The organism is Bradyrhizobium sp. Ash2021 (assembly GCF_031202265.1).
Lineage (GTDB): Bacteria > Pseudomonadota > Alphaproteobacteria > Rhizobiales > Xanthobacteraceae > Bradyrhizobium.
In genome coordinates this window covers 5,408,363-5,463,028 of the sequence record NZ_CP100604.1, presented here as the reverse complement: position 1 = coordinate 5,463,028, position 54,666 = coordinate 5,408,363, and the positions used below count along the sequence as shown (strand labels likewise).

General features: G+C 62.5%; 61 protein-coding genes, 1 tRNA gene and 2 pseudogenes (2 of these 64 only partly in view). 42 read left to right on the top strand and 22 right to left on the bottom strand.

From position 1 onward, the window contains the following. The 8 genes from ribD to NL528_RS26290 all read left to right on the top strand — a co-directional run. On the top strand, positions 1-44 hold the end of the coding sequence (gene ribD / locus NL528_RS26325; RefSeq protein WP_309177373.1) for a bifunctional diaminohydroxyphosphoribosylaminopyrimidine deaminase/5-amino-6-(5-phosphoribosylamino)uracil reductase RibD. The gene continues 1,108 nt to the left of window position 1, outside the view; only the last 44 of its 1,152 coding nucleotides appear in the window; the start codon falls outside the window, past its left edge; it ends in the stop codon at positions 42-44. Beyond that, positions 45-653 (top strand): riboflavin synthase, encoded by a 609-nt coding sequence (locus NL528_RS26320; RefSeq protein ID WP_309177372.1) that lies wholly within the window; start codon positions 45-47, stop codon positions 651-653. Positions 654-729: 76 nt separating this feature from the next. Beyond that, positions 730-1,221, top strand: a complete 492-nt coding sequence (gene ribH, locus NL528_RS26315; RefSeq protein ID WP_309177371.1) for a 6,7-dimethyl-8-ribityllumazine synthase — start codon at positions 730-732, stop codon at positions 1,219-1,221. Between the two features lie 2 nt (positions 1,222-1,223). Beyond that, positions 1,224-1,733 (top strand): transcription antitermination factor NusB, encoded by a 510-nt coding sequence (nusB, locus tag NL528_RS26310; RefSeq protein WP_309185032.1) that lies wholly within the window; start codon positions 1,224-1,226, stop codon positions 1,731-1,733. A gap of 135 nt (positions 1,734-1,868) precedes the next feature. Next, the gene (gene thiL / locus NL528_RS26305) at positions 1,869-2,870 is read left to right on the top strand and encodes a thiamine-phosphate kinase (RefSeq protein WP_309177370.1); all 1,002 of its coding nucleotides are present in this window, start codon (positions 1,869-1,871) and stop codon (positions 2,868-2,870) included. A 201-nt stretch (positions 2,871-3,071) separates the two neighbouring features. Continuing rightward, complete coding sequence (locus tag NL528_RS26300; RefSeq protein ID WP_074276268.1) at positions 3,072-3,281, top strand: cold-shock protein; 210 nt, start codon at positions 3,072-3,074, stop codon at positions 3,279-3,281. Positions 3,282-3,640: 359 nt separating this feature from the next. Continuing rightward, complete coding sequence (locus NL528_RS26295; RefSeq protein WP_309177369.1) at positions 3,641-5,761, top strand: sodium-translocating pyrophosphatase; 2,121 nt, start codon at positions 3,641-3,643, stop codon at positions 5,759-5,761. A gap of 90 nt (positions 5,762-5,851) precedes the next feature. After that, on the top strand, positions 5,852-6,091 hold the full coding sequence (locus NL528_RS26290) for a zinc-ribbon domain-containing protein (RefSeq protein ID WP_309177367.1): 240 nt from the start codon (positions 5,852-5,854) through the stop codon (positions 6,089-6,091). Positions 6,092-6,230: 139 nt separating this feature from the next. On the opposite strand, the pseudogene NL528_RS26285 reads toward NL528_RS26290, so the two are convergent. Continuing rightward, positions 6,231-7,231 (bottom strand): annotated as a pseudogene (locus tag NL528_RS26285) (Bug family tripartite tricarboxylate transporter substrate binding protein). A gap of 232 nt (positions 7,232-7,463) precedes the next feature. Continuing rightward, the gene (locus NL528_RS26280) at positions 7,464-7,949 is read right to left on the bottom strand and encodes an outer membrane protein assembly factor BamE (RefSeq protein WP_309177365.1); all 486 of its coding nucleotides are present in this window, start codon (positions 7,947-7,949) and stop codon (positions 7,464-7,466) included. A gap of 122 nt (positions 7,950-8,071) precedes the next feature. On the opposite strand from NL528_RS26280, the gene NL528_RS26275 reads away from it, so the two are divergent. From NL528_RS26275 to NL528_RS26225, 11 genes are all read left to right on the top strand, one after another. Continuing rightward, complete coding sequence (locus NL528_RS26275) at positions 8,072-8,620, top strand: ubiquinol-cytochrome C chaperone family protein (protein WP_309177363.1); 549 nt, start codon at positions 8,072-8,074, stop codon at positions 8,618-8,620. Positions 8,621-8,640: 20 nt separating this feature from the next. Beyond that, positions 8,641-9,213, top strand: coding sequence for a DUF177 domain-containing protein (locus NL528_RS26270; protein WP_309177361.1), 573 nt, complete (start codon positions 8,641-8,643; stop codon positions 9,211-9,213). 314 nt (positions 9,214-9,527) lie between these two features. After that, a complete protein-coding gene (gene plsX / locus NL528_RS26265; RefSeq protein WP_309177359.1) occupies positions 9,528-10,589 on the top strand; it encodes a phosphate acyltransferase PlsX in 1,062 nt (353 codons plus the stop codon). Beyond that, positions 10,586-11,563 carry a beta-ketoacyl-ACP synthase III gene (locus NL528_RS26260; protein WP_309177358.1) on the top strand — a complete coding sequence of 326 codons (978 nt, stop codon included), beginning with the start codon at positions 10,586-10,588 and terminating at the stop codon, positions 11,561-11,563. The genes plsX and NL528_RS26260 overlap by 4 nt, the downstream gene beginning before the upstream one ends. 131 nt (positions 11,564-11,694) lie before the next feature. Continuing rightward, positions 11,695-12,024 carry an integration host factor subunit alpha gene (locus tag NL528_RS26255; RefSeq protein WP_074276276.1) on the top strand — a complete coding sequence of 110 codons (330 nt, stop codon included), beginning with the start codon at positions 11,695-11,697 and terminating at the stop codon, positions 12,022-12,024. Positions 12,025-12,056: 32 nt separating this feature from the next. Continuing rightward, positions 12,057-12,641, top strand: a complete 585-nt coding sequence (locus NL528_RS26250; protein WP_309177357.1) for a MerR family transcriptional regulator — start codon at positions 12,057-12,059, stop codon at positions 12,639-12,641. Between the two features lie 102 nt (positions 12,642-12,743). Beyond that, positions 12,744-12,821, top strand: a tRNA-Pro gene (locus NL528_RS26245). 116 nt (positions 12,822-12,937) lie between these two features. Continuing rightward, entirely contained in the window at positions 12,938-13,453 is a 516-nt protein-coding gene (locus NL528_RS26240) for a hypothetical protein (RefSeq protein ID WP_309177356.1), read from the top strand. Positions 13,454-13,627: 174 nt separating this feature from the next. After that, on the top strand, positions 13,628-14,104 hold the full coding sequence (locus NL528_RS26235) for a hypothetical protein (protein WP_309177355.1): 477 nt from the start codon (positions 13,628-13,630) through the stop codon (positions 14,102-14,104). A 26-nt stretch (positions 14,105-14,130) separates the two neighbouring features. Beyond that, positions 14,131-15,284 (top strand): IS3 family transposase gene (locus NL528_RS26230; RefSeq protein WP_309177055.1). Its coding sequence is split into 2 segments (ribosomal slippage): positions 14,131-14,389 and positions 14,389-15,284, totalling 1,155 coding nucleotides; the frame shifts between segments, so codons are not numbered across the junction. 4 nt (positions 15,285-15,288) lie between these two features. After that, positions 15,289-15,543: a hypothetical protein gene (locus NL528_RS26225; RefSeq protein WP_309177354.1), complete on the top strand. Its 255-nt coding sequence runs from the start codon at positions 15,289-15,291 to the stop codon at positions 15,541-15,543. A gap of 123 nt (positions 15,544-15,666) precedes the next feature. Here the strand turns inward: NL528_RS26225 and NL528_RS26220 are convergent, their stop codons facing one another. The 3 genes from NL528_RS26220 to NL528_RS26210 all read right to left on the bottom strand — a co-directional run bounded on the left by NL528_RS26220 (position 15,667) and on the right by NL528_RS26210 (position 16,630). Next, positions 15,667-15,909, bottom strand: a complete 243-nt coding sequence (locus tag NL528_RS26220; RefSeq protein WP_309177353.1) for a hypothetical protein — start codon at positions 15,907-15,909, stop codon at positions 15,667-15,669. 15 nt (positions 15,910-15,924) lie between these two features. Next, positions 15,925-16,167: a hypothetical protein gene (locus tag NL528_RS26215; protein ID WP_309177352.1), complete on the bottom strand. Its 243-nt coding sequence runs from the start codon at positions 16,165-16,167 to the stop codon at positions 15,925-15,927. 214 nt (positions 16,168-16,381) lie between these two features. Next, the gene (locus NL528_RS26210) at positions 16,382-16,630 is read right to left on the bottom strand and encodes a GlsB/YeaQ/YmgE family stress response membrane protein (RefSeq protein WP_375143893.1); all 249 of its coding nucleotides are present in this window, start codon (positions 16,628-16,630) and stop codon (positions 16,382-16,384) included. 468 nt (positions 16,631-17,098) lie between these two features. On the opposite strand from NL528_RS26210, the gene NL528_RS26205 reads away from it, so the two are divergent. From NL528_RS26205 to NL528_RS26195, 3 genes are all read left to right on the top strand, one after another. Continuing rightward, positions 17,099-17,281 (top strand): hypothetical protein, encoded by a 183-nt coding sequence (locus NL528_RS26205; RefSeq protein ID WP_309177351.1) that lies wholly within the window; start codon positions 17,099-17,101, stop codon positions 17,279-17,281. A 95-nt stretch (positions 17,282-17,376) separates the two neighbouring features. Continuing rightward, a complete protein-coding gene (locus tag NL528_RS26200) occupies positions 17,377-17,535 on the top strand; it encodes a hypothetical protein (protein WP_309177350.1) in 159 nt (52 codons plus the stop codon). 80 nt (positions 17,536-17,615) lie between these two features. Further along, positions 17,616-17,810: a hypothetical protein gene (locus tag NL528_RS26195; RefSeq protein WP_309177349.1), complete on the top strand. Its 195-nt coding sequence runs from the start codon at positions 17,616-17,618 to the stop codon at positions 17,808-17,810. Positions 17,811-18,090: 280 nt separating this feature from the next. Here NL528_RS26195 and NL528_RS26190 read toward each other — a convergent pair whose 3' ends face one another. Further along, on the bottom strand, positions 18,091-18,285 hold the full coding sequence (locus NL528_RS26190) for a type VI secretion system tube protein Hcp (RefSeq protein WP_309177348.1): 195 nt from the start codon (positions 18,283-18,285) through the stop codon (positions 18,091-18,093). A 475-nt stretch (positions 18,286-18,760) separates the two neighbouring features. On the opposite strand from NL528_RS26190, the gene NL528_RS26185 reads away from it, so the two are divergent. Next, positions 18,761-19,723 (top strand): SDR family NAD(P)-dependent oxidoreductase, encoded by a 963-nt coding sequence (locus tag NL528_RS26185; RefSeq protein WP_309177347.1) that lies wholly within the window; start codon positions 18,761-18,763, stop codon positions 19,721-19,723. A 103-nt stretch (positions 19,724-19,826) separates the two neighbouring features. Here NL528_RS26185 and NL528_RS26180 read toward each other — a convergent pair whose 3' ends face one another. Continuing rightward, positions 19,827-20,768, bottom strand: a complete 942-nt coding sequence (locus NL528_RS26180) for an acetamidase/formamidase family protein (RefSeq protein WP_309177346.1) — start codon at positions 20,766-20,768, stop codon at positions 19,827-19,829. Positions 20,769-20,972: 204 nt separating this feature from the next. Here NL528_RS26180 and NL528_RS26175 point away from each other — a divergent pair, with 204 nt between their 5' ends. The 4 genes from NL528_RS26175 to NL528_RS26160 all read left to right on the top strand — a co-directional run bounded on the left by NL528_RS26175 (position 20,973) and on the right by NL528_RS26160 (position 25,172). Further along, positions 20,973-21,776, top strand: a complete 804-nt coding sequence (locus NL528_RS26175; RefSeq protein ID WP_309177345.1) for a YdcF family protein — start codon at positions 20,973-20,975, stop codon at positions 21,774-21,776. 77 nt (positions 21,777-21,853) lie between these two features. Beyond that, positions 21,854-22,639: a DUF169 domain-containing protein gene (locus NL528_RS26170; protein ID WP_309177344.1), complete on the top strand. Its 786-nt coding sequence runs from the start codon at positions 21,854-21,856 to the stop codon at positions 22,637-22,639. Positions 22,640-22,762: 123 nt separating this feature from the next. Continuing rightward, positions 22,763-23,950 carry a saccharopine dehydrogenase NADP-binding domain-containing protein gene (locus NL528_RS26165; RefSeq protein ID WP_309177343.1) on the top strand — a complete coding sequence of 396 codons (1,188 nt, stop codon included), beginning with the start codon at positions 22,763-22,765 and terminating at the stop codon, positions 23,948-23,950. Positions 23,951-23,987: 37 nt separating this feature from the next. After that, positions 23,988-25,172: a saccharopine dehydrogenase NADP-binding domain-containing protein gene (locus NL528_RS26160; protein ID WP_309177342.1), complete on the top strand. Its 1,185-nt coding sequence runs from the start codon at positions 23,988-23,990 to the stop codon at positions 25,170-25,172. 39 nt (positions 25,173-25,211) lie between these two features. On the opposite strand, the gene NL528_RS26155 is transcribed toward NL528_RS26160, so the two are convergent. From NL528_RS26155 to NL528_RS26140, 4 genes are all read right to left on the bottom strand, one after another. Continuing rightward, positions 25,212-26,480, bottom strand: coding sequence for an O-antigen ligase family protein (locus NL528_RS26155; protein ID WP_309177341.1), 1,269 nt, complete (start codon positions 26,478-26,480; stop codon positions 25,212-25,214). A 169-nt stretch (positions 26,481-26,649) separates the two neighbouring features. Beyond that, on the bottom strand, positions 26,650-28,164 hold the full coding sequence (locus NL528_RS26150) for an undecaprenyl-phosphate glucose phosphotransferase (RefSeq protein WP_309177340.1): 1,515 nt from the start codon (positions 28,162-28,164) through the stop codon (positions 26,650-26,652). Positions 28,165-28,304: 140 nt separating this feature from the next. Next, on the bottom strand, positions 28,305-29,438 hold the full coding sequence (locus NL528_RS26145) for a glycosyltransferase family 4 protein (RefSeq protein WP_309177338.1): 1,134 nt from the start codon (positions 29,436-29,438) through the stop codon (positions 28,305-28,307). 2 nt (positions 29,439-29,440) lie between these two features. Next, the gene (locus tag NL528_RS26140) at positions 29,441-30,091 is read right to left on the bottom strand and encodes a polysaccharide biosynthesis/export family protein (RefSeq protein WP_309177336.1); all 651 of its coding nucleotides are present in this window, start codon (positions 30,089-30,091) and stop codon (positions 29,441-29,443) included. Positions 30,092-30,270: 179 nt separating this feature from the next. Here NL528_RS26140 and NL528_RS26135 point away from each other — a divergent pair, with 179 nt between their 5' ends. Continuing rightward, complete coding sequence (locus NL528_RS26135; RefSeq protein WP_309177335.1) at positions 30,271-32,574, top strand: exopolysaccharide transport family protein; 2,304 nt, start codon at positions 30,271-30,273, stop codon at positions 32,572-32,574. A 148-nt stretch (positions 32,575-32,722) separates the two neighbouring features. Then, entirely contained in the window at positions 32,723-32,941 is a 219-nt protein-coding gene (locus tag NL528_RS26130; RefSeq protein WP_309177334.1) for a hypothetical protein, read from the top strand. A 331-nt stretch (positions 32,942-33,272) separates the two neighbouring features. On the opposite strand, the gene NL528_RS26125 is transcribed toward NL528_RS26130, so the two are convergent. After that, the gene (locus NL528_RS26125; RefSeq protein ID WP_309177333.1) at positions 33,273-33,683 is read right to left on the bottom strand and encodes a VOC family protein; all 411 of its coding nucleotides are present in this window, start codon (positions 33,681-33,683) and stop codon (positions 33,273-33,275) included. Between the two features lie 940 nt (positions 33,684-34,623). Next, positions 34,624-35,814, bottom strand: a complete 1,191-nt coding sequence (locus tag NL528_RS26120; RefSeq protein WP_309177332.1) for a GNAT family N-acetyltransferase — start codon at positions 35,812-35,814, stop codon at positions 34,624-34,626. A gap of 128 nt (positions 35,815-35,942) precedes the next feature. Here NL528_RS26120 and NL528_RS26115 point away from each other — a divergent pair, with 128 nt between their 5' ends. Continuing rightward, positions 35,943-36,995: a polysaccharide deacetylase family protein gene (locus NL528_RS26115; RefSeq protein ID WP_309177331.1), complete on the top strand. Its 1,053-nt coding sequence runs from the start codon at positions 35,943-35,945 to the stop codon at positions 36,993-36,995. On the opposite strand, the gene NL528_RS26110 is transcribed toward NL528_RS26115, so the two are convergent. Continuing rightward, the gene (locus tag NL528_RS26110; RefSeq protein WP_309177330.1) at positions 36,992-37,198 is read right to left on the bottom strand and encodes a DUF2842 domain-containing protein; all 207 of its coding nucleotides are present in this window, start codon (positions 37,196-37,198) and stop codon (positions 36,992-36,994) included. The genes NL528_RS26115 and NL528_RS26110 overlap by 4 nt on opposite strands. 98 nt (positions 37,199-37,296) lie before the next feature. On the opposite strand from NL528_RS26110, the gene NL528_RS26105 reads away from it, so the two are divergent. Together NL528_RS26105 and NL528_RS47215 are read left to right on the top strand one after the other, a co-directional pair. Further along, entirely contained in the window at positions 37,297-38,388 is a 1,092-nt protein-coding gene (locus NL528_RS26105) for a COX15/CtaA family protein (protein ID WP_309177329.1), read from the top strand. A gap of 106 nt (positions 38,389-38,494) precedes the next feature. Then, positions 38,495-38,752: pseudogene (locus tag NL528_RS47215) on the top strand (iron permease FTR1); the annotation flags it as partial. A gap of 54 nt (positions 38,753-38,806) precedes the next feature. On the opposite strand, the gene NL528_RS26100 reads toward NL528_RS47215, so the two are convergent. Beyond that, positions 38,807-39,220 carry a hypothetical protein gene (locus tag NL528_RS26100; protein ID WP_309177328.1) on the bottom strand — a complete coding sequence of 138 codons (414 nt, stop codon included), beginning with the start codon at positions 39,218-39,220 and terminating at the stop codon, positions 38,807-38,809. 31 nt (positions 39,221-39,251) lie between these two features. Between NL528_RS26100 and NL528_RS26095 the strand changes: the two genes are divergently transcribed. Next, on the top strand, positions 39,252-39,557 hold the full coding sequence (locus tag NL528_RS26095) for a hypothetical protein (RefSeq protein ID WP_309177327.1): 306 nt from the start codon (positions 39,252-39,254) through the stop codon (positions 39,555-39,557). Here the strand turns inward: NL528_RS26095 and NL528_RS26090 are convergent. The 3 genes from NL528_RS26090 to NL528_RS26080 all read right to left on the bottom strand — a co-directional run bounded on the left by NL528_RS26090 (position 39,554) and on the right by NL528_RS26080 (position 42,397). Further along, on the bottom strand, positions 39,554-40,834 hold the full coding sequence (locus NL528_RS26090; protein WP_309177326.1) for an O-acetylhomoserine aminocarboxypropyltransferase: 1,281 nt from the start codon (positions 40,832-40,834) through the stop codon (positions 39,554-39,556). The genes NL528_RS26095 and NL528_RS26090 overlap by 4 nt on opposite strands. A gap of 149 nt (positions 40,835-40,983) precedes the next feature. Continuing rightward, entirely contained in the window at positions 40,984-41,568 is a 585-nt protein-coding gene (locus NL528_RS26085; protein ID WP_309177325.1) for a CoA-binding protein, read from the bottom strand. Between the two features lie 7 nt (positions 41,569-41,575). Continuing rightward, complete coding sequence (locus NL528_RS26080) at positions 41,576-42,397, bottom strand: enoyl-CoA hydratase (RefSeq protein ID WP_309177324.1); 822 nt, start codon at positions 42,395-42,397, stop codon at positions 41,576-41,578. Positions 42,398-42,469: 72 nt separating this feature from the next. On the opposite strand from NL528_RS26080, the gene NL528_RS26075 reads away from it, so the two are divergent. The 6 genes from NL528_RS26075 (at position 42,470) to NL528_RS26050 (ending at position 46,201) form a co-directional block, all read left to right on the top strand. Next, on the top strand, positions 42,470-42,898 hold the full coding sequence (locus NL528_RS26075) for a PaaI family thioesterase (RefSeq protein ID WP_074276444.1): 429 nt from the start codon (positions 42,470-42,472) through the stop codon (positions 42,896-42,898). Between the two features lie 154 nt (positions 42,899-43,052). Beyond that, positions 43,053-43,517 (top strand): 50S ribosomal protein L13, encoded by a 465-nt coding sequence (gene rplM, locus NL528_RS26070; protein WP_309177322.1) that lies wholly within the window; start codon positions 43,053-43,055, stop codon positions 43,515-43,517. Beyond that, positions 43,518-43,994 carry a 30S ribosomal protein S9 gene (gene rpsI / locus NL528_RS26065; protein WP_309177320.1) on the top strand — a complete coding sequence of 159 codons (477 nt, stop codon included), beginning with the start codon at positions 43,518-43,520 and terminating at the stop codon, positions 43,992-43,994. Between the two features lie 307 nt (positions 43,995-44,301). Next, the gene (locus tag NL528_RS26060) at positions 44,302-45,519 is read left to right on the top strand and encodes a GGDEF domain-containing protein (RefSeq protein WP_309177319.1); all 1,218 of its coding nucleotides are present in this window, start codon (positions 44,302-44,304) and stop codon (positions 45,517-45,519) included. 48 nt (positions 45,520-45,567) lie between these two features. Then, entirely contained in the window at positions 45,568-45,804 is a 237-nt protein-coding gene (locus tag NL528_RS26055; RefSeq protein WP_309177318.1) for a hypothetical protein, read from the top strand. Positions 45,805-45,904: 100 nt separating this feature from the next. Further along, complete coding sequence (locus NL528_RS26050; RefSeq protein ID WP_309177316.1) at positions 45,905-46,201, top strand: antibiotic biosynthesis monooxygenase family protein; 297 nt, start codon at positions 45,905-45,907, stop codon at positions 46,199-46,201. Between the two features lie 107 nt (positions 46,202-46,308). Here NL528_RS26050 and NL528_RS26045 read toward each other — a convergent pair whose 3' ends face one another. Next, on the bottom strand, positions 46,309-47,451 hold the full coding sequence (locus NL528_RS26045; protein ID WP_309177315.1) for an AI-2E family transporter: 1,143 nt from the start codon (positions 47,449-47,451) through the stop codon (positions 46,309-46,311). Between the two features lie 151 nt (positions 47,452-47,602). Here NL528_RS26045 and NL528_RS26040 point away from each other — a divergent pair, with 151 nt between their 5' ends. After that, positions 47,603-48,298, top strand: coding sequence for a hypothetical protein (locus NL528_RS26040; protein WP_309177314.1), 696 nt, complete (start codon positions 47,603-47,605; stop codon positions 48,296-48,298). 126 nt (positions 48,299-48,424) lie between these two features. Further along, positions 48,425-49,195 carry a gamma-glutamyl-gamma-aminobutyrate hydrolase family protein gene (locus tag NL528_RS26035; RefSeq protein WP_309177313.1) on the top strand — a complete coding sequence of 257 codons (771 nt, stop codon included), beginning with the start codon at positions 48,425-48,427 and terminating at the stop codon, positions 49,193-49,195. 1,012 nt (positions 49,196-50,207) lie between these two features. Here NL528_RS26035 and NL528_RS26030 read toward each other — a convergent pair. The 3 genes from NL528_RS26030 to NL528_RS26020 all read right to left on the bottom strand — a co-directional run bounded on the left by NL528_RS26030 (position 50,208) and on the right by NL528_RS26020 (position 52,828). Further along, positions 50,208-50,594 carry a hypothetical protein gene (locus NL528_RS26030; protein WP_309177312.1) on the bottom strand — a complete coding sequence of 129 codons (387 nt, stop codon included), beginning with the start codon at positions 50,592-50,594 and terminating at the stop codon, positions 50,208-50,210. Positions 50,595-51,188: 594 nt separating this feature from the next. After that, positions 51,189-52,097: a tetratricopeptide repeat protein gene (locus NL528_RS26025; protein ID WP_309177311.1), complete on the bottom strand. Its 909-nt coding sequence runs from the start codon at positions 52,095-52,097 to the stop codon at positions 51,189-51,191. Between the two features lie 74 nt (positions 52,098-52,171). Further along, on the bottom strand, positions 52,172-52,828 hold the full coding sequence (locus tag NL528_RS26020) for a FecR family protein (protein ID WP_309177310.1): 657 nt from the start codon (positions 52,826-52,828) through the stop codon (positions 52,172-52,174). A gap of 456 nt (positions 52,829-53,284) precedes the next feature. On the opposite strand from NL528_RS26020, the gene NL528_RS26015 reads away from it, so the two are divergent. Then, positions 53,285-54,666 carry the 5' portion of a VCBS domain-containing protein gene (locus tag NL528_RS26015; protein WP_309177309.1) on the top strand. The gene runs 5,272 nt beyond the window's last position, so 1,382 of the gene's 6,654 nt are visible here — the first part of the coding sequence; it begins with the start codon at positions 53,285-53,287; the stop codon falls past the right edge of the window.

The following is a 54,666-nucleotide window of genomic DNA, read 5'->3' as shown; positions in this document are numbered from 1 at the left end:
AAAGCCTGAGCAAGGATACTCTGACCGTGTACGAGCGCGCATAAATGTTCACCGGAATAGTCACCGATGTCGGCGAGATCGCCAGCCTGACCCCGACCGCGCAGGGCCAGTTGCACCGCATGCGCATCGCCTGCCGCTACGATCGCGCGACGATTGCCGACGGCGCCTCGATCGCCTGCAACGGCGTGTGCCTGACCGTGGTCGCCTCCGGCGTGGAGCAGGGCAAGACCTGGTTCGATGTCGATGCCGCCGCCGAAACGCTCGGCATGACCACGGCGAAACACTGGGTCGCCGGCACAAAGCTCAATCTCGAGCGCGCACTCAAGATCGGCGACGAACTCGGCGGTCACATCGTGGCGGGCCACGCCGACGGCATCGCCACCATCGTCAAGCGCGACGATCTGCCCGATATGGCCAGATTCGAACTGCGCACCACGCGGGAGCTGGCGCGCTTTATCGCTACAAAAGGCTCGGTGACGCTGGATGGTGTGTCGCTGACGGTCAATACCGTCAGCGATGTCGTGTTTTCGGTGCTGATCATTCCCCACACGCTCAGCGTCACCACGCTCGGCGCCTGGCGCGCGGGCAGCGAGGTCAATCTTGAGGTCGACCTGATGGCCCGCTACGCGGCGCGGCTATCGGAAATGAAGTAGTCACAGGCCTTGGCATAGGGCGCTGCTGCGCCTAAAAGCTGCACAACTGACAAATAGTTCCGATTGGCAAGATACAATGGCAGACGCGCGGCGCGCACCCCTGAAAGACCAGACCGATATCGCAGGCGCGCGCGCGCTGATCGTCGAGGCGCGGTTCTATGACGACATCCAGGATGCGCTGATGGAAGGCGCGGTCGCCGAGTTGAAGACGGCGGGCGTGACGCACGACGTGATCACCGTGCCGGGGGCACTGGAAATTCCGGCGGCGATCGCGATTGCGATCGATGCCGCCGAGAAAAATGGAAAGCCCTATGACGCCGCGATCGCGCTTGGCTGCGTGGTGCGGGGCGACACCATCCATTTCGAGATCGTCTCGATCGAATCCTCGCGCGCGCTGATGGACCTCGCGGTCGCGAGAAAATTCCCGCTCGGCAATGGCATCATCACCGTCAATACCGAGGCGCAGGCCTGGGCGCGGGCGCGCGCCGGCGAACTCAACAAGGGCGGCGATGCTGCACGCGCGGCGCTGGCGATGCTGCGGATCAAACGCCGGCTGACAAAGGCCTGATGATGGCAGACAGCAAGAAGCCGGCGAAAACTCCGGACAAAAAGAATCCCGACAAGAAGGCCAACCGGCGCGGCGCAGCAAGGCTCGCCGCGGTGCAGGCGCTGTATCAAATGGACATCGGCGGCGCCGGGATCAACGACATTTTTGCCGAGTTCGAGAGCCATTGGCTCGGCAACGAGGTCGAGGGCGATAAATATCTGCCGGCGGAGGCCGCGTTCTTCCGCGACGTGGTGGCCGGCGTGGTGCGCGACCAGGCCAAGCTCGACCCCTTGATCGACGATGCGCTGTCGAAGGGCTGGCCGCTGAAGCGGATCGACGCCATTTTGCGCGCGGTGCTGCGGGCGGGCTCCTACGAACTGGAGCATCGCAAGGACGTGCCCGGCCGCGTGGTGGTTTCGGAATACGTCGATGTCGCGCACGCCTTTGTCGAAAAGGACGAGACCGGCATGGTGAACGCGGTGCTCGACCAGATCGCGCGCCAGTTCCGCGCCGATGAGTTCGCGCGTGGCTAGCCACGTACCGTGCTGTCATCACCCGCGAAAGCGGGTGATCCAGTACGCCGCGGCGGTCGTGGCTGGTCATCCGCGCCGTCGAATACTGGATCGCCCGATCAAGCTGGGCGATGACAGCTGTGGGTGTGACGCCTCATGGTAGATCGCCGAAGCAATCAATCCGGCGAGGACTCGCTGATCGCCCGCTATTTCAGGCCGATCGCGACCGATCCGGGCGCCTTCGATCTCGGCGACGACGCCGCGGTCTTGAAGGCGGAAGGCTGCGAGATCGTGGTGACAACCGACGCCATCGTCGAGGGCGTGCATTTTCTTAGCAGTGATCCGCCCGATACGGTCGCGCGCAAGGCGCTGCGGGTCAATCTCTCGGATCTCGCGGCGAAGGGGGCTGCGCCTGCCGGTTTTGTGCTGACGCTGGCGCTGCGCAAGGTGGACGACGCTTGGCTAAAATCGTTCGCACAGGCGCTTGGCGAGGACGCGGCGCTGTTCAGCTGTCCGCTGCTCGGCGGCGATACCGTTTCCACGCCGGGGCCGCTGATGATCTCGATCACCGCGTTCGGCCGTGTGCCCGCGGGCAAGATGGTTCATCGCAGCGGCGCAAAGCCGGGCGACCGCGTCGTGGTGACGGGGACGATCGGTGACGCCGCTCTGGGGCTCGCCATTCTCAGGGGTGGCAACGTCGCCGATGCCGCCGCCAACGATGGTTCCGCGCGAAATCTGCTGATCGGGCGCTACCGCGTTCCGCAGCCGCGCAATGCGCTGGCGAGCGCGGTTCGCGACCACGCCAGCGCGGCGATGGACGTCTCCGACGGCCTCGCCGGCGATCTCGCCAAGCTGTGTGCGGCGTCCGGTGCTTCCGCGGTCATCGATCTGGAATCGATCCCGCTCTCCGCTGCCGCAAGCGATCTGGTGTCGCGGCGGATTGTCGGCATCGAAACATTGATCGCCGGTGGCGACGATTATGAGGTGCTGTGCGCGATCCCGGAAGATCGCGTCGAGGCGTTCGCGGAGGCCGCGCGGCTTGCCGGCGTGCCGGTGACCTCGATCGGCATGGTGGTTGCGGGCGCCTCAGCGCCAAAATTCATCGACGGGCAGGGTGCGGAACTCGCGCTGGAACGGCTGTCCTACAGTCACTTTTGAAGCCAGCTTTGGTTGGCTGGAGCTTTATTTTCCCGCATGCATTGCAATTTCCGGGAAAACCTTTAGTTATGACGGCCCGATTACCGCCGTGCCTTGTCGAACGCGCCCTTGGGGCCTCTTCCAGAGACATCGTCGATATTGGATTGAATCCGCGCGATCGCCGTGCGGAATGCGAGCCTTACGTGCTTTGGAGAAGAGAAAATGGCTACTGGAACAGTGAAGTGGTTCAACGGTCAAAAGGGTTTTGGCTTCATTCAGCCGAGCGACGGCAGCAAGGATGTGTTCGTTCACATCAGCGCCGTCGAGCGCGCCGGTCTTGGCGGACTGGCTGAAGGCCAGAAGGTTCAGTTCGAACTCAAGGAAGACAAGATGCGGGGCAAGGTCAGCGCGGAAAATCTGTCGCTCGCCTAAGCTTCGAAAACGTTCGTTTCACGGATGTACAGGAATGACTAGCGTGCCCGCTCGACCCCTTGGGGTTGGGCGGGTTTTTTGCATTTTGAGGCAATCAGCGACCGGGTGCCATCGGCCGGCTCCCGGCCGTTGCCGAAGAAGACGCGTATTCCCCGCCACGGAAAGCCGGTTTTCCCGGTATTTCCTTTCCAGAATCGACGGTTTTCGCCCTTCGCGGCGTTGCGCCGGGGAGACGATTTTGGCATGGTCCCGCCGATTTAAGGCCGCCCTTTTGGGCAGGGAAAGGCCTTCTTTTTTTGCGCGCGCCGCGTCCGCGGTGATGCGTTGGGGTGAGACAATCAAGATCTGAGGCAAATTCAATGACAGCATTATGGGTGATTGTGCTCTGCGGAGCGCTTTCGATCGTTTACGCCATCTGGGCGACCGCATCGGTGATGAAGGCAGACGCCGGCAATCCGCGGATGCAGGAAATCGCCGCCGCCGTGCGCGAAGGTGCGCAGGCCTATCTGAAGCGCCAGTACATGACGATCGGTATGGTCGGCATCGTGATCTTCGCGCTGCTGGCTTACTTCCTCGGCATGCTGGTCGCCGCGGGCTTCCTGATCGGCGCGGTGCTGTCGGGCGCCGCCGGCTTCATCGGCATGAACGTCTCGGTTCGGGCCAATGTGCGCACCGCGCAGGCGGCGACGACGTCGCTGGCGGGCGGACTTGAACTCGCCTTCAAGGCTGGTGCGATCACCGGCATGCTGGTCGCGGGTCTCGCGCTGCTCGGCGTCACCCTCTATTTCGCCTATCTCACCCACTTCCTGGGGCTTGCCGCCAACAGCCGCACCGTGGTCGATGCGCTGGTCGCGCTCGGCTTCGGCGCTTCGCTGATCTCGATCTTCGCGCGTCTCGGCGGCGGCATCTTCACCAAGGGCGCTGACGTCGGCGGCGATCTCGTCGGCAAGGTCGAGGCCGGCATTCCCGAAGACGATCCGCGCAACCCCGCCACCATCGCCGACAACGTCGGCGACAATGTCGGCGATTGCGCCGGCATGGCGGCTGACCTGTTCGAAACCTATGCGGTGACCGCGGTCGCCACCATGGTGCTGGCCGCGATCTTCTTTGCGACCTCGCCGCTGCTGGTCAACATGATGACGCTGCCGCTCGCGATCGGCGGCATCTGCATCATCACCTCGATCATCGGCACCTTCTTCGTCAAGCTCGGCGCCAGCCAGTCGATCATGGGTGCGCTCTATAAGGGCCTGATCGCGACCGGCATCCTGTCGCTCGGCGGCGTCGCCGGCGTCATCTACTGGCTGATCGGCTTCGGTCCGCTGGCGGGCGTGAAGTTCACCGGCATGGCGCTGTTCGAATGCGGTGTCGTCGGTCTCGTCGTCACTGGCCTGATCATCTGGATCACCGAATACTACACCGGTACCGACTTTCGCCCGGTGAAGTCGATCGCAGCCTCGTCGGTCACCGGTCACGGCACCAACGTGATCCAGGGTCTGGCGATCGCAATGGAATCGACCGCGATGCCCGCGATGGTCATCATCGCCGGCATCCTCGTCACCTACAGCCTTGCCGGCCTGTTCGGCATCGCGGTTGCGACCACGACAATGCTGGCGCTGGCCGGCATGATCGTGGCTCTCGACGCCTTCGGCCCGGTCACCGACAATGCCGGCGGTATCGCCGAAATGGCCGGTCTGCCGAAGGAAGTGCGCAAGTCGACCGACGCGCTCGACGCCGTCGGCAACACCACCAAGGCGGTCACCAAGGGCTACGCCATCGGTTCGGCCGGCCTTGGCGCGCTGGTGCTGTTCGCGGCCTACAATGAAGATCTCAAATTCTTCATCGCCAACACTGCCAAGTTCCCGTACTTCCAGGGCGTGCTGCCCGACTTCTCGCTCAACAACCCTTACGTCGTCGTGGGTCTGTTGTTCGGCGGCCTGCTGCCGTATCTGTTCGGCGCGATGGGCATGACGGCCGTGGGCCGGGCGGCCGGCGCGATCGTCGAGGAAGTGCGGCGCCAGTTCCGCGAAAAACCCGGCATCATGCAGGGCACCGACAAGCCGGATTACGGCAAGGCGGTCGACCTTTTGACCAAGGCCGCGATCAAGGAAATGATCATTCCGTCGCTGCTGCCGGTGCTGTCGCCGATCTTCGTCTACTTCGTGATCTTCGCGATCGCAGGCGGCGGCGCGGCCGGCAAGTCGGCGGCGTTCTCGTCCGTCGGCGCGATGCTGCTCGGCGTCATCGTCAACGGACTCTTTGTCGCGATTTCGATGACCTCGGGCGGCGGCGCCTGGGATAACGCCAAGAAGTACATCGAGGACGGCCATTACGGCGGCAAGGGTTCCGACGCGCACAAGGCGGCGGTGACCGGCGACACCGTCGGCGATCCCTACAAGGATACGGCGGGTCCCGCCGTGAACCCTATGATCAAGATCACCAACATCGTGGCGCTGCTGCTGCTGGCGATCCTCGCGCACTGAACCAAACCGACGTGACCTGCGACAAACCCGCGGTGCAAGCCGCGGGTTTTTTGCTGCCGGTCGGGCGGCTCGCTTGAAAGGTTGACCGTCATGAAGTTCGAGATGACCCGGTGCAGTCAGTGCGGCAGCGAAATGCTGATGGGCGCGACCGTCTGTCCAAGCTGCGGCAGGGCGCAAGGGGGCTCCGGCAGGCCAGGTCCATATCAGTCGGGGACGTTGCTGGCGGTCGTGCTGTCCGCGGCGGTGCTGTTCTTCTTCAGCTGGATGAAGCCGGCGCCGCAGGTGAGCCAGATCGCGTCACCTCCGGCGGTGACGATTCCTGCGCGATAATCCCGAGCTGTTCGTCATCCTGAGGTGCGAGCCTGTTCGGCGAGCCTCGAAGGATGCTGGGCGGTGCTAGCTGCCATCCTTCGAGGCGCGCAAGAGCGCGCACCTCAGGATGACGGCGGTGTGTGCGGCACGACCATGCTCAATTCACATCCATCTGCAGGCCTTCCTGCTTGATGATGCCGGCGAATTTTGTCGTCTCCGCCGCCACGAAATCGGAAAATTGCGCCGGCGTTCCCCAGTCGGTGCGCGCGCCCATGCTGGCGATGGTCTTCTTGATGTCGTCGCGCTCCAGCATCGTCTTGATCTCCTTGTTGAGGGCATCGACGACCGGGGCAGGCGAGGCCTTCGGCAGAAACACGCCGAACCATGACGAGACGTCGAATTTTGCAAGCTCGGGCGCGCTTTCGCGCATGGTCGGGATATCAGGCGCCACCGCGCTGCGTTCGGGCGTGGTGACAGCCAGCGCCGTGAGCTTGCCTTCCTGGGTTTGCGGCAGCGATGGGTAGAGGTTGTCGAACAGGATCTGGATATCGCCGGCAAGGGCTGCCTGCAGCGCCGGCCCCGCGCCGCGGAACGGCACATGCACCATCTTCAGCCCGGTGAGCTGCAGGAACCAGGCACCGGTGAGGTGAGGGCTCTGTCCCACTCCGGAGGACGCGTAGTTCAGCTTGTCCGGGTTGGCCTTGATGTAGGCGATCAGCTCGGCGATCGACTTGATGCCGGTGGACGGGTGCGCCGACACGATGTTCGGCGTCCGGATCAGGTTGGAGACCGCCTGCAACTGGTCGGCCTTGTAGGTCAGGTTGCGGAAGATGCTGTAGGCGATGGCGTTGGGGCCGGGATTGCCGATCAGGATGGTATGGCCGTCGCCCTTCTGCCGAATCACCTCGATAGTGCCGATGGTGCCGCCGCCGCCGGAGCGGTTTTCGACCACCGCGGACTGACCCCACGCTACTTGCAGATGCGCCGCCAGCAACCGCCCCATCACGTCGGAGTGCCGCCGGCCGCGGCCGGCACGATGATGCGGACGGTCTCGGTCGGGCGCCAGTCGGCGAAGGCTGCGCGCGGCAAGATGGCGGCTGTCGCGAACGCTGCGGCGCCGGACAATACGCGGCGGCGGGAAAAAGCTCTGTTGCGCACCAATTCGCTCCCTGCTGAAACGTTGTTTTGCAGGCGAGCGTAGGGAGCGTGCGGCCGTCCGGCAAGCGGACGACTTGGCGCAGGCTCCTCAATCGTCGCGTCGTTCCCCGGATGCTGCGCAGCGCGTAGCGGTGCGCTGCTGATCCGGGGTCCATCGATAAGATTGGGATTTTGGGTCCCGGCTCTGCGGAGCGGTACTGCGTACCGCACCGCGTCCGGGACACGTGCTGAGCTAGTTGAAGCTGAGCAGCTTGAACAGCGGCGTCAGGTAGCTCATCTCCTGGCCGGAGGTCGGCGTGGTGCGGCTGATGAAGTCGAAGATCTTGCCGTCCTGCAGCCCGTAATTGGCGAGCCGCTGCACTTGGCGGTTCTTGTCGAAATAGACTGCGATCACCCGCTGGTCGACCACCTTCTGGTTCATGAACGCGACCTTGCGTTCGGAGCGCTGCGAAATGTAGTAGAACACCTCGCCGTTCAGGGTGGCGACGGTGGAGGGCGTGCCCATCACGATCAGAACCTGATCCTGGCTCGCGCCGATCGGAATCTGCTCGAGCGCGCCTTGCGGCAGGATATAGCCCTTCTGGAATTGCTCGCCGGTGCAGGCGCCCAGCGCCGCGCACAATAGCGCAACCGCCGCAACCGCGCGAAAACCGCGCCAGCGCGCGGTCAGGCCGCGCGAAGCGGCCGCGCGTGAGCTAAAATGGCTCGTCTTGGTCATTTACGGAACTGTCCCGTCCCCTTGCATCGCGCGATGCGTTGACGTACCGGGCAGCACGCTGGATTGCAACATGCGCGCGCTCCCAGGAAATAAACCCTTGGGGCTCGCTTGCGGAACCCACAATGCTTTGGCCGTTCAATCACTTCAGGAAGCCCCAAACACCCCATCGCGGCACCATTGAAGCCATCTATGGCATGATCGTGACGCGAGCGCGAGAACCGTTGTTTTATCGGGCTTTAGGGGTGCCGGACACGGTTAACGGCCGTTTTGACCTGCTTCTGCTGCATTTGTGGCTGGTGTTGCGGCGCCTGCGGTCGGCTGCGGCCGGTACTACCCTGTCGCAGGCGCTGTTCGACCATTTCTGCATTGATATGGACGATAATCTGCGCGAAATGGGGGTCGGCGACCTCACTGTGCCGAAACGGATGCAGGCATTTGGCGAGGCGTTTTACGGCCGCACCGCAGCCTATGATCTGGCGCTGACCGGGGGCCCCGAGGCGTTGGCGCAGGCGCTGTGCAAGAATATCCTGAACGGGGCGGACATCGAAAAGGCACGCCTGCTTGCGGCTTACGCCGAGGCGGTTGTCGCGGCCCTGGCCGGGCTCGACGAGACGGCATTGGTGAGCGGTGCCTGGAAGTTTCCTTGGCCAGAGGCGAACATGCAGCCATGAGCAAGAGTGCCAAGAGTGCAATGACAGAAAAACCGGACCCGTGGCGCGTACCTATCGCCGTGCTGAAAATCCCGGACACGGGGCTGCATCGCGATATCGAGGCCGATGCAGCCACGCGCCACGCGGTTGCCGAAATCGGCGGCTTGCGCGAAGTTCTCTCGGCGGATGCCTCGTTCGACGTGACGCCGCAGAGCAGCGGCCGCTATCATGTGACCGGCCAGGTGCGGGCGCGGATCGGACAGACCTGCGTGGTGACGCTGGAGCCGATGGAGAGCGACATCGACGAACTGATTGACATGATTTTCGCGCCGCCTGAGCAAATTCCAGAACTCTCCGATCTCGTCGACGACGCCGCTGAGAGCGACGAAGACATTCCGGATCCGCCGGAGCCGATCGAGAACGGCATCATCGATCTCGGCAGGGTGGCGACCGACGCGCTGTATCTCGCGGTCGATCCCTATCCGCGCAAACCGGACGCCGTGTTCGAACCGTTGGTGGAAGCCGCTGATCCCGAGGATCATCCATTCGCCGCCCTGAAAGCGCTGAAGGCCGAGGCCAAGCCGGCCGGCGCGAACAAGCCCAAGGGCAAGTGATAAGGGCAAGTGAGGCGCGGTTAATGTGGACCGCGCGGGCGCATTCCGGTTGAAGTGGATGCGCCATCTCACGAGGAATTTCATCTAATTCATTGAAAAAGCTGGATTTATCTATTTTGGCTACTTCCGGATGGCGGCGGCGCCCGATCCTGAAAGAGCGCGGTCAAGAGGTTGTTTCGGGGCGGGGACACGCTATTGTCGCGGCCCGGCGGAGGCGCAGCGTTGCGCTTTGCCGAGCGCCGCCTTCCGCGGCAGCTTCCAGCGCGCGGCCGGGCTCTAACAGGGCCGCCAGAGATCAGGTTTCCGGGACGTTCATGCCTCAAAAGGTTCGAATCGCGCTTGACGCCATGGGTGGCGATGTCGGCGCATCGGTCGTTATTCCCGGCGCCGCGACGGCGCTAACCCGGCGTCCAGACTCCGAATTTCTGCTCTTCGGCGACAGCGCATTGATCGAAGCGCAACTCGCCAAATACCCCGCGTTGAAGGCAGCCTCGCGCGTTGTCCATACCGACGTCACCGTCAGCATGCACGACAAGCCAAGCCAGGCGCTGCGCCGCGGCCGCAAGACCTCGTCGATGTGGCTGGCGATCGACGCGGTGAAGAAGGGCGAGGCCGACGTTGCGGTATCGGCCGGCAATACCGGCGCGCTGATGGCGATGGCGCGGTTTTGTCTGCGTACGCTGCCCGGCGTCGACAGCCCGGCGATTGCCGCGGTATGGCCGACGGTGCGCGGCGATTCGGTCGTGCTCGATCTCGGCGCCACCATCGGCGGCGATGCGCGCCATCTGGTGACGCTGGCGGTGATGGGCGGCGCGATGGCGAGCGTGCTGTTCAATCTCGAACGGCCGACGGTCGGGCTGCTCAATATCGGGGTCGAGGAGATCAAGGGCCACGAGGAAATTCGCGAGGCCGCCGAATTGTTGCGCGCGATGAATCTGCCCCAGCTCAACTATATCGGCTTTGTCGAAGCCGACGGCATCGGCAAGGGCCTTGCGGACGTGATCGTCTCGGAAGGCTTTAGCGGCAACATCGCGCTGAAGGCCACCGAGGGCACCGCGCGCCAGATCATGGACCTTCTGCGCGCGGAGATCTCGAGCCGATGGCTTGCCAGGATCGGCTATCTGTTCGCGCGGGGCGCCTTCCGGGCGCTGCGCGACAAGCTGGATCCGAAAAAGTCCAATGGCGGCGTGCTGCTCGGGCTCAAGGGCGTCGTCGTCAAAAGCCATGGCGGAACCGACGCCGAGGGCTTTGCCTATGCGATCGATGTTGGCTATGAGATGGTCCGCTACGATCTCCTCACCAAGATCAATCAGATGCTTAATCGCGACGGCAGCGCGCTGGTATCAGCGCAGACCGCGCAGGAGGCTGTCTCGTGACTGCGATACGTTCGGTCGTGCTCGGCTGCGGCTCCTATCTGCCGCAGCGGGTCCTGACCAATGCCGAACTGGCGGCCAAGGTCGACACCTCGGACGAGTGGATCGTCCAGCGCACCGGCATCCGGCAGCGCCACATCGCCGCCGAAGGCGAGTTCACCTCGCATCTGGCGATCAATGCCGCGCGCGCGGCCTTGGCCCATGCCGGGATCGATGCGCAGTCGATTGACCTGATCGTGCTGGCGACCTCGACCCCGGACCAGACTTTTCCGGCGACCGCGGTCGCGGTGCAGAACGGGCTCGGCATCAATCATGGCGCGGCCTTCGACCTGCAGGCGGTCTGTTCCGGCTTCGTGTTTGGGCTCGCCACCGCCGATAACTTCCTGCGCACCGGCGCCTTCAAGCGCGCGCTGGTGATCGGCGCCGAAACCTTTTCGCGCATCCTGGACTGGAACGACCGCGGCACCTGCGTGCTGTTCGGCGATGGCGCCGGCGCCGTCGTGCTGGAGGCGCAGGTCCAGCCGGGAACACCGTCCGATCGCGGCGTGCTGACGACGCATCTGCGTTCCGATGGCCGGCACAAGGGCAAGCTCTATGTCGATGGCGGTCCGTCCTCGACCCAGACCGTCGGCCATCTCCGGATGGAAGGCCGCGAAGTGTTCAAGCACGCGGTCGGCATGATCACCGACGTGATCGTCGATGCCTTCAACGCCACCGGCGCCACCGCCGACAGCATCGACTGGTTCGTGCCGCACCAGGCCAACAAGCGAATCATCGATGCTTCAGCGCACAAGCTTCATATTGCGCCGCAGAAAGTGGTGCTGACAGTCGACCTCCACGGCAACACCTCGGCGGCCTCGATTCCGCTGGCGTTGGCGGTCGCCGTCAACGACGGACGCGTCAAGAAGGGCGATCTCGTGCTGTTTGAAGCGATGGGCGGCGGCTTCACCTGGGGTTCCGCGCTGCTGCGCTGGTAGGCAGACGCTTAAATTTCGATATAGTTTGTCGCTTGTTTCATGCCTGTGCATGATGAGCGCTGTTGACCATCGCCTGCTAAGCTCCTAATTTCAGGAGACAAAATTTGTTCGCCGAGAGTGCGGGGCAGGCGATGACCGGGACGGGAAAAACAGTCACACGCGTCGATCTATGCGAGGCGGTCTACCAGAAGGTGGGCCTGTCGCGAACGGAGTCGTCTGCGTTCGTCGAGCTTGTTCTGAAGGAGATTACCGACTGCCTGGAGAAGGGCGAGACGGTGAAGCTGTCATCATTCGGTTCGTTCATGGTGCGCAAGAAGGGTCAGCGTATCGGACGTAACCCGAAGACCGGCACCGAGGTGCCGATCTCTCCGCGTCGCGTGATGGTGTTCAAGCCGTCGGCCATTCTGAAGCAGCGCATCAATGGTCATGTTGTTAGTAACGGCGACGGCAAGGAAGACTGAGATTATTCTCACACGGTAAGGGAGCCAGGCATTTGGACAAGGCGCCGGATGCGTTCCGTACCATCAGCGAGGTCGCGGACGATCTCGACATCCCCCAGCACGTGCTGCGGTTTTGGGAGACGCGGTTCGCCCAGATCAAGCCGATGAAGCGCAGCGGCGGGCGGCGCTATTACCGCCCCGACGACGTCGACCTGCTCAAGGGCATCCGCCGCCTGCTGTACGGCGAGGGCTATACCATCCGCGGCGTGCAGCGGATCCTCAAAGAGCACGGCATCAAATCGGTGCAGGGCATCGCCGACCAGAGCTCGGCGGTCTCGTTCGGCGCGGTCGAGGAGGCAATCGGGCTCAGCCTGAACGAGCCCGATGAAGGCGAGGCCCTGGGCGTAGATACCGATGACGAGGATATCGAGGGCGCCGACAGGGAGGGCATCGACTACCGCTTCGCCGATACCGGCGACGAGGAGATTTTGGCGCCGTTCGGCAAGGCCCGCGCGGCTGCGGCTCCCGCACCGGCCCGTCCGGCGATATCAGCGCAGGACCGCGAGCGCCTCGAACACGTGCTGCAGGATCTGATCGCCTGCCGGCAATTGATCGATTCCGCGTTGAAGGACGGCTGAGGGACGGAGACCACGGAGGGGCGGAACCGGCCGCCGTGCCCCTGCCCAAAACCCCGTGGCGCGCCTTGCGCCGGGACCTGATCGCAGCTAATGGAACGGCATCGGAGCGTGGCGCAGCCCGGTTAGCGCACTAGTCTGGGAGACTAGGGGTCGGAGGTTCAAATCCTCTCGCTCCGACCAATTATTTCAATTTTTGGTGCTTCTGACGTGCCTTTCCGCCCCCATTGGAGTCGGAAAACCGCGATGATAGCAAGCTGTCAATGTTTCGCGTAAAGATTGTGAAACGGAGGCCAGTTTTGAAGCCAGGCAAAACGATTAGAGAGACGTTCGGTTATCTCAAGAAAAACGAGAGGGCGCGGTCCGACGCAATGATGCTTCAAGTTGGTCGCGTCGTGGTGGAGCTGTCGAACGTCGAGCACGTTCTTGGGTTTATGTACGGGATGTTGGGCGATGGGCCTCCGGGTGAACGCTGGCAGTACTTTGCAACCAAGTCCCCCAACTTCCAAGCGCGCCTAAAGCTGCTCAACCAGGCTGTCAAGGCAGCATGCCCGCCTGAACGCCTACCACTCTGGGAAGCTGCCCATCTGAAGCTCTCGGGTAGTCGCAGCGTACGAAATAGGGTGGCGCACTACGGTGTTCGTCAACTGTTCACGTCTGATCGAAAGCTGTTTGGTGTTGAGCTGAGACCTCCCTGGTATCTGGGAAACGCCGCGCGGCGGGCACTGAAGATTGCTGATGTTCGACAGGCGGCCGATGAACTGGTCGGGGCCACAGCTGACCTCTGGGATTTCATCAATAAAATCGCTCGCTAATGGGCCGCTGGGCACGGCTACGGGACAATACCGGTTATCGCCCCGTGTCTTTCAGCAAGGGTCAGAGTCGGACACAGCCAACCGGGTGGGTCGGCTTGTGATGCGGTGGTAACGACGGCTCTATGCAATCGGCGGCGGGAAGGGCGACGTTCCTTAGTGGGTAGTGTAGCGTCCGTGCCGCTCGGTGAGAGCGAAGTCGGAGCTGGTATCATTCCTGGTAAGATATTCCCCCACGATAAACGACCGGCCCCACCAGCAAAGGCGGAGCGCCCTGATTTCGCTTGGATGATGGAGGAGTCGAAGCATCTCGCTTCGCTTATCCATGTACCCCCAAAGACAATCTACGACATCTTCAAGTCATCGAGCGATTGGGAGTTTATCCTTAAAATCGACGCGCTACTCGAGGCCGCTGCACGGAAAGTCGTGAAGGTCGCCTTTGCGGCAAACGACAAAATGGACCCTGACGATATGGAAGAGTTCGTGGACACGCTGCCGATGAGAGGCCGCACGTCTCTTCTCAAGCTGTTGGAGGCCACTGGCTGCGGGAAGGAAGAGAGTCACCTTATCGATTGCGTACGTATCCTGCGTAATGGCTTTGCCCACGATATCACCCAGATTGAGCTGCACCCGGTTCCGAGGACACCGAGTTAGGTGTTTTATGGAGCAGGAGGTGTGTCATGGAGAGACGGCAGTTTACGCGAGAGTTCAAGCTTGAGGCTGTACGCCTGATCAAGGAGCGCGGCGTGTCGTATGCGCAGGCGTCAGCAGACCTTGGCGTTCATCCAACGCAGTTGCGCAATTGGGTGAAGCAGCTGGCGGACGATCCGCAGCATGCATTCCCCGGCCAGGGCCAGATGAAGCCGGAGCAGTTGGAGATCGCGCAGCTCAAGCGCGAGGTCGCCAAGCTGAGAGCCGAACGGGACATCCTAAAAAAAGCCGCGGCCTACTTCGCGAAGGAATCAACATGAAGTTCGCCTTCATCGCGAAGCACCGGGGGATCTGGCCGGCGGAATGGTTGTGCGGGGCGCTCGGTGTCTCGCGGGGTGGGTTCTATGCCTGGCTGACACGGCCGCGCAGCCAACGCAGCCGGAGCGATGAGGAGTTGGGCGCGAAGGTTCGCGCCAGTTTCCTCGCCAGCGATCGAACCTATGGCGCGAGGCGAGTGTGGCACGACATGTTGGCGGAAGGCGGGTTGTGTGGACTGCATCGGATCGAGCGTTTGATGCGGCTACAGGCTCTCAAAGCCCGTCCACGACGGCGGCGACTGCCGCCCGATCTGGGTGAGCGGCAGGTCGCCGCCGTCGCTCCCAACGTGCTCGACCGCAGCTTCGATGCGTCCGCTCCCAACCGCAAATGGATCGCTGACTTCACGTACGTGTGGACAGCGGAGGGTTGGCTCTATGTTGCCGCTGTCGTCGATCTCTTCTCCCGCCGTGTGGTTGGTTGGTCGATGAACGCAGCGATGACGGCCCAGCTCGTCACTGACGCCCTGGTGATGGCGATCTGGCGACGGGGCAAACCGGACGCGCTCTTGCATCATTCCGATCGCGGCAGCCAATACACCAGCGAACAGTTCCAGCGGCTGATGGCCGATCACGGCGTCGTCTGCTCGATGAGCCGGTCAGGCAACGTCTGGGATAACGCGGCGATGGAGAGCTTCTTCTCGTCATTGAAGACCGAGCGGACTACGCGCAGAGTGTACCGAACGAGGGATGACGCCAAGGCTGACGTCTTCGATTATATTGAGCGCTTCTACAATCCGAAACGCCGGCACTCGACGATCGGATATTTGAGCCCTATGGAGTTCGAGCAGCAGGCTGGATTAGCTTAAGCAGGTGTCAACAGAACCGGGTGCAGCTCAATGGCTGGACTACGAGGTCAATGCCGCTCCGCGGTTCGCCTCCGATGAATTCGTCGTGTACCGGCTCAAGGTCGAAGTGAACAAGATAGGGCTATCATACCTGACGCTTGAGCAATACTTCGAAGAAGGGCAGCGGCTGGCTGGCGTTGACATCCCGCCACTCGAAGACGACTGGGACGAAGACGAGATGATGGAGGAAGCTTACAATCGCGCGATGGAGAAAGATTAGTGCGTACGATGGGAGTGCCTCTGCAATACCCATCACCTCCGCAAACTGCGACTGATGCGTATCGCTGAGTTTATCAGCGTGCCGGCCGAACGCTGGACCCGTTCGCCCCACCCATCCCACGCGCTAATCCGCCATCAGATCATACTCATGCCGCAACGCCTGCTGCACATTCAGCGCCGCGCGGGCGGCGGTGTTGGCATCGGCGTCGCCCGCGGATAACACGCACATCGACCAGTTATTTTCAGCCCGCTTATCCCAGACGCGATTGATTGCGATGTTGCGGACGCTTTGGCAGCCGGGTTGCTGCCGGATTTCCGCCAGCGCGCGTGCCTGCAAATCGTCTATCGAAAGCAGGTGCTTGGCCATTGATGTCACGGGGCCTCACGTCGGGACATGGGCGATCTTGTGCGCGAGATGGCCGGTCTCGTGATCGCGACGGAGCTGGCTCAGCGAGGTCTCGTTCAGGTTGGCCAGAACGTCGCTCAGTTTCTCGGTTGGGGGATAACCGGCTGCGAAGCCCGGTCCGTAGATCTTGCGCAGCGTACCGACGAGGGTGTTGCCGTGCTTGTGGCTGATTTCGCCATCCCTGTTGCGGTGGCGATTGTCGAGACCTGCCTTGCTCATACTGCTCTCCCTGGTGCCCACGGGCCGGCAGCATCCTCCCGCCGCGACCAAATGGCAACGCATGCGTGGGCACGACGCAACCGCAGCATTTTCAGGAAATGATCGGCCGAAAATGGCCGGCCGCGTCTTCGCACTGCACTCCGCAGCAAAGCCAATGCGCCACGCGGATTGGCGTTGCGCATTCCGCCGCATCCGTTCCCCGGCGCGGCCGCCGCTATTTCTTGAAGAAGCCGATGATGATCAGCAGGATCACGGCGCCGATGACGGCGTTGACGATCGCCGCCAGGATGCCGCCGACCAGAACAAACCCGATTATCGGCAACAGCCAGCCGGCAATGATGGCGCCGACGATGCCGACCACGATATTGCCGACCAGCCCGAGGCCATAGCCCTTGACGATCAGCCCGGCGAGCCAGCCTGCGACCGCGCCGATGATGAGCCAAATGATGAGCGATTCAATCATGAGCATCCTCCTCATTGTAACACGCCGCGGTATCTCGCGGTCGCCATCATCGGAGCCGGAACGCCCGGCATTCCGCCGCCTTCGCTGCCGTGCACCATTGATCTATCTAAAGTAGTATTACGATCCGCTCCTGTGGCGTTGTCAACTGTAGCTGGCTCCGGTCCGGTCGATGCCCGGCCGCAGCCAGCGCGGGTCGCAATCGTCGCGCCGGTCGTGCTAAGCGGCGTAGGGGCCGGCCCCAGGGGAATCGATGAACAGCGCTTTGCCAATGTCGTCGCTCGTCATTGCGCTGCTTCCCGGGTGGCTGGCTGCCGGTGAACTCGCCGTTAGATATCTCGTGGCGCGCTAACCATCCGGACCGAGCAACAGCGCAAGAACTGTGACGCCCGTCACAGCGGCGCCGACGACCGCGCTGCTAGATTGCCGTCGTCAAAGCCAGTCCAATCCCAAGCGAAGGGAGCAACGACAATGACCACCACCAATCCGGCTGAATCCTGCGAACGGGATCATCAGACAGCGGAGCTGACCGAATTCGAACTCTCTGAGATCACCGGCGGTTCACAAAGCTCAGGTGCAGGCGCGGGCAAAGTCACTTTCGATTTCCAAATTACGAAGCGGATCGACGCGGCAAGCCCCAAGTTGTTTTTATAGGATAGCAGCGAAGCCGCTGGCTTCGTGATCTGCACTAACAGCCACCCGTGGCAATGGCGGACGGCGTTCCGTGCCGCAACACAAGGGAGACATCGATGAGCAAGCACCAGGACAAGCTGGAGCGGAAATCGCCCGCGAAGCCCAAGATTGAGAAAGGCAGTGCCGCGCTGGACGAAAACGATCTCGAGAAGGTGACCGGCGGCCAAATATCGATACCGTTTAGGCGTATCGAAATTGAGTACAAGGAACAGTAGCGCCGGGCCCATTCGGCCTCGGTGGGTAACCCGTGGCAATCGCGGACAGTGTCCCGTGCCGCAACATAAGGGAGACATCGATGGGCACGCACCAGGACAAGCTGCGGCAGAAATCACCTGCGAAGCCTGAGATCAAGAACGGCAGTGGTGCGCTCAACGATCAGGACCTCGACCAGGTGACCGGCGGCGATAAAAAGGTGACCGGCCGAGACAAGGGCGTAACTGAGACATTAACGCTCAGCTTTACGGAATTAAAGTGGGCGTACACCGAGTAGCACTGGGCCGAGAGGACGGCGCCCAAGCGGACTACCTCACTCTCCATAGCAGGCGGCTGGAAACACGACACGTCCGTTCAGGGTCGGTAGCGACGTTTCGACCGTCGGCCAGTCATTTCCGGTCTTCCACCATCAGCGGACATTCCCGGTTTCTGTCGGCATGTCTCAAGCGCGCCAAACCAACCTCGGCGCCCGAACAAGGGTTCGTGCGCAAGGCGTCCGTGAGCGCGCGGATGATGCGCGCCCGCGGTTTTCGCAATGGCGGACTTCCAGCGTTTATCTAGTGGTTGTAACTCAAAATCTCGATCCAGTCCTTGTGATCCTTGTCGGTGCTTTCGCCTTTGATATCCCCAAACCTCGCGAATGCGTTGAATGCACCTGCCGAGACATTGCCCAACACGTCCTCGGTTAATTCGTTGGAGACTTCGATGGTCTTCAGTTCCTTGGATGACTTCCGCTGCGATTGGACTTGCATCCTATCTCTCCTTGGGTTCTCGGGTCCGTGGGGTTGCCCGGCGAATATTTTCCCTCGCTCGCCGATGCTTGATGTCTGGCATGGCCTGATCCCGAAAACTGTGATGTTGGGCACAGAGTTCGCGCGATGCTGCGCTGTGCCACATTCATCGCGCAGGGAAGGCCGGGTGTTCCGGTGAACCTGTGGCGACCAACTCGCGGGGACGGCACGCGCGGATGCGAAATGGCGATGATGCACATGATGCACGGCTCGCACATGGCGATGATGAAGTCGGGGATGTAGATCGCGGCGAGTGGCGGAGCAGGGCAGCACGCGGGTTTTCCGTGGCGCGGACATCTTGTGACCCGTCATGCCGTGACGGCAAAGAGCTTTACCGGCCGGGGCGGAATGCTAGACTTCGGCCGGGCCCCGCGCGCGGCTCGTGAAAACAACAACAGAAAAACCAACAACAGAAAAGAAGGGAGCCGCGATCTCCATGAAGGATTTTGCCGGAAAGATTGCTGTCATCACCGGAGGCGGTACGGGCATGGGCCGCGAGCTGGCGCGCCAGCTCGTCGCCGAGGGCTGCAATGTCGCGATGTGCGACGTCTCCGCCGAGGCGATGGCCGAGACCAAGCGGCTGTGCGAGGTCGAAAGGCTGCCGCAGGGGCTGTGCATCACCACCCATGTCGCCGACGTCTCCATCGAGGACCAGTTTTTGCGGTTTCGCGACGAGCTGATCGAGCAGCAGGCGACCGACAAGATCCATCTGCTGTTCAACAATGCCGGCATCGGCGGCGGCGGCAGCCTGTTCACCAACACGCGCGAGCAGTGGGAGCGGACCTTCAACATCTGCTGGGGCGGCGTCTATCTCGGCGTCCGCACCTTCCTGCCGCTGCTCGTGAAGGCTGACGAGGGCCACATCGTCAACACCTCCAGCGTCAACGGGTTTTGGGCGTCGGTCGGCCTCGGCGTCTCGCACACCGCCTATTGCTCCGCCAAATTCGCCGTGAAGGGGTTTACCGAAGCGCTGATGAACGATCTCAGGCTCAACGCGCCGCATATCAAATGTTCGGTGGTGATGCCCGGTCATATCGGCACCTCGATCGTCTCCAACTCGCGCAAGGTGCAGAACGGCTCCGACCAGCTGACGCCGAACGAGATCGTGCAGACGCGCCAGCGGCTGAAGGGCATGGGCATCGACGTGGCTCCGATGTCGGATGACCAGATCCAGCAGATCGCGCTCGACCGCGCGCAAAAATTCCACGACGAGGCGCCAACCACGGCGGCGGCCGCGGCAAAAATCATCCTCGACGGCGTCAAGGCCGAACGCTGGCGCATCCTGGTCGGCGACGACGCGCACCGGCTCGACGAGCGCGTACGGCAAACCCCGGAAAAAGCCTACACGCCGGAATTTCATCAGAGCTTTGCCGAGGAGGTCGGCTGGCGGCTGGGATGAGGGTCCCTGTCGTTCCGGGGCGGGAGCGAAGCGAGCGAACTCCGATGTGCAATTGCACATCGAAGTTGGATGCTGCGCATCGCCCCGGAATGACGTTTGGGAGCTACCCGTGCACGACCGTCTTTGCGATCATGCAATGAATGCCCTTTGACCCGTTCACGGTCTGCGTCACCCGCAAATCCGCAGCCAGGCTGCAGAGCGTGTAGGCGTCCTCGCGCGACAGGTTTCGCTTTTCGCCGAGCAGGGCGATCATGTCGCGCAGCGACCGCACCACGCACTGATCGAGGTCGGGGTCCATCGCCATTGTCAGGTAATGCGTCTGCGTTTCCGCCCGGGGATAGTCGAGCCTGATGTCCTTGCGCAGCGTCAGGCGGAAGCGGCCCTGCAGCGCGGTCTCGATCGCGGTGACGCAGACTTCGCCGTCGCCCTGCACGCCGTGGCCGTCGCCGCAGGAAAACAGCGCGCCCGGCACGAACACCGGCAGATACAATTTGGCGCCGGCGCCGAGCTCCTTGTTGTCGAGGTTGCCGCCCATCGCGCGCGGGATCAGCGAGGTGATGCGGCCCCAGGCGGGCGGCGGCGCAACCCCCATCACGCCGAAGAACGGTGCGAGCGGCAGATCGAGCCCCCATGGCAGCCGGCCGACCATCCGCTCGCGGTCGAGCGGAATGTTCAGGAGCCGCGTTTCGTGGAAATCGTCGGGCAGGGTGCCGGCCAGCGGACGGATCAAATTGTAGCCCCAATCCTGCCTGAGCTGGACGTCGAGGATGTCCACCTCCAGTACATCGCCGGGCTCGGCGCCTTCGATCGCGATGGGGCCGGTCAGGATATGGCCGGGCACCATCCGCTCGCTGCGGGCATGAATATCGGCAAGCTCGGGCGGAATATGGAATTTGCTTCTGTCGGGTACCACGTCCGGCCCGCCGGTGACGGTATCGACCGTGACCTCATCGCCGCTGGCGATGGTCAGAACAGGCTTCAATTTCGCTTCGAAAAAACCCCAGTGGCAGGTTTCGGGGCTGGAATGCAGGTGATGATGGGTCATGAGGAGCTTTCTTGTCTGCGTAATTGTCTTCTATTTGTCATTGCCGGGCATAGTAGTCTGGCTGCGTAGACTGCGTCTGCGCTCCCGGCAATCCATCATTTTTTGAACAAGCCTCTTGTGAAGATAGATGGATACGCGGGTCAAGCCCGCGTATGACAGTGAATCCGAGGTTCGGCGCAGCGTCCACTCAAAAGAGAATTTCCCTTGTTTTTTGTACTCTCCAAGACGCTCGGCCACATGATGCTGCCGGCGAACTTTTTGATCGGCATCGGGTTGGTTGGGCTTATCCTGCTGGCTACGCGCTTTGCGTCGCTGGGCCGCAAGCTTGCGATATCAGCGCTCGTGCTGCTCGCGATCTGCGCCTATTCGCCGCTCGGAAACCTTCTGCTCTATCCGCTGGAATCGCGCTTTCCGCCATGGGATGCGGCGCGCGGCGCGCCGGACGGAATCATCGTGCTCGGTGGATCGATCGATGCGGACCTTTCGGCGGCGCATGGCACCACGGTGGTGCGCAGCTCGGCCGACCGCATCATCGGCGCGGCGGCGCTGGCGCTTCGTTATCCGAATGCGCGGGTGGTTTTCTCCGGCGGCAGCGCGAGCTTGATCTCGAACGATGCAAGGGAAGCCGACTACGCTGGCGCGGTCTTCGAAAGCCTCGGCATTGCCAAATCGCGGCTCACCATGGAGCGGCGGTCGCGCAACACGCTTGAAAATGCCGAGTTCTCCAAGGCGCTGCTGGCGCCGAAGGAGGGCGAGCGCTGGCTGCTGGTGACATCGGCCTACCACATGCCGCGATCGGTCGGCCTGTTTCGCAAAGCGGGATTTGCCGTCGAGCCCTATCCGGTCGACTGGCGGGTCGGCGGGCGCGGCGATCTCTTTGCGTTTACGGACGTGGCCGTTGACGGATTGGGACGAACGGATCTCGCGGTGCGCGAATGGATGGGCCTGATTGCCTACCGGGCCACCGGCAAGATCGACGATTTGCTGCCGGGACCCGCCCTGAAGTAGGTCGCAACCGATCGTCAATGCGGCTAGAATTGCCGCAAACAGGCCCGCAAGGTTTCGCCGATTTGGGAGTTGACGCCATGCAACAGCAATCGCCGCCGGAACAATTCGATTTGTCCGGTATGGTGGACGATCTGAACGCCTTGCTGCGGCTGAAGACCACCGTGATCGGCATCAAGATGTTCGCAGCCGTGGAGGAGATGGCGGCGATCCCGAAGATCAGGCGTCCGACCGCCGTTCATACCACCGATCAGATCGTCAGCATGGCATCGCGGCTGGGCTGGACCGTCGGCATCACCGGCGACGATCTCGTCGGCGCGCAATGCCGCGCGGTGATCGGCCTCAGCCCCCAGGACGACAAATGGCTTGCCGGCGAAAACTATGTCGGCGTCTGGCATGGCACCGCCGAGGATGCGCGCAAGCGCCAGGAGGCGCTCGACGTCGTGCCCTATGGCCGGTACCAGGCGATGGCGGTCAGTCCGCTCGTAAGCGGCCGGCTCAACCCGCCCGATATTTGTCTGGTTTACGCGACGCCGGGCCAGATGATCATCCTGATCAACGGCCTGCAATATACCGGCTACAAGAAGTTCGAATGGGGCGTGGTCGGTGAGACCGCGTGCGCCGATTCATGGGGGCGGGCGCTCAAGACCGGCGAGCCCTCGCTGTCGCTGCCGTGCTTCGCCGAGCGCCGTTATGGCGGCGTGCCCGATGAGGAAATGCTGATGGCGCTGCAGCCGGCGCATCTCGCCAAGGCCATCGTCGGCATGAAACAGCTTGCCAAAAACGGTCTGCGCTATCCGATCGCGCCCTACGGCATTCAGGCCGACGTCCGCGCCGGGATGGGCGTTTCCTACGCCAAAAAATAGCGCTAGAAGCGGCTTGAAGCCGTCATTGCGAGCGAAGCGAAGCAATCCATAGCTACGAAGGAAGTGTGGATTGCTTCGTCGCTTTGCTCCTCGCAATGACGAGAAGTCTCAAAGGAACCAAATATGTCTTCGTCGAAATTCGACATCGTCGTCTATGGCGCCACCGGTTTTACCGGCCAGCTCGTCGCCGAATATCTCGCCGCCCATTACAAGGGCGACGCCAATCTGAAATGGGCAATGGCCGGCCGCAGCAAGGACAAGCTCGCCACCGTGCGCGATGCGATCGGCGCGCCCGCGGATACGCCTTTGATCGTGGCCGATGCCAGCGATCCGGCCTCGCTGAAGGCGATGGTGGCGCAGGCCAAATCGGTGATCACGACCGTCGGCCCGTATCAGCTCTATGGCTCCGATCTGGTTGCGGCCTGCGCTGCGGCGGGGGTCGATTATTTCGACCTCAGCGGCGAGCCGGTCTGGATGCGCCAGATGATCGATGCACACGAGGCGACGGCGAAATCGACCGGCGCGCGTATCGTGTTTTCCTGCGGCTTCGATTCGATCCCTTTTGAACTCGGCGTGTTCTGTGCGCAGGAGGAAGCGAAGAAGGTTTTCGGCGCGCCGGTCAACCGCGTCAAAGGCCGCGTCCGCGCCATGAAGGGAACATTCTCCGGCGGCACCGCGGCGAGCGCCAGGGCGAGTTTCGCGGCGGCGGCGAAAGACCTGAGCCTGGTTGCGATGTTCCAGAATCATTTCGTGCTGACGCCCGGATTTGAAGGCCCGAAGCAGCCACGAGCCAACAAGCCCGCGCTGGACGAGGATATGGGCCAGTGGGCGGCGCCCTTCGTGATGGCGAGCATCAACACCCGCAACGTGCATCGCTCCAATATGTTGATGAATTTTCCGTACGGCAAAGACTTCGTCTATGACGAGATGGTCCTGACCGGTCCGGGAGAGCAGGGCGAAGCCAACGCCAAACGCGTCGTCGCAGCCGTCAACGCCGAGCGGATCGGGGCCTCCTCGGACGGACCGAAGCCGGGCGAGGGGCCTTCGAAAGAAGAGCGCGAGAACGGCATGTACGATCTCTTGTTCGTCGCCATCGCTCCCGACGGGAAGCAGGCGCGTGCGGTAGTCAAGGGCGATCGCGATCCCGGCTATGGCTCGACCTCGAAGATGATCTCGGAATGCGCGATCTGCCTGCTGCGCGACACGCCGGACGTTCCCGCGGGATTTTGGACGCCCGGCGCCGCGATGGGGCACAAATTGATCAAGCGCCTGGTCGACCACGCCGGGCTGACATTTGGCGTTGAAAAGTAGCTCTATTTTCGAGCGTCTTCTTTTAAGAAATCAGAGTATGTCTTCGCCGAAATTCGACATCGTCGTCTATGGCGCCACCGGCTTTACCGGCCAGCTCGTCGCCGAATATCTCGCCACGCAATACGAGGGCGACGCCAATCTGAAATGGGCGATGGCCGGACGCAGCAAGGACAAGCTCGCCTCGGTGCGCGATGCGATCGGCGCGTCGGCAGATACCCCCTTGATCGTCGCCGACGCTGGCGACCCCGCCTCGCTGAAGGCGATGGTCGGTCAGACCAAATCGGTGATCTCGACCGTCGGTCCGTATCAGCTCTACGGCACCGACCTGCTTGCGGCCTGTGTGGCGTCGGGAACGGACTATTTCGATCTCTGCGGCGAGCCTTTGTGGATGCGCGAGATGATCGAGAAGCACGAGGCGACGGCCAAATCGACCGGTGCGCGCATCGTATTCTCTTGCGGTTTCGACTCGCTGCCGTTCGAGCTCGGCGTGTTCTGTGTGCAGGAGGAGGCGAAGAAAATGTTCGGCGCTCCGGCCAGCCGCGTCAAGGGCCGCGTCCGCGCCATGGACTTGAAGCACTCCGGTGGCACGGCAGCGAGCATGAAGGCGAGCTTCGTGGCGACGGCGCGTGATCTCAGCCTGGTGGCGCTGTTGCGGAATCCGTTCGCGCTGACACCTGGTTTTGAGGGCCCGAAGCAGCCGCCGGGCAACCGGCCGCTGTTGGATCAGGAACTGGATTCCTGGACCGCGCCGTTTCCGATGTCGACTATCAATACCCGCAACGTGCACCGCTCCAACGTCTTGATGGGCTTTCCCTACGGCCGGGATTTCGTCTACGACGAGATGATGCTGACGGGCCCCGGCGAGAAGGGCGAAGAGACCGCCAGGCGCGTTACCGCCGCCATCAATGCCGAGAAGATGGGGCCATCCAGCGGACCGAAGCCGGGCGAGGGTCCTTCGAAGCAGGAGCGCGAGAGCGGCATGTACGATCTGCTGTTCGTCGCCTTCGCTCCCGATGGGAAGCAGGCGCGCGCGGCAGTCAAGGGCGATCGCGATCCCGGCTATGGCTCGACCTGCAAGATGATCTCGGAATGTGCCATCTGCCTGCTGCGCGACACGCCGGACGTTCCTGCGGGAATCTGGACGCCCGGCGCCGCGATGGGGCACAAGCTGATCAAACGTCTGGTCGACAACGCCGGGCTGACATTCACGGTAGAGAAGTAACGCTTTCCTACCTCGCCCCGCTTGCGGGCAACGCGCCGTCTAGGAAGCCTGCAACGGCTCCCTGAACGTGTGATCGCTAGTGACCTTGTAGCGCTCGGCGGCGACGAACAGGCCCCACATCGCGCCCAGCATCATCCAGAAATGCCGCCAGTGGTCGGTATCGATGATGAAGCTTTCTCCGACGGTGCCGAGATAGGCCGCGAAGATCGCGAGATACGTGCGCTGCCAGGGCAGCGGCACGAAGATGTAGCGAAACCCGGTCATCGCCGTGACGAACACCAGCGCCGGATAGCAGACGCCCGAGAGCCAGCCGCCGGACATGAACGCGTTCAGATAGGAATTGTGGGTGTCTTCGGGGAAGTAGTTGTGGAACTGCAGCGGCCCGATCCCGAACGGCAGATCGAGCGCCATGTCGGCGCCGAGGATATGGCGGCCGAAGCGGCCGAAGCGGCCCTCGTCGTAGCTCTGGTCGAAGCTCGCACGCTGCTTGAACATGTCGGCGATGGAATCGAACGACAGCAGCACCGCGACCAGCGCGGCGGCGAGAATGACGGCTGCGACCGCCATCACGATGATGCGCGAGCGTTGCGCCTGCGAGCGGCTGGTCAGGACCATCAGCGCCAGCATGAAGGCCGAGGTCAGCACGAGGCCGCCCCAGGCCGCGCGCGAAAACGCCAGCAGGATTGCCAGGGACATGATGCCGAACGCCAGCGCGTTGCGCAACGACTTTCGGAATTTGTCCGAGACGACGCTTTGCAGGGCGAACAAGGCGGGAAGGATCAGGAACGCGCCGAGCACGTTGGGGTCCTTGAAGGTGCCGCTGGCGCGTTCGTAGAGCGTGAACAGGCCGTGCCCGCCGGGGACGAGATTGAAATAGCCGACGAGCGCCGCCGCCGACGCGATCATTGCGCCGACGATTAGGCCGCGTCTGAGCATATCGAGCCGCGCTGCGGTATCCTCAGAGACGACCATCGCGAAAAACATCACGGTGACCGCCATGTACCAGGAGGTTGCGATCCAGTTGCCGACATTGGGCCGATCCATCACCGCGACCGCGCTGATGGTGTAGCCGACATTGAGCAGGAACAGCAGCAGCAGCACCGGCACGAACACCAGCCGCATCCGCAGGCCGGTGGCAAAGAAGATCACGAAGGCGGTGAGCGTCACCAGCTCATAGGGGCTCGGTTCGATGAAGACGATGGCGCCGGATGCGCCGACCAGCCATACCAGCGCGCGCTGCAAGGCGAGCACGCCGGGCGCAGCCGTCGCCGAGGGATGCAAATTTTCGGCTGTCGCCGCATACGCCATTACACACTCACGCAAACTCTACAAAAGATACCACTACCGTCATTGCGAGGAGCCAACGGGTCGCGCGAATGCGCGCCCGATGACAGGCTCCGCGACGAAGCAATCCATTTACCCACGTGCGGAGGCGTGGACTGCTTCGCTGCGCTCGCAATGACGTCCTTCCAAAACCTCAGTAAGCGTTCTCGTTCTTCGAAATCAGCGCCAGCGGCGTCTTGAGCAGAATGAAGAGATCGAACAGCACCGACCAGTTCTCGATATAATAGAGATCGAACTCGACGCGCTTCTGGATCTTCTCGTCGGTGTCGACTTCGCCGCGCCAGCCATTGATCTGCGCCCAGCCGGTAATGCCGGGCTTGACGCGGTGACGCGCGAAATAACCGTCGACGGCCTCGTCGAACAGCCGGCTCTGCAATTTGCCCTGCACGGCGTGCGGGCGGGGACCGACCAGCGAGAGGTTGCTCTTGAACACGACGTTGAAGAGCTGCGGCAATTCGTCGAGGCTGGTCTTGCGGATGAAGCGGCCGACGCGGGTGACGCGGGGATCGTCCTTGGTCACGACCTTGGAAGCCGTCGGATCGGCCTGATGATGATACAGCGAGCGAAACTTGAAGACGTCGATACGCTCATTGTTAAAGCCGAACCGCTTCTGGCGGAACAGCACCGGGCCCGGGCTGTCGAGCTTGATCGCGAGCGCGACCAGTCCCATCACCGGAAGCGCCATGAGCAGCACCAGCGCGCCGACGACATGGTCGAACAGCCATTTCATCACCAGGTCCCAGTCGGTGATCGGCGCCTCGAACACGTCGAGGGTAGGCACCTCGCCGAGATAGGAATAGGAGCGGGGACGGAAGCGCAGCTTGTTGGTGTGGGCGGAAAGCCGGATATCCACCGGCAGCACCCACAGCTTCTTCAGCATTTCGAGGATCCGCGTCTCCGCCGAAATCGGCAGCGCGAACAAGACGAGGTCGACGCGGGTGCGGCGGGCGAATTCGACGATGTCGTCGACCTTGCCGAGTTTTGGGCTGCCGGCGCAGGTGTCGAGCGCGCGATCGTCGTTGCGGTCGTCGAACACGCCGAGCACGGCGATATCGGAATCGTCCTGGGTCTTCAGCGCCTGGACCAGTTGCTCGCCGCTCTGGTCGGCACCGACCACGATGGTGCGGCGGTCGAGACGGCCCTGACGGGCCCAGCCGCGCACCATCGCCCGCAGGAACACGCGTTCGGCAATCAACGCCGCCAAGCCAGCGAAGAAAAACGTCGAGAGCCAGAGCCGCGAAATCTCGCTGCCGAGCTTGACGATGAAGGAGGCGCCGATGAACAGCAGGAACACGAAGGCCCAGGACGAAACCATCCGCGCCATCTGCAGGAGATTGCCGCGAAACACCTGGACTTCGTAGATATCGGCGGCCTGAAAGCAGATCACCGCGGTTGCGGCCATGGCGAAGATCGCCGCGACATATTCCCAGCGAAAGCCCGCCAGCCGCGACACGTATCCAAAATAGAGCGCGACGCCGATCAGGCTGAGCAGGATGAAGTCGGCGAGGCGGACGGCGCCCGCGATCACGATCGGCGAATAGGCGCCGCGTACTTTCTGGTTGGTGACGGCGAGGGCGGCCGGCGTCAGCCGGCGGCGGCGTTCGACCTGCGGGCGATCGGCCGTCGCGGCGGCCGCAGCGTCCAACATTGAGCGAGCGTTAATTGGTTCCAATTTGTCCACGTCCCGTTCTTGCAGCGACACATAGGGACGTGCCTGCCGAGGCGGAATTCCCCGCCTCTCGCATTAAGGGACAAATCGGAAGAAACAGTTACGTTGGTAAAGAACGGTTAACGATTGGCAAACGCGTCGCGGTAGCCGGCCAGCACGCCTTCGACCATCGCCTTCTGCGAGAAATGCAGGAAGATTCGTTCACGCAGCGACCTGGCCCGTTCCTGGGCTGCGGCCGGATCCTCGAGCGCGCTCTCGATGGCGTCGGCCATTGCAGCGGCGATGTTGGGCGCGAACAGCGCGTCGGTGTGGGTATCGAAAATCTCCGGGATGCCGCCGACATTGGCGGCCACCATCGGAATTCCGGCCGCCGCCGCCTCGATCACGACATAGGGCATGGAATCGCCGCGGGACGGAACCACCAGCAGCGAGCCCTTGGAAAAACCGTAGCGCGCCTTGACGTGCCCGATGAACCGCACCGCCTCGCCAAGGCCGAGCCGCTGCACCTGGGCCTTCAGGTTGGCGCTTTCCTCGCCGTCACCGGCCAGCGTCAGCGTCACCGGCCGGCCGTCGGCGCGCAGCCGCGCCACCGCGTCGATCAGGAGGTCCGCCCCCTTGATGTGCCTGAATTCGCCGACATAGACCAGGTCGGTCGCGTCCGCGGCCTTCACGACCGGATCGAATTCATCGGCGGTGACGCCGTTGAACACGCAGCGCACCAGCCCCTTGGGGACGCCGATGGTGCGCTGATAGGTGTCGCGCGCGAATGCGCTTTCGAACAGGAACAGGTCGGTCGCGTTCATCAGTGCGCGTTCGAGACGGCTGTAGAGCATCCCCTTGATCGTGGTCCGCGGGTAATGCAGCGAACCGCCGTGCGGCGTATAGAGCCTGATGGTGTCACTGGAGGCGGTTTTCGACCGGATGAAAGCGCCGGCCTTGGCGCCGTGTCCGTGCAGCACGTCGGGCTTCAACCGGCGGACCAGGCGCAGGAAATACGCCCATACCAGCGCATCCGAGGGCCATGGTTCGCGGCGGATCGCAACGCGATGAACGCCAAGCTTGAGGCGCGGCGCGATCTCCGCCAGCGCCTGCTCGGCGCGCTCGCCGCCGGTGAGGCTGTCGGCGATGATGCCGACGTGATGGCCGCGGTCGGCCTGACCGTTGGCGAGATCCAGGATATGGCGGAAGATGCCGCCAACCGGGGCGCGCGTCGCGTGCAGGATACGAAGCGGCTGACCTTCGACCAAAGGCATGATCAGAACCAGCGTTCGCCGACGAGCACGGTGTCGCCGGGGCTGAGGGGCGTGCCGGGCGGCACCACGAAGCGCCCGGTTCCGGACTCGTCGGTGTGCGTCAGCGTGACGCTGTCGCGCCGCGCCCGCGGCGAGAAGCCGCCGGCGATCGCCACCGCACTCTCAACCGTCATGCTGGGCACATAGGGATATTGGCCGGGTGCGGCAACTTCGCCGAGGATGAAGAACGGCCGATAGGCCTCGATCTCCACCGCGACCGACGGATCACGAATAAAGCCGCGGCGCAGTTTGGCTGCAATCTCGGCAGCGAGCCCCGCCGGCGTCCGTCCCCGCGCCGGCACCGGCCCGATCAGCGGCATCGTGATCGCGCCGCCGGCATCGGTGGCGTAAGTATTGGTGAGGCCTTCCTGGCCGTAGACCACGACGCGCAGTTTATCGCCGGCGTCGAGATGATAGGCCGCGTCATACCGAACCGGGGCGGGTTCGGCATAGGCCACGGGAATCGGGGCGGGCGCTGCCGCGTAGGATTGACCGTAGGCGATGGTGTCGAGGCTGCTTTGAGACGCGACCGCCACCGGCGCGGTCCGGCCCATGCAGCCCGACAGAACGAGCGCAGCGGCCAGACATGAAAAAGGGGCGAGCACGCCTCGCATTACGAGAATCCCGAAAAAGTATCGGCGCGATTAAGGGCTTTCATGGTTAACAAAACATGACCGCGGCCTTCGGCGGCCATGCTTCCGCTCGCAAAATGCCCGGATTAACCCAGCGGCAACCTTAATGGAGTGTAATCGGCCCGGTTCAAGCTGATTGGTTGCGTTCGCGGGAGTGTGCGATGCGTTTAGCGTTCTGGCGTACGGGCAAGTACAGGGCGGTGGTGCAGCGGGTGATTTCGAAGCCTGCGCCCGTTGCCTCCAAGCCCGTTGCCTCCAAGCCCGTTGCCTCCAAGCCCGTTGCCTCCGAACCGGTTGTCGCAAAGCCGGTCGCAACGCCGGAGTCCGGCGATCTGGATTTGCACGCGCTCGGTCAGGCGCTGATGCGCAGGCGGAGCTGGATCATCGTCCCGACGGTGCTCGCCGCCGTGCTGTCGATCGCCGCCGTCAATATCGTCTCCCCCCGCTACAAATCGGAAGTGCGCATCCTGATCGATGGCCGCGAGAACGTGTTTCTGCGGCCGAACGGCGAGCGCAGCGAGGAACGCAATGCGCTCGACGCCGAGGCGGTGACGAGCCAGGTGCAGTTGCTGCAGTCGCGCGATCTCGCCCGCGAGATCATCAGGAAGAACAAGCTTGCCGAACGGCCGGAATTCGATCCGGTGCTGCGGGGCCTTTCACCGCTGCGGTCGCTGCTGGCGCTGTTCGGAATCGGGCGCGATCCGTTCTCGCTGACGCCGGAAGAGCGCGTGCTCGACGCCTATTACGACCGCTTCACGGCGTATGCGGTCGACAAGTCGCGTGTCGTCGTCGTCGAATTCCAGTCGCGCGACCCCGAGCTTGCGGCGCGCGTCGCCGACTCGATCGCCGAGGGCTATCTGGTGCTGCAGCAGGGTGCGCGGCAGGCGCAGGCCAAATCCGCCGGCCAGTGGCTGGCGGCCGAGATCGAGAGCCTGCGCAAGAAGGTCGCGGACGCCGAATCGCGCGTCGAGGATTTCCGCTCGAAGTCGAGCCTGTTCGTCGGCACCAACAACACCACGCTCTCCAACCAGCAGATGGGCGAGCTGAACACGCAATTGAACAACGCCCGCGCGCTGAAGTCGGACGCGGAGTCCAAGGCGCGACTGATCAAGGAAATGCTTCAGAGCGGCAAGCCGATCGAGGCTTCCGAAGTGCTCAATTCCGAACTGATCCGCCGCCTCTCCGAACAGCGGGTGACGCTGCGCGCGCAGCTGGCCGAGCAGTCCTCGACCTTGCTCGACGGCCATCCGCGCATCAAGGAGTTGAAGGCCCAGCTTGCCGACATCGATCGCCAGATCCGCGAGGAGGCGGGCAAGGTCTCCCGCTCGCTGGACAATGATTCACGCATCGCCAGCGGCCGGGTCGAGGGCCTGAGCGCCAGCCTCGATCAATTGAAGAAGCAGGCGTCCTCGAACAACGGCCAGGATGTCCAGCTGCGCGCGCTCGAGCGCGAAGCCAAGGCGCAGCGCGATCTCCTCGAATCCTATCTTGCGAAATACCGCGAGGCCAATACCCGCGAGAATATCGAGGCGGCGCCGGCCGATGGCCGCATCATCTCGCGCGCCACCGTCTCCAATACGCCGGCCTATCCGAAGAAGCTGCCGATCGTGCTGATTGCGACGCTGGCAACCTTGCTGCTCTCGGCCGGCGCGATCGTGACCGGCGAGTTGCTGCGCATGACCGCGCCGCGCGCGGTCGCCGTATTCGCGCCGTCAGCGGCGGCACGGCGCACGCCGGTCCGTGCGCCGGCGGTCGAAGCCGACGCCGAACCCGCGCTTGAGCCTGAGCCCGAATCCGGACTTGAGCAGGAATCCGAGCCGGAGCCCGCGTTGCGCGAGCCGCAGATCGAGGTCGCGACAGCCATCGGCGAAATCGAGCAATTGGCCGAGACGCTCGTCGATGCCGGCACATCGGCGCACAAGGTGACGGTGCTCGGCACCGCCGCGAGCGAGAGCATTACGCTAACCGCGCTGACACTGGCCCGCCTGATGTCGCGCCGGATGAAGGTCGTGGTGGTCGATCTTGCGGCATCGTCGTTGACGATCCCCGCGGTGTCGGCCGATCCGACTGCACCGGGCCTTGCGGAACTGATGCAGGGCGAAGCCTCGTTCGCGCAGATCATCACCAAGGACCGGCTGTCGCGGGTCCATCTCGTCAGCGCCGGCCGTCCGGGTTTCGACCGCGCGCTGCTGCAGTCGCCGCGCCTGATGCTTGCGATCGACGCGCTGCTCAGGGTCTACGACCACGTGCTGCTGGATGCCGGCGCCGCCTCCGACCTGCCGGCGGAACTGCTGACCGCGCAGGCGTGCGCCGTGGTGGTGCCGGACGCCTCGATGGCAGAGGAGGCCCGCATGCTGATGTGCGATCAGCTCCGCGCGGTCGGCTTCTCCGAAGTGACAATGCTGAGCGGGCCGTGCCAGGCAATGGACGCGGTTGAAGTGGGCCCGCGCGTCGTGGCGGCGTGAGAACGCGGCAGAGACCGCAAGCCGTAGGGCGGACGAGGTCGCCTCCAATCCGCGACGCGGAGCATTTTCCGGCCGAGTGAGCGTGCGCAAAAGGAACTTTTTATCAATCCGCCGGTTTTCCTTGGGGCAAACTGACAGGAGATTCGTCATGTTCAAAGCACTCATGGCGGGAGCGGTCGCGGTTGGCCTCATCGTCGCTCCGACGGCCGCAGGCGCGGTGTCGACCCAAAAGACCGACAAGATGCACAATCCCCACAAGATGCATCATGCGCAGAAGAAGATGGCGCCCGGCACCACGACCGGCATGTCGAGTGGAACGGCGACCGAAAAAACGACTGGCAGTGCAAAGGCCAAATCAGGCTACTAAGTACGTTGACCATCGCGCGATACGCTGACGGTGGTTGACGTGAGGGGGGTCCCCGCGCGCGGAGGAACCGGCGCAGCGGGCGGGGCTGCGTATGTAAATCAGAAACAGAGCCCAGGGCGGATTGGAGCCAACCCCGTCCGCCCTCGCTCAAGGAGCGAAGGCGGAAGGCGTAATCCGCCATGCCGCTGACGCGAGCGCATCATGTGTGATCCTACGCCGCATGTCGAATGATCGTCGCGCGTTCGCCGATCGGCGGATTACGCGCATCGGATCGCAATAGCCGCCCTGACGGATTCCGAAGTACGATTGCGGCGGCCGCGCGATTGCCACATCAGGGATATTCGACAAGCGTGAGGATGTTGCCGTCAGGGTCTTTGAAGTGGGAGAGCAGACCGCCCCACGTTTGACGCTCTGCTATGCCGAGCCATTCAATCCCGAGTTTCCGAAGGTCATTCAGCGTCGCCTCCATGTTGGTGACGGTAAAGGAGAATGCCGTGAAGCGGGCTACCAGGCCTGCGGCCTCCGGATCACCGGGGTCGACATATTCGACAATGAGTTTGGCTTGACCGGTATCGAACATGGCTATCGTTTCGTTGGCAAGAACCTCCGGTAAAGCGTGTCCGGATAAAAGCGCCGCGCCTCGGCGAGTTTTGTCGTGAACACCCGCACGGCTTCGATGGGACCGAGTGTCATTGGACTTCTCCAACTCGCGAACCAGATAAAGTACGTCGGTGGTACCCATCCCACAATTGCTGCCCGACGGGCAAATCAGATTTTCTTGTCAAGAGGCTGTAGAGAAAATATTCCTGTTTTCAACCGACCCAAATCACCGGTAGAAATCCCGCCGTCCCGTTCCGGAAGAGGGGCGTTGGCCATCGTCACGAACGTTGGAACGGGATGCGGTGGACGCGGCAGCGTTGAGCGCGCAAGGGATCGCAGGGCGGGTTTCCCGTGAGCGATGACAGCGCGCAGACGAACGATGTTGCGGCGTACGGCAAAACCGTGTGGTCCTGGCACCCGTTGCTGGTGTCAAGTCGGCGGAGACGTCTCGGCCCAACCGGGCGCGGACACATCGCCAATTCGCCGATGACGGTGACAAGACGAATTCGTCGCCGGGGAGAGCGCGGCATAAGCCGTCAAACCATTGCGCAGGGAAGGCCGGATAGCCTCCGCTGAACCTGTATGCTCGTGTGCGTGTTCTTATGCACATCTTGCACGCGAGACCGCGGGTGCAGCGTGCATCCGGCTTTCCCTGCGCCCTCTGTTTTCGAGGGCGAAAGTTAGCTTGCACGACTCGGGCGCACTGCGCGGCGAGATCGTGAACGTGCGTGTGGGTTCGTCATTGCGAGGAGCGAAGCGACGAAGCAATCCATTCTTCCTTTTCCGCGGTGCGATGGATTGCTTCGCGGAGCCTGTCTTCGGGCGCGCATTCGCGCGACCCGGTGGCTCGCAATGACGGAGGAGAGGGCGCGCGTTTGCGCCGAACCATTAGCTCGCAATGACGGCTGGGCTCTTTGAAAATTGAATCAGAGATTTGCGCGGGACGTCATCCTGAGGTGCGAGCGGAGCGAGCCTCGAAGGATGGGCCACGGGCCGTACTCATCCTTCGAGGCGCGCAAGAGCGCGCACCTCAGGATGACGAAAGACAGTGCAAATGCGTCGCGCGGATTAATGTGATCACGCTAGCGGAACGCGCTGCGCAGCTTTTGCGCCATCTCCAGCAGCGCCGGATTATGCTTCACCATGCGCTTGGTGCGGTTGAGGCCGGACATCGCCGCGGCGGCCATCTTGCCGCGTGCGCTCAGGGGAATGAAACTGTCGAAGATCGGTTCGTCGCTCTTGCAGAACAGCCGCTTGTATTCGTCCGAGCCGATGCCGAGATCGAAGGCGCGATAATCGAGTGCGGCGAAGTGGTCGATGATGTCGCGCATCAGGATCAGGCCGGGGCTGTATTTCGAATTGCCCGACATCGTGTAGGTGTTGAACATCATCGAAAAGCGATGACCGTCGGCGACGCCGGCGAAGATCGCGATCACCTCTTCGTCGCAATCGAGCGCGTGGATGTCGATCGCCCTTCCGCCGTTGACGAGCCGCGTCGTGCAGGCGTTGCGGATGAAATCCTCGACGCCGGGTTCGGCGAACACGTTGGGCAGCTTCTGTTCGGCCATCCGCAACGGCTTGACGCGGAAGAACCAGTCCAGCAGCCGCGTGATCTCGGCGTCTTCGGTCGCGACGTGATAGCGATAGCCGGGCAGCGGCTGCAGCTTGCGCTCCTTGCCCTTCAGGCGACGGCGGAAAGAGTTGCTGACCAGCGTCGCGGGCGTTGCGCCCGGTTCCATCGTCAGCAACGGGCAGTCGTTGGCGGAGGGTTGGTGCGGCAGCAGCGCCAGCGGGTTCGGCAGATCGCGCCAGCGCAGGGGCTGCTGATGCAGCGCGAGCACATCGGCTTCGGAACGTTCCGCCAAGGCCGCGATCAAGGCCTCGAGATCGGCTGGCGTCGCGTTCGCGGCGAAATCCTTGTCCCACAATGCCATGTTGAAGGTCGAGTGCTTGCCGCCCATGAAGCCGGCGCTGCGCACGCCATACGCATGCCGGAGCGCCAGCGGCAGCAGCAGCAGCGGCCGGCGCTCGGCATCGAATGCAATCACGATGAAGGGGACGAGACCTTCGCGCGCGCCGACATCGCGCTGCCATGCGGCGACGAAGTCAAAGCGCTGATACGATGTGAAGGATTGTTTTGGGCTTTCGAGGCCGCGCCAGATCGCTTCCGCGGCGGCGAGATCGTGGATGATGTCGATGCCGGCAATGTGGCTCGGCTTCGACCACGCCGTTGCTTCCGCCGTTTGACCCTCGATCGCGGCAGCCATGGTCATCGCAACACCCGCTATATGAAATTGTTTACAATTTTCGGCTTGGGCGCGACCTTCGCAGGGAAATGTCAACAAAGAGTAATAACAATGCGGTCGCGGCGGGGCGCGCGGCCGGAATCAGGGACGGGACGTTGGCATCGGATAACCGGTTTTTGCAGCGGGCGCAGATGGAGCTTGCTTATTTCAGCGGCTTCGCGCGCCTGAAGCAGCGGCGGGCCGGCGGCGCCGGTGTCGTGCTGCGGTTCGAGCGCGTGCGGCCGCGCCGTTCGGTTCGGTTTCAGCCGCTAAAGTCCCGGGAAATCACGCCGGAATTTCTCGATAGAACGATCCGGGCGTTAAAACGCTGGAAGTTCGATATCGTCTCGATGGACGAGGTATGCCGGCGGGCGGTCACGCTGCCGCAGCCGAAGCGGTTTGTCAGCCTGACCTTCGATGGCGGCTACAAGGATGTAATGGCATCGGCTTATCCGGTGTTGTCCCGGCACGGCGTGCCCTTCACCGTTTACCTGCCGACTGCGTTTCCGGACGGGGTTGGGGAGGCCTGGTGGCTGGCGCTCGAGGACATGATCGGGCGCGAAGACCGCCTGAGCCTGGTGATTGATCGCAGGGAACGCCGCTTCACGATCCGCAGTACGCCGGAGAAAGTCGAAGTCTATGAATTTCTCGCGAGCTGGATGCGGACGCTGACGCCGCCGGATCTTTCATTCGCGATCAACGATCTCTGCAAGCGGTACGCCGTCGACCTGGCGGCGCTGTCACGCAGCGCATCGATGGACTGGGACGATCTGGCAAAACTCGCCGCCGATCCGAATGTGACGATCGGAAGCGCGACGGTGAACTATCCGGTGCTGGCGAACTTGCGGGATGTCGACGCGCAGCGCGAGATGGCGATGGGCAAGGCGGTCGCCGAGGCCGCCTTTCGTCGCGGAATCCACCATTTCGCCTATCCCTTTGGCGACCGCGAATCCTGGCGCCGGGCGCATGCGACGATGGCCAAGGAGATCGGTTTTATCAGCGCCGCATCGGCGATTTCGGGTGCGGTGCAGGCGCAGGGGCGCGGCAACCTGCACGCGCTGCCGCGCCTTGCCTGGGACGGGCGGCAGCGCTCGCTTCGCATGATGCGCGTGATGCTGTCCGGCGCATTTTTCGCGCCGGAGAGGCCAGCCGGGCGCGCCCCGACCTAGACGTCGGGCCGCGACATCCAGCTGATGATCGGCATCGCCGGCAGCACCCAGCCAAGTCCGGCTACGACATAAAAGATGGCCTGCAGCAGGCCGGAATTGGCAAGCCATGGCGTCTGCGCCACCGTCATCCCCATCAGCGACCACACCACGACCAGCATCAGCAGAGCGATGGTTCCGAACAATTTGCGGGTGCGTATCGTCATGGCGGATAAGTGAAGCCTTCGGCTAGTTGCGCGCAGGAAGGGGCGGACTATAAGGGGCGCGCCAATTCAATCAAGCACGGGTTCCAGAAACGGCTTCCATGACCGGTAATTCCGCACTACAGGCCCCGCAAAACCGCGCCATCCGGTGGTGGCTGTTTTCGGTCGCCGCCCTGATCGCGATCATGGTGCTGGTCGGCGGCGCCACGCGGCTGACGGAATCCGGATTGTCGATCGTCGAGTGGAAACCGGTCACCGGCGCGTTGCCACCGCTGACCGAGGCGCAATGGACGCAGGCGTTCGAAGCTTACAAGACCATTCCGCAATATCGCGAACTCAATGCCGGGATGAATCTGGCCGAGTTCAAGACCATCTTCTGGTGGGAATGGAGCCACCGGCTGCTCGGGCGCGCGATCGGCGTGGTCTATCTGCTGCCGTTCCTGTTCTTCCTGTGGCGCGGCATGATGGGGCGTGAGCTGAAGCGGCGGCTGTGGCTGATCTTCGGGCTCGGCGCGCTGCAGGGCGCGGTCGGCTGGTGGATGGTGGCCTCGGGGCTTTCAGCGCGGGTCGAGGTTTCGCAATATCGGCTGGCGACGCATCTGGTGCTGGCGCTACTGATCTTTGCCGCCATCGTCTGGACGCTGCGGCGGTTGAAAGAGCGAGCACAGCTCACGGCGCCGCTACGGCTGAAAATCACCAGCATGATCCTGCTGGCGCTGACCTTCGTGCAGCTCTATTTCGGCGCGCTGGTGGCGGGCTTGCGTGCGGGCAGGGTCTACAACACCTGGCCCGATATCGACGGCGCGTTCATTCCATCGGCGTCGCGGTTGTGGTTCGAGCAGCCTTGGTGGCGCAATCTGTTCGACAATACGCTGACTGTGCAGTTCGAACATCGCATGACCGCCTATGCGTTGCTGGCGCTGGCGGCGCTGCACGTATTCGACGCGGTTCGTTCGCGCGCCGGGTCCGCGGTGATCGGCGGCGCCTGGTCGTTGCTTCTGGCGATCACGCTGCAGGCTGTGCTCGGCATCCTCACGCTGCTCAACCAGGTGCCGATCGATCTCGCATTGACCCACCAGGCCGTTGCGATCGTGGTGCTGACGCTCGCGGTGCTCCAGGCCGAACGGCTGGCTTCGCGCCGGGTCGAGACCGATCAGCCAAAGCTGGTTTTGCCGGTCGGGCAGCCCGGCTAATCTGCCGCAATCGGCAGAAGTCCCCGTATTGCAGGGCTTTTGTCGCGGCGCGATCGGTTGACGCGTTTGTGTGGCGCAGGGCTGCTTTACTTGAAGCATCGCAGGCGTGTTGTTCTATTTCATCAACCCGATCGCCCGGAAGATTCCGCTGCGGCCGCTGTTCATCATCACCTCCGCATTCCTGTTCGCGATGGCGATCAAATTCATCGGCGAAGCCGTGCAGGAATTCCAGGAACAGGCGATGCTGCCGTTCACCGAGCTTAAGAGCGTCTCCTGGCTCGGTGCGCTCGGGCTCAACCCGACGCTGGAGGCGTTGTCGGCGCAGCTCCTGGTGATCGTGTTTGCGCTCGCAACCTATTCGGTGGGCTGGCGCGCGAGGACAAGGCAGCGGTGCGGACGGCCAAACCCTAAGCCGTCTTCAGCAATAGCCGTACACGCCGCAGGCGTAGGGCAGCCGGTTCCAGTAGCTCACATAGGGGCCGCCGTAATAGGGGCCCTGGTAGTTGTAATCGAACGCCCGTCCATAATAGCCCGGGAGCGCCGATGAGCCCGGCAGTAGCGGGGTGCCGACCAGCGGCGGGACGTATGGAACGTATCCACTCGACGGCGTGAACAGCACTTCCGGCTCTTCCTCGACATAGACCCGCCGGCCATAGGGCGGCGCGGCGGGCGCAACGGTCGTCCGGTATTTGTAATGGGTGCGGGGCAGGCCCGGCGGCAGTTTGCTGGCGGCGCGATAGGCGGCCCGCTTGGTGGCCACGGGCCCGTCGGCTGCGGCGGCGGTTCCGACCGCAAAGACCGCGAGAAGCAATGGCATCATCCAGCGCAGCATCGGTCATCTCCGAATCATCTGGAGCTATTCAGTGCCAGCTTATGCCGGAATGACCGTTAACGAGAAGCTGGTGATTTCGGCCCAGATGGCCGAGTGGGACGGCGCGGTCGCCAAACGCGACCGGGCCAGGATTATTGATGGCGACCGAACTGACGGCGGAGCAGGCGGCGTCCACGACAGACACCACGCTGGGCAATCCGGAGAAGTATGGGTACCCGCCGGCGAAGGGGTGAAACGCCTCCTCCGTCATTGCGAGCGAAGCGAAGCAATCCATCTCACCGCGGATGGAACCATGGATTGCTTCGTCGCCGCGCTCCTCGCAATGACGGCCAACTAAGCGCTCAGCGCCTGCTCGAGATCTGCGATCAGATCTTCCTTGTCCTCGATGCCGATCGATAGACGCACCACGTCGGGAGCTGCACCCGACTTCACCTTGGCGGCGTCGTCGAGCTGGCTGTGCGTGGTCGAGGCCGGGTGGATCACCAGCGAGCGGGTGTCGCCGACGTTGGCGAGGTGGGAAAACAGTTTCAGATTCGACACCAGGCTGACGCCGGCGTCGTAGCCGCCCTTGAGGCTGAAGGTGAAGACGGCGCCGGCGCCCTTCGGCGCATATTTGCGCGCCAGGTTGTTGTATTTGTTGCTCGCGAGGCCGGAGTAATTCACCTCCGCCACCGCCGGATGGCCGGAGAGGAATTCCGCGACCGCCTTGGCGTTCTCGCAATGCCTCTGCATGCGCAGCGGCAGCGTCTCGATGCCGGTCAGGATCAGGAACGCGTTGAACGGCGAAATCGCCGGTCCGAGGTCGCGCAGGCCGAGCACGCGGCAGGCGATCGCAAACGCAAAGTTGCCGAACGTCTCCTGGATCCTGATGCCGTGATATTCGGGGCGCGGCTCGCTCAGCATCGGATATTTGTTGTCCTTCGACCAGTCGAAGGTGCCGGCATCGACGATGATTCCGCCGAGCGAGTTGCCATGGCCGCCCAGAAACTTCGTCAGGGAATGCACGACGATGTCGGCGCCGTGGTCGATCGGGCGGATCAAATAGGGCGTCGCCAGCGTGTTGTCGACAATCAGGGGCACGCCGGCCTTGCGCGCGACGGCGGCGATCGCCTCGATATCGGTGATGCTGCCGGCGGGATTGGCGATCGACTCGATGAAGATCGCCTTGGTATGCGGCGTGACCGCGCGCTCAAAAGTCTCGACATCGTCGGGATCGGCCCATGCCACGTTCCAGCCAAAGCTCTTGAACGCACGGTTGAACTGATTGATCGAGCCGCCATAGAGTTTTCGCGCGGCAATGAATTCATCGCCCGGCATCAATAATTGCTGAAGCACGACGACCTGCGCGGCGTGTCCGGACGCAACCGCCAGAGCGGCGGTGCCGCCTTCGAGCGCCGCGACGCGCTCTTCGAGTACGGCGGTGGTCGGGTTGGTGATGCGGGTATAGATGTTGCCGAACGCCTGCAGTCCGAACAGCGAGGCGGCGTGATCGGCATCGTTGAACACGAATGAAGTGGTTTGATAGATCGGCGTCACGCGCGCGCCGGTGGTCGGATCGGGCTGCGCGCCGGCGTGCACGGCAAGGGTCGAAAATCCCGGAAGACGGTCAGTCATTATTTACGTCCTATTTTTGGCTTGTTCGAAAATGCGCGGCATGCTGATGGCCGCCGCGTCCGCCGTCAAGGCGCGTAGTTCGCATATCGTGGATTAGAACGGTCGTGCTTCGTTATTTGCGTTTTCAAAACAATCGTTTCGCATTTGCGTCACGTCTGTTCGCTCTTGTTTTTCGCGGCGCGGTCAGATGCCGCGGTTTCGCCGCCGCCGACGCTCGTGCGGTTCAACGACAGCCGCATGCCCTGCGTCGGGATCGGAGCGCGCTTGGAGCTCAGCGTTCGCGAGTTGACGCCCATCCAGGAAATTTCCGACGACAGCCGGCCATATTCGATCTTCGGGCAGCGATTCATCACGACCTTGAGACCGGCGGCTTCCGCCTTCGCCGCCGCGGTGTCGTCGCGCGCGCCAAGCTGCATCCAGATCACTTTTGGCGGCGGCGACAGCTTCAGCGCTTCGTCGACGACGGGAAGGATGTGGCTGGAATTGCGGAAGATGTCGATCATGTCGACGGGACGGCCGATATCCGCGAGCGACGCCACGAAGGGCTTGCCGAGCAGGCTCTTGCCGACATGGCCGGGATTGACCGGAATCATATCGTAGCCGCGCTGTGCCAGATATTTGAAGGCAAAATAGCTCGGCCGCACATTGACCGGCGACGCGCCAACCATCGCGATCGATTTCACGCCGTTGAGGATCTCGCGGATGTAATTGTCGTCGTAGGCATCATGGTTCATTGCGGTTTTATTTATCCTGCCAGTTCGGCTCGCGCTTTTCGATGAAGGCGCCGATGCCTTCCTCGGCATCGCGCGCCATCATGTTCTCGGTCATTACCTCTGCCGCATAGCGATAGGCGTCGGCAAGGCTCATTTCGGCCTGGCGATAGAATGCTTCCTTGCCGAGCTTCACCGTGTAGGCGGATTTGCGCGCGACCTGTTGCGCCAGCGCGATCGCGGCATCGCGCTCGGTGCCGGCGGCGACGACGCGGTTGACGAGACCGATGCTCTGCGCCGTCGCAGCCGAAATCGGCTCGCCGGTCAATAGCATCTCCATCGCCTGCTTGCGCGGAACATTGCGCGACAGCGCCACCATCGGCGTCGAACAGAACAGCCCGATATCGACGCCGGGCGTGGCGAAGCCCGCGGCGTCGGAAGCCACCGCAAGATCGCAACTCGCCACCAGCTGGCAGCCGGCCGCGGTCGCGATGCCCTGCACGGCGGCCACCACGGGCTTGGGCAGCTGCACGATCGCCTGCATCATCGCGCTGCAGGCGTTCATGATCTGCGCGAAATAAGCACGGCCGCGATCGGCATCGGCGCGGCGAGCGGTCAGTTCTTTCATGTCGTGGCCAGCGGAAAAGGCCGGACCATTGGCCGCGATCACGACCGCGCGCACGTTTCGGTCGTCGTGAATGTCGTTCAGCGCCGCGTGCAGCTCGGCGATCAGGCCTTCCGACAGGCTGTTGCGCGCCGCGGGCCGGTTGAGCGTGAGTACGGCGACGTGGCCTGCACTCTCGCGCAGCAGGATCGGCGATTGCGGTGTTGGTGCGCGGGCAGGTGCGGACATAGCGAAATTTCCACTAGGGCTTTGATGACAACTTAATGTAACAGGCAATCTGAAGCGAGGGCAGGGGACGGCATGGCGGCAGCGAAAATGAGCGTGGCTGAACTGGAGAAGTTCCTTCACGACGAATTCCCCCAGGCCTTCAGGGGCGGTGATATCACCATCGAAAGCGCCGACGGCGAGACCTGTCTGCTCCGTCAGCGCTATAACGACCAGATGCTACGCCCGGGCGGGACGGTTTCGGGGCCGACGTTGATGGCGATGGCCGATTTCGCGATGTATGTGGTGCTGCTGTCGGCGATCGGTCCGGTCGGCCTGGCGGTGACGACCAATCTCAACATCAATTTCCTGCGCAAAGGGCTACCAGGGCAGGACGTCCTGGCCGCGGCGAAACTGTTGAAGCTCGGCAAGCGGCTCGCGGTCGGCGAGGTCAATTTGCTGTCGGGGTCGTCGCCCGATCCGATCGCGCATGTAACGGCGACCTATTCCATTCCAAACACATAGGCTTTTTCACGGTATTATAACACCATATTCACAAGTCATTGTTTCTGCAGCATAAATCCACACGCTCCGGCATTGACGCGCAACGTCCGGTTCTCTAGAAACCGCCGCAGTTCGGCGCATGTTGCGCCGGTCCCCCATTTACGGATTTTCTCACATGAAAACGTTTTCGGCCAAGCCCGCCGAAGTGACGAAGAAGTGGGTGCTGATCGACGCCAAGGGTTTGGTGGTCGGCCGGCTCGCTACTCTGGTCGCGATGCGCCTGCGCGGCAAACATCTGCCCACCTACACGCCCCATGTCGATTGCGGCGACCACGTCGTCATCATCAACGCGGCTCACGTCGTGCTGACCGGCCGCAAGCGCGAGCAGAAGGTCTATTACAAGCACACCGGTTTTATCGGTGGCATCAAGGAGCGCACCGCGAAGTCGATCCTCGAGGGTCGCTTCCCCGAGCGCGTCGTCGAGAAGGCGATCGAGCGCATGGTTCCGCGTGGTCCGCTCGGCCGTGTCCAGATGGGCAATCTGCGCGTTTACCCCGGCGACGAACATCCGCATGAAGCCCAGCAGCCCGAGCCGCTCGATATCGCTTCGATGAACCGCAAGAACATGAGGGCCGCATAAATGTCCGATACCATGCAGTCCCTCGATCAATTGGCGTCGTTGAAGCCGGCCGCGCCGGAAGCGCCGAAATACGTCAAGAAGGTCGACAAATACGGTCGCGCCTACGCCACCGGCAAGCGCAAGGACGCGGTCGCCCGCGTCTGGATCAAGCCGGGCGCCGGCAAGGTCATCGTCAACACCCGTGAAGTCGAAGTCTATTTCGCCCGCCCGGTGTTGCGGATGTTGATCCAGCAGCCGCTGGTCGCAGCCGCCCGTGCCGGCCAGTACGACGTGATCTGCACCGTCGCCGGTGGTGGCCTGTCGGGTCAGGCAGGCGCCGTCCGTCACGGCATCTCCAAGGCGCTGACCTATTTCGAACCGGATCTGCGCGGCGTGCTGAAGAAGGGCGGTTTCCTGACCCGCGACAGCCGTACCGTCGAGCGCAAGAAGTACGGCCGCGCCAAGGCGCGCAAGTCGTTCCAGTTCTCGAAGCGCTAATTGCTTCGCTAAAATTTGCAGCGTTTGCTGCATTCGTGAATCGAAGAGGGCGCCGAGAGGCGCCCTTTTTGTTGGAGCGGGTTCGCGTGAAGGAAAACGCGTCAGAACAAAAACGAGGGCCCGATTCTGATTGTATCGGAATCGGGCCCTGGAGTTTAGAGATGAATTAACGCAGTTTTTCCTGAAAACTTGCGTATGCGTGCAAACGGATTTGGAACCCGGCGGTCTTAGCGTGTGACATCGTAATGGCGCGGCATCACATTTCAATCGCGCCAGAGAACGTTGCATCACAGGGCAGGGTGAGCTCATGTCGTTCGACACATCCACACTTTATCTGTTCGCGACCATGGTCGCGGGCATGCTTGGCGCCATGCTGATGTTCTTCGGCAGGCAGGAGAACATCCCGGCATTGAAATGGTGGGGCACCGCCTATCTGCTCGGCGCCGCCTCTGTCGCGATCTGGACGATTGCAGGCCCAACGCTTGGCGGCCCGTTGACGCTGGCGATGCATGCGGTGGGCTTCGTCGCCTGCGGCATGGTCTGGAATGCATCGCGCGTGTTCCACGGCCGCAAGCCCAACCTGCCGGGACTGGTGCTGGGCGCGATCGTATGGGCGGCCGCCGTCGTGATGCTGCCGCCCGAGGATGCCGCGCTGCGCCTGACCGTTGGCGCGGCGATCGTCGCGGTCTATGCGGCACTGACGGCCGCGCAGTTGTGGAATGAGCGCCGCGGCGCGATGCAGAAACGCTGGCCGACGATCATCGTCCCGGTGCTGCACGGCGCCGTACTGATGCTGCCGATCCTGCTCGGCGACCTCTTGCGCCCGCACGATGCGACGTTTTCCAGCAGCGTCTGGGTGACGGCATTCTCGATCGAACTGGTGCTCTATGCGATCGGCACCGTGTTCGTCATCTTCATGCTGGTGTCGGACCGCGCGGTGACGGTGCACAAGACCGCGGCCTCGGTCGATCCCCTGACCGGGATGTTCAACCGCCGCGGCTTTGCGGAAGCCTGCTCGCGGGTGATTGAACGCGAAGCCAATGCCGGCCGTCCGGTCACCGTGATGATCTGCGACATCGACTACTTCAAGTCGATCAACGACCGCTTCGGTCATCCCGCCGGCGACGAGATCCTGAAGCTGTTCGCCACCGTCGTGACCAACAATGTCCGCATCAGCGACCTCTCGGGACGCGTCGGTGGCGAGGAATTTGCAGCCCTGCTGCCGTGTTCGCTGGAGGAGGGCGTGATCGTGGCCGAGCGCGTGCGCGAGGCGTTCGAGGCTTCCGGGATCACTTGTGAGGAAGGCCCGGTCGATACCACCGTCAGCATTGGCGTGGCCGGCGGGCCCGCCGGCACCGAATTGGAGGTGCTGTTGGCGGCGGCCGACACGGCGCTCTACCAGGCCAAGCGTTCTGGCCGCAATCGCGTCGAGGCCGCCGAAGAACTGCCGCTGTCGCTGGAAAACTGGCGGCGCAAAACGGCCGGCATCGCAACGCCGGCGCGGCCAGCGCCGGTGGCGCCGTAGCGCCGGCTTTAACCTCGCGTTTACCATACGGTCCGTATCATCCGTGGTATGGACTCGATCCGCAGAAGCAATCCGCAAGCCGCCCTGATGTCGCTCGAAGCGGCAGCAGCCTCGGCCCGCGGCGGGTTTGCCTGCATGTTTTCTACCTCTGAAGAATACGAGATGGCGCTCATCACTGAGCGTCGTGCACAGGGGAGTTACGATCAGCGCAGAAGGTGCTGGCCTGCCATGCTGTTCCTCGGTTGCGCGATGATCGTGGCCGGCACGGTGCTGCTGCTGAACTGACCGCGCGAAGAGGATTGGGGATGCGGGCGCCGCGAGGCGCCTTTTTCTTTTTGGCCGGCCGGGTTAGAGACGGTTCTTCCCAAGGAAAGGCCGTTCCCCCATGATCACCGAAATCGCACAAATCGACGTCAAGCCCGGCACCGAGAAGGACTTTGAGGCCGCGGTCGCCAAGGCGCGGCCGCTGTTCCTGCGCGCCAAGGGCGGCAAGGGTTTTGAACTGCACAAATCGGTCGAAAAGCCGTCGCGGTACCGGCTGATGGCGAAGTGGGAAACGCTGGAAAATCACACCGTCGATTTCCGCGGCTCCGAGGATTTCACCGCATGGCGCGCCCTGGTCGGGCAGTATTTTGCGGCCCCCCCGGAGGTCGAGCACACCGAGACGGTGCTGACGACCTAGAGCCTGATCGGTTCTGATTGCATCAGAACCGGGCTCTAGATTCCTGTTTTGACGCGTTTTCTTCACGCGAACCGGTACCCACTTCGCTCGAAAACGCTTTGGGTTTTTTAAGCCGTCGCCGCCGCAGCCTCCGGCGCAACGCCTTCCGCCTTGAAATGGTCGATCATGACTTTTGCGATCGCCATCAGGGGCAGCGCGAGCGCGAGGCCCCAGATGCCGAACACGACGCCGAGCAGGATCTGGAACGCAAACAGCGTAGCCGGCGGGATATCGAGCGCCTGACGCTGGATGATCGGCGTCAGCACATAGCTTTCCATCGCGTGCACGCCGAGGAACAGGATGAAGGCGCTCAAGCCCGCGATCCATCCCGAGGCGAGGCTCGCCAGCACCACGATCAATCCGGCGAGGATCGCGCCGACGGTCGGAATGAACGCCAGCAGCCCGGCCTGGATTCCCAGGATGAACGAGCTGTCGATGCCGATGATCGCAAGCCCGATCCAGGTCACCAAAAACACCGCGGCCATGGTGATGATCTGCGCGATCAGCCAGCGCTCCAGCGTATCCCCGATGCGGTCGACGATGATGGTGGCGGGCGCGCGATGTTTTGCCGGCGCCATGAACAACAGGCCGGTGCGGTAGACGCTGGGCTGCGCTGCGAAGGCCAGTCCCAGGAACAGCACGATGAAGAAGTTGCCGACCACGCTGACGGTGCCGAGCAGGACTTTCAGCGTCTGGCTGACGATCGCGCCGCCGCTGGAGGCAAGCGTGCCCGCGCTCGGCAGAGTATGCGACGGCGACGCGCCCGGCGTTGCCGCCGCGGCGGCGCCTTCTGCGGTCGCGGTTTGGCCGGAGCTGGTGAAATCGAGATAGCTGGTGTCGACGCCGTGTTCTTCCAGGAAGGATTTGACGTTTCCAAGCTGCGATTTGATGGTGTCGCTCAGCACCGTGGCTTGCTTAGCGATCGTGTTGCCGCCGAGTACGACGATCCCGGACAACAATCCCGCCAGTGCCAGGCACACCACCGCGAGCCGGAGCGCGTGCGGCAGATTGACGAGACGGCCGAGCAGATTGCTCATGGCGTTGAGGGCGACACCCAGCAGCATCCCGGCGAAGATCAGGAACAGCGTTGCCGCAAAGCTCCAGGCGAACAGCAGCAGCGCGGCGAACAGCACGATGCCGACGCCGCCGACCGCGATCGCCCATGCCAGGTCGTTGCGGGCCTGAAGACGATTGTCAGCCGAATCGGTCACCGTTGATTCCTTCCTGTGCCAATTGTCCCGGCCACTCTTTCGCCAAAACGCGACCGGGATCAAGCGGCGAGGGCGCGCCGGTTTGACGCTGGCGCGTCCGGTATGCCAAGCGATGAATGAACGGGACCGCGACGGATCCGGCGAGGGGCAGATGAATTTCAGATGGTTCGGGCCGGTTGCGTTGCTGGCCGCACTGTTCATCGGCGATCAGATCAGGATCAACCGTCCCGGCCATAAATACCGCCTGACGGTCGAGGTCGAGACGCCGCAGGGGAGTAAGTCGGCCTCCGGCGTGCTGGCGGTTCACCCCGACCGTGGTTACAGCCGTGGCGGCCACACAAGCACCAAAGGCGATGCCATCTTCGTCGATCTCGGCGGCGGCAAAAATCTCGTCGCGCTTTTGGCGCATATCGACAAAAAGCTCGATCTCGACGACATCAACTACGTGGCGCTGCGTGCCTATACGGCGGCCGGCGGCAAGCGGGTGTCGTTCAACGAAATGAACCGGTTGACCGGCAGCGTGCCGGTCAAGGACGCGCTGATCCCGGTGCTGGTGACCTTCGCGGACCCGGCCAACCCGGGGACCGCACGGGCGATCTCCCCTGACGACGCCGAGGCGGCGTTGGGGAAAGGATATCGCCTCCAGGGTATCACGGCCGATGTGGTGCCGAACGGGCTTTGGCCGCTCGACTTCGGCGGCGCGCTGGGCGAGCCGGTGACCCGCGGAATCCTCGCAAAATTGCCGTGGCTGAATGGCGCCGGTAATCCCGCGGCAATTGCGCTCCGGGCGGCCGGATTGCCCGGCATTGAGGCGATCGACGCCAAAGAGGCTTTTACGCGAAAATAGCAAGGCAGGCCCGCGTAGGTCTGTGGGATATTGCTCCAGGGCTGTCTGAGAGGCATGATCGGCTGGAATCGTGGCCCGAGATAGAAATCCCTTCTTGCGCAAGACCATGACAGCGGAATTTTTGTGATGAGACGGCCGGTGGTCGGTGTGATCGGGAACGCCTATCGCATCGAAAATCGCTTCGCGACACAGATGGTCGGAGAACGCAACCTTCGCGCCGTTGCCGACGTGTCGGGCGCGTTGCCGCTGATGTTCGCGGGATCGCCTGATATCACCGATATCGGCGCCCTGCTCGATGTCGTCGACGGCGTGGTGCTGACCGGAGCGCGGGCCAATGTCCACCCGACGCGCTTCAAGACCGAGCCGCATGAGAAGCACGAGCCCTACGATATCCACCGCGACGACGTCGCGCTGGCGCTGTCGGAAGCCTGCGTCGCGCGCGGCGTGCCGCTGTTCGGCATCTGCCGTGGCTTGCAGGAAATGAACGTCGCCTTCGGCGGCTCGCTGCATCCCGAAATCCGCGAAATACCCGGCCGCATGAACCACCGCATGCCGCGGCTGGAGAACGGCGAGATCCATCCCGATCCGACGGTCGTGTTTGCCGACCGGCATGACGTTAAGCTCACGCCGGGCGGCGCCTTTGCAAAGCTGCTCGGCCGTGAAACCATCCGCGTCAATTCGCTGCACGGGCAGGGCATCCTCGAGCCCGGCAAGCGTGTCGTGATCGAGGGCGTGGCGGAGGACGGCACTATCGAGGCGATCCGGATCGCGGACGCACCGGGCTTTGCGCTCGGCGTGCAATGGCATGCCGAATATGACCCGCAACGCAACCCGATCAACCGCGCGCTGTTCCAGGCCTTTGGCGAAGCGCTCAAGCTGCACCAGCGGGCGGGCTAGGCTGGTACGGATTTCGAGATTCATGCACCCGATGCTCTTTGGTCCTGCGTCGTTCCGGCTCAAGGCCGGGACACGTGCTTCAAATTTCAAACATCAGTTCACGTTCTCGCGGCGCGACGCGCCCGAAGTTTTGCACTAATCCCTCCCTCGTAGAGGGAGCAGGGAATGCCGGGTGCGCGCTGCACCCGCGGTCTCGTGTGCAAAGCGCACAAAAGAAAACGCACACGAGCATACAGGTTCAGCGGAAACACTCCGGCATTCCCCGCGCAATGGTTTTACGGCTTATGCCGTGCTCTCCCCGGCGACGAATTCGTCTTGTCACCGTCGCTGCCGGCTTGATGGCTGGCCGATCCGGTTGGATCGTATCAGCCACCGGCAGCTTGACACCAGCAACGGGTGCCAGGACCACACGGTTTTACCGTACGCTGAAAGCGCCGTTCGTCCTGCGCGCAGTCGTTCACTCACGAGAGACTCGCCCCGTGAACAAACCTGCGCGCCGACGCTGCCGCGTCCACCGCATCCCCTCCCACGTTCGTGACGACGCGCGACCGCCCCTCTTGCCGGGAAAGGACGGGGCGAGCTGGTAGCGCTGATTTGCCCGACGCGACAAGAGGAATATTTTCGCAAGACGGGCTTGACAGATTTTGGGTGATTTGCCCGTCGGGCACTGGGGCGAGTTAGATATGCCTGGACAGATCGGCGCACAGTGATCAGAGACCTCATTGGCAAATCTCCAGCTGTGACTGTTGTTGGTCGTCAAGAAGTGTCTCAGCCAGGGCACGTACTCACTAATCGAGATTGATTGGTGCGGTGCTTCGATCTCCGCTATGCCCCGACAGCGCCCCAATCCTGCAGCGCAGCGAATTGACGCGATGTGTCAAACCGCAAGAGGGTCATCGATCATTGCTGCCCAACAAGAAACTGCCCGAAGGCGGCTCTCAAATTCAATCCTGATGATTGAAGATCAGACGGCCATCAATTTTTGCCGACAAAAGGACAACAATATTGAATTTTAGCGCGATGATAGCCGAGGCGATCGCGCCATCACGAAGTAGCCGGACCCCGCTGCTCCGAACAGATAGATTAAAGCAGCAACCCATCCCATTGAATTCAGCGTACCTGCTGTGGTGCCCATAACAACTACAATCAACCCGACGGTGTTGCCGATAATGGTAGCGATAAACACGCCGCGCACGGATTCCGATGAGCCGTCCCGGGCGAACCAGAAAATTAGACCCAATCCCAACAGTGCTGCACCGAATAATCGCGCCATAAGCACGGTTGAAGCCGAAGTTGCCATTCCATAACTGGCGGCTACCTGTTCCGGAACTAATACAAAACCGACACCATGTACCAGGGCGATAACAGCAATGATTGTGAAAAATGTTTTGATCGTCATAGCATATACCCCCCTTCCACCGCTGACAGCGAAATGCCGATCGACATCGCTAACAGATCGGAAGCATTCCGATTATGCAAGAAGCGTTATCTGTACGAACGAACTAAGCCGACGGCTGCTGCACCGCACCCAAAAGTGCACACCCTCGGCACATCCGTCAAAGGATGCCCCTAAATGGGTAGTCTCAGCCCGATGCATCCGGACAAGGGCCGACTTCCGATAAAGGTCCAAAAGCCGAAGTCAGCTTGCCCTAGTCCCGCCGGTACGTTCGCGTGAAAAAAACGAATGCGGCATACATAGCTCCATCGAATGCCGGATTGCTCCGATCAGTCGGGCAACCCGAGCTTCCGGAGGCTTTCTCCCATACGGTTGAGGACGGCGGGGGAAAACACCATTGCTTGTTTAAACTTTGAAATCGTCAGATCGGGGTAGTAACGCATCAACCGCGGCAAGCCACCTCGCACAGAAGAATGCTTGGTCATCTTGCTGCTGATCTCGACCAATCCGGTCGACTGCCAGCGTCAAACGAAATGCACCGCAGCCTCGGTCTGATCCCGATGTGGCTGTGATCCAAAGCTCTACGTTGATTAGTTGCTACCGCAGGCCATAACGCGTGAAGTCGTCGCCGATCCTGGCCTGGATTGTCTTTGCCGCCGAGATGTCGGTATCGCTGCCAGCTTTGTCGCCCTTCTTGAGCTTGGCGAGCCCGCGTCCATACAACGCGCTCGCCAGCTTCGGGTCGAGCCGCAGCGCAGAACTATAATCATCGATAGCCGCGTCAAGCTGGCCCATCTTCAGGTAGGTCAGTCCACGCGAGTCATACGTCTCGGCGTTGCCCGGCCCCGACTGAAGCGCCTTATTGCAGTCCTCCAGCGCCGCCTGCAACGCGCCGAGGATGGCTCGGGTCCAGCAGCGTCCGTTCCACACGGCTTCCAGATTGGGCTCGAGGCGAATTGCCTCGCTATAGTCATGCGTCGCGTGATCGTATTCCTTCTTCTTCAGATACGCGCCGGCGCGGTTGGCGAAGGCTCCGCCGTAGTTGGGATTGAGCTTGATCGCCTCATCGAAAGCTTTTATCGCGAGGTCGTATTCGCCTTTCCTCAAGTAAGCCACGCCGCGGTTGTTGAAGGGCTTGGCGTAAGCTGGATCGAGCTTGATCGATTGATCGAAATCCTGGATGGCGCGGTCGTAGTCCCCCTTTGCGGCATAGGCATTGCCACGATTGTTATAGGCGATCGCCAAGGCCGTCGTCGTGCCTTGACCGGAACCAATGAGCGCCGTGCAGCCATCAATCCGAGGATCAAGCGTCGTGCGATCCGAGCTGTTGCACAACTCAATATTCCTGAGATAGTTATCCTTCGGCTTCGGCTTCGGATCCTGCGCCCTCGCCGCATTGGCGAGCAACAGCGAGATGAGTATCGGCGCCACGCCGTTGATGATGCCCCTTGCGCAAAATTCCATATCAGGCTTCCCGATTTTGGGAATGAAGGAATGTGCGGTCATCGATTTCTGCGAGTGGGCGTCGCACGCCCCGATTGCGGCTTGTAGCGAGAACGGCTTGCGCCCAAGCGGTGATCCTAGCACCCTCGACAAATGTTGAGATTTAACTTGTGATGCTCTTTTTGTTCGGGTTGCTGCGTCGCAGGCGCCCCCGGCTTTTTCATAAATTTACTCCCGCCCTCTTCAATAAGGGTGGAAAATTTGACTGTCCCATCATCCGAAATTTCGACGTGGGGCGTGGTACCGCGAATCCCCATGGTTGCGACGGGGGTGTCGACCTTCATATCGCCAGTCGTCGCGATCTTGCCGGCAACGAACGTGAACGCGCCCTTGGTTAGACTGAACAAGGTCGAGTTGGAGTTCCCGTTTGGGTCGTACACGAACTCGTTCAAAGCCATGCGGGCGTTGCTCGACAGATTGAACGAGCTGCCGTCAGCAAAGTTGATGCCGATCCGGCCATCGGCCCCGGTCGCGACCACATCGCCCCGATAGACGAGATCACCAACCTTCGCCTGACCGGCTTGACCGGCGACATTTGCCTGAATGACCACCGCATTGGCACGTTCGATCGTGACGGAACCCGTGGCGGTAACAACTTTTCCAATCGGTTTGGATGCGAGGTCCTGAACAGCCGGCTCGGCTGAATCGCGTTGCGCTTGAGCCGGAACAGGGAAAAAGCCGGCTACCGCCAGAATGAAACCTGTCACCAATGCGGTAATCGCATGCGTGCACATGATCCCCCCTTCCTGAGAAGATCTTTGGCTTGGCCGCCGCTGGTTCTCTGGGCCGTGGGCTAAGGTCGCAAGACATATAATTCTAATGCCAAATCGAGATCCATCGCAATTGACCGCCTCAAACTACGAATGAAAATCCTGGGCGCAAATTGGGTACCCCTAAATCGCAGGTTGACGACCCCATCCTTATCCGCGAAACTGGCGTAATCGCACGGAAAAGTATCAAATCCGGACACTTTCGCGTTCATGGGAAAGTTCCGCGCCTCGCGATTGGCACCCTTTACGCCGACGTCGCGCTTGACGCGTCGCCTTCCTGAATTGATTGGGTTTTTTGGATCTGGACGGTTCGGCGGGCTGCCTGGGGCGGCCAGCGCGGGGTTGTGCCCGCGCCAAAAGATCAAAAGAACCGCGGCACCACGCTGGGCCTGAGTTACAGAGCAGGCGAGGGCGAAGCCAATGTTCGTTGCGTCCAGCGTCGGGTGCTGGGACGAGGGTGAGGCCGTTGTGGCCCTGCTCCCCCAGATGATCGGCCATATTCAGACGGCGATCGGCTGCGGCACACTCAGGCGTGCGAACGGCATTGCCGTTCAAGTCATGGTTGGCGATCCCGTTTGCCAGGGTGACGTGATCGAGACCGCAGCCGACGGGCGGATCGGAATTCGCTTCATCGACGGCACCGCGTTCAACCTGTCCGGCGGCACGCGCGTGACGCTGAACGAATTCGTCTGCGACTCCAACGGCACCTCGCGTTCGGCACTGTTCGCGGTGTCCAAAGGGACTTTCGGCTTCATTGCCGGCCAGGTGGCGAAGACCGGTTGCCTTAGCGTCGAAACGCCGGTTGGAAGCATTCGCAGCCGCGCCCATACCGGTGGCGTCGGCACGCTGTCGCTCGCAGCGCTGGCCTTCTCAATCATCAAGGAAGTCCAGGCCGCGGACTCGAACGTCACATTCCTGGATGACGACAACATCGCATACAAGGACATGGCGCACGGCGCATTCGAGCTTGTGACCAAGGAGCCGATCCCGCGACACATCATTGTTGAGGATCCTGGAGCGACAATCATCCTGAGCCCGCGCGGGTCCTCGATCAGCGTGAATCAAGTCACAAATAGTGCTGCGCGAATGGCGGAGTTGCAGGAGGCCCAGCAGGACGTGCTCGCCAACTTTGCGAGGGGACCAAACGGGTCGAGCAGTCTTCCCGTCGGCAATCCGCTGCCGGTGCAACCAATCAATTTTATTCAGACCGACACCATCAACCCGCAAAATCAGCTTCCTGCGTTAGAATCGGCGGTCTTCATTGTCCCTGAGATCATCATCGTACGCCCGACTCTCGCGATCACCAGCATCGCCGGACAAATCGGCATCGCCGCAGACAACATCATCAATACCAGCAGAGCGAATGCCGGGGTTGAGATCACGGGCACAACCTCGGGTGTGGAGGACGGGCAGGTCGTTACGATCACCATCGTCGATAGTTCTAACCACCCCGTTTACAGCGGTACGGCCACGGTCACCAACAGCGCCTGGCTAATTAACCTCAGCCCGCCGGTTGCCAAGGCGCTGGCCGACGGCTTCTACACGCTGACAGCGGACGTGGCGAATGCGGCCGGCCTTTCGGCGGACGCCTCCCAGGCGATCAGGGTGGACGAGACCCCGCCGACGATCGCAATCGACACCATTGTCAGTAACAACGTCGTCAACGCCAATGCGGCGAGCGCCGGCTTCGCTATCGCCGGCGCTACGACCGACGCAGAGAGTGGCCAGCCGGTGACGATCAAGATCGTCGACAGCTCCGGCCAGGTCGTCGACACATTCACCACCACGCTCGCGAATAACAC

Bases quoted from the DNA above. Each gene is read 5' to 3' on its own strand.
- NL528_RS26320 (WP_309177372.1), top strand. From the start codon at position 45: ATGTTCACCGGAATAGTCACCGATGTCGGCGAGATCGCCAGCCTGACC.
- ribH (WP_309177371.1), top strand. From the start codon at position 730: ATGGCAGACGCGCGGCGCGCACCCCTGAAAGACCAGACCGATATCGCA.
- nusB (WP_309185032.1), top strand. From the start codon at position 1,224: ATGGCAGACAGCAAGAAGCCGGCGAAAACTCCGGACAAAAAGAATCCC.
- thiL (WP_309177370.1), top strand. From the start codon at position 1,869: ATGGTAGATCGCCGAAGCAATCAATCCGGCGAGGACTCGCTGATCGCC.
- NL528_RS26300 (WP_074276268.1), top strand. From the start codon at position 3,072: ATGGCTACTGGAACAGTGAAGTGGTTCAACGGTCAAAAGGGTTTTGGC.
- NL528_RS26295 (WP_309177369.1), top strand. From the start codon at position 3,641: ATGACAGCATTATGGGTGATTGTGCTCTGCGGAGCGCTTTCGATCGTT.
- NL528_RS26290 (WP_309177367.1), top strand. From the start codon at position 5,852: ATGAAGTTCGAGATGACCCGGTGCAGTCAGTGCGGCAGCGAAATGCTG.
- NL528_RS26280 (WP_309177365.1), bottom strand. From the start codon at position 7,949: ATGACCAAGACGAGCCATTTTAGCTCACGCGCGGCCGCTTCGCGCGGC.
- NL528_RS26275 (WP_309177363.1), top strand. From the start codon at position 8,072: ATGCTTTGGCCGTTCAATCACTTCAGGAAGCCCCAAACACCCCATCGC.
- NL528_RS26270 (WP_309177361.1), top strand. From the start codon at position 8,641: ATGACAGAAAAACCGGACCCGTGGCGCGTACCTATCGCCGTGCTGAAA.
- plsX (WP_309177359.1), top strand. From the start codon at position 9,528: ATGCCTCAAAAGGTTCGAATCGCGCTTGACGCCATGGGTGGCGATGTC.
- NL528_RS26255 (WP_074276276.1), top strand. From the start codon at position 11,695: ATGACCGGGACGGGAAAAACAGTCACACGCGTCGATCTATGCGAGGCG.
- NL528_RS26220 (WP_309177353.1), bottom strand. From the start codon at position 15,909: ATGGCCAAGCACCTGCTTTCGATAGACGATTTGCAGGCACGCGCGCTG.
- NL528_RS26215 (WP_309177352.1), bottom strand. From the start codon at position 16,167: ATGAGCAAGGCAGGTCTCGACAATCGCCACCGCAACAGGGATGGCGAA.
- NL528_RS26210 (WP_375143893.1), bottom strand. From the start codon at position 16,630: ATGATTGAATCGCTCATCATTTGGCTCATCATCGGCGCGGTCGCAGGC.
- NL528_RS26205 (WP_309177351.1), top strand. From the start codon at position 17,099: ATGACCACCACCAATCCGGCTGAATCCTGCGAACGGGATCATCAGACA.
- NL528_RS26200 (WP_309177350.1), top strand. From the start codon at position 17,377: ATGAGCAAGCACCAGGACAAGCTGGAGCGGAAATCGCCCGCGAAGCCC.
- NL528_RS26195 (WP_309177349.1), top strand. From the start codon at position 17,616: ATGGGCACGCACCAGGACAAGCTGCGGCAGAAATCACCTGCGAAGCCT.
- NL528_RS26190 (WP_309177348.1), bottom strand. From the start codon at position 18,285: ATGCAAGTCCAATCGCAGCGGAAGTCATCCAAGGAACTGAAGACCATC.
- NL528_RS26185 (WP_309177347.1), top strand. From the start codon at position 18,761: ATGAAGGATTTTGCCGGAAAGATTGCTGTCATCACCGGAGGCGGTACG.
- NL528_RS26180 (WP_309177346.1), bottom strand. From the start codon at position 20,768: ATGACCCATCATCACCTGCATTCCAGCCCCGAAACCTGCCACTGGGGT.
- NL528_RS26170 (WP_309177344.1), top strand. From the start codon at position 21,854: ATGCAACAGCAATCGCCGCCGGAACAATTCGATTTGTCCGGTATGGTG.
- NL528_RS26165 (WP_309177343.1), top strand. From the start codon at position 22,763: ATGTCTTCGTCGAAATTCGACATCGTCGTCTATGGCGCCACCGGTTTT.
- NL528_RS26160 (WP_309177342.1), top strand. From the start codon at position 23,988: ATGTCTTCGCCGAAATTCGACATCGTCGTCTATGGCGCCACCGGCTTT.
- NL528_RS26155 (WP_309177341.1), bottom strand. From the start codon at position 26,480: ATGGCGTATGCGGCGACAGCCGAAAATTTGCATCCCTCGGCGACGGCT.
- NL528_RS26150 (WP_309177340.1), bottom strand. From the start codon at position 28,164: ATGTTGGACGCTGCGGCCGCCGCGACGGCCGATCGCCCGCAGGTCGAA.
- NL528_RS26145 (WP_309177338.1), bottom strand. From the start codon at position 29,438: ATGCCTTTGGTCGAAGGTCAGCCGCTTCGTATCCTGCACGCGACGCGC.
- NL528_RS26140 (WP_309177336.1), bottom strand. From the start codon at position 30,091: ATGCGAGGCGTGCTCGCCCCTTTTTCATGTCTGGCCGCTGCGCTCGTT.
- NL528_RS26135 (WP_309177335.1), top strand. From the start codon at position 30,271: ATGCGTTTAGCGTTCTGGCGTACGGGCAAGTACAGGGCGGTGGTGCAG.
- NL528_RS26130 (WP_309177334.1), top strand. From the start codon at position 32,723: ATGTTCAAAGCACTCATGGCGGGAGCGGTCGCGGTTGGCCTCATCGTC.
- NL528_RS26125 (WP_309177333.1), bottom strand. From the start codon at position 33,683: ATGGGTACCACCGACGTACTTTATCTGGTTCGCGAGTTGGAGAAGTCC.
- NL528_RS26120 (WP_309177332.1), bottom strand. From the start codon at position 35,814: ATGACCATGGCTGCCGCGATCGAGGGTCAAACGGCGGAAGCAACGGCG.
- NL528_RS26110 (WP_309177330.1), bottom strand. From the start codon at position 37,198: ATGACGATACGCACCCGCAAATTGTTCGGAACCATCGCTCTGCTGATG.
- NL528_RS26105 (WP_309177329.1), top strand. From the start codon at position 37,297: ATGACCGGTAATTCCGCACTACAGGCCCCGCAAAACCGCGCCATCCGG.
- NL528_RS26100 (WP_309177328.1), bottom strand. From the start codon at position 39,220: ATGCTGCGCTGGATGATGCCATTGCTTCTCGCGGTCTTTGCGGTCGGA.
- NL528_RS26090 (WP_309177326.1), bottom strand. From the start codon at position 40,834: ATGACTGACCGTCTTCCGGGATTTTCGACCCTTGCCGTGCACGCCGGC.
- NL528_RS26085 (WP_309177325.1), bottom strand. From the start codon at position 41,568: ATGAACCATGATGCCTACGACGACAATTACATCCGCGAGATCCTCAAC.
- NL528_RS26080 (WP_309177324.1), bottom strand. From the start codon at position 42,397: ATGTCCGCACCTGCCCGCGCACCAACACCGCAATCGCCGATCCTGCTG.
- NL528_RS26075 (WP_074276444.1), top strand. From the start codon at position 42,470: ATGGCGGCAGCGAAAATGAGCGTGGCTGAACTGGAGAAGTTCCTTCAC.
- rplM (WP_309177322.1), top strand. From the start codon at position 43,053: ATGAAAACGTTTTCGGCCAAGCCCGCCGAAGTGACGAAGAAGTGGGTG.
- rpsI (WP_309177320.1), top strand. From the start codon at position 43,518: ATGTCCGATACCATGCAGTCCCTCGATCAATTGGCGTCGTTGAAGCCG.
- NL528_RS26060 (WP_309177319.1), top strand. From the start codon at position 44,302: ATGTCGTTCGACACATCCACACTTTATCTGTTCGCGACCATGGTCGCG.
- NL528_RS26055 (WP_309177318.1), top strand. From the start codon at position 45,568: ATGGACTCGATCCGCAGAAGCAATCCGCAAGCCGCCCTGATGTCGCTC.
- NL528_RS26050 (WP_309177316.1), top strand. From the start codon at position 45,905: ATGATCACCGAAATCGCACAAATCGACGTCAAGCCCGGCACCGAGAAG.
- NL528_RS26040 (WP_309177314.1), top strand. From the start codon at position 47,603: ATGAATTTCAGATGGTTCGGGCCGGTTGCGTTGCTGGCCGCACTGTTC.
- NL528_RS26035 (WP_309177313.1), top strand. From the start codon at position 48,425: ATGAGACGGCCGGTGGTCGGTGTGATCGGGAACGCCTATCGCATCGAA.
- NL528_RS26030 (WP_309177312.1), bottom strand. From the start codon at position 50,594: ATGACGATCAAAACATTTTTCACAATCATTGCTGTTATCGCCCTGGTA.
- NL528_RS26025 (WP_309177311.1), bottom strand. From the start codon at position 52,097: ATGACCGCACATTCCTTCATTCCCAAAATCGGGAAGCCTGATATGGAA.
- NL528_RS26020 (WP_309177310.1), bottom strand. From the start codon at position 52,828: ATGTGCACGCATGCGATTACCGCATTGGTGACAGGTTTCATTCTGGCG.